Annotated in this window: 59 protein-coding genes (2 of these 59 cut by a window edge); 31 read left to right on the top strand and 28 right to left on the bottom strand. The window is 75.1% G+C overall.

Features of this window, described 5'->3' with window-relative positions; genetic code table 11:
• A protein-coding gene (locus ATL51_RS02135) for a UvrD-helicase domain-containing protein (protein WP_208622891.1) crosses the window boundary here: on the top strand, positions 1–1,527 show its final stretch. 1,959 nt of this gene lie to the left of the window's left edge; 1,527 of the gene's 3,486 nt are visible here — the last part of the coding sequence; its start codon lies off the left edge, out of view; it ends in the stop codon at positions 1,525–1,527.
• The gene (gene recD / locus ATL51_RS02130) at positions 1,524–3,533 is read left to right on the top strand and encodes an exodeoxyribonuclease V subunit alpha (RefSeq protein ID WP_208622890.1); all 2,010 of its coding nucleotides are present in this window, start codon (positions 1,524–1,526) and stop codon (positions 3,531–3,533) included. Before ATL51_RS02135 ends, recD begins: the two co-directional genes overlap by 4 nt.
• Positions 3,534–3,557: 24 nt before the next feature.
• On the opposite strand, the gene ATL51_RS02125 is transcribed toward recD, so the two are convergent.
• A complete protein-coding gene (locus tag ATL51_RS02125; RefSeq protein WP_301548851.1) occupies positions 3,558–4,385 on the bottom strand; it encodes a DedA family protein in 828 nt (275 codons plus the stop codon).
• 164 nt (positions 4,386–4,549) lie between these two features.
• Between ATL51_RS02125 and ATL51_RS02120 the strand changes: the two genes are divergently transcribed.
• Genes ATL51_RS02120 through ATL51_RS02095 form a run of 6 tightly spaced genes read left to right on the top strand, consistent with a single transcriptional unit; the run spans position 4,550 to position 7,722 of the window.
• Positions 4,550–5,140: a GNAT family N-acetyltransferase gene (locus tag ATL51_RS02120; protein ID WP_208622889.1), complete on the top strand. Its 591-nt coding sequence runs from the start codon at positions 4,550–4,552 to the stop codon at positions 5,138–5,140.
• A 16-nt stretch (positions 5,141–5,156) separates the two neighbouring features.
• The gene (locus ATL51_RS02115) at positions 5,157–5,633 is read left to right on the top strand and encodes an NUDIX domain-containing protein (RefSeq protein WP_392567392.1); all 477 of its coding nucleotides are present in this window, start codon (positions 5,157–5,159) and stop codon (positions 5,631–5,633) included.
• A 9-nt stretch (positions 5,634–5,642) separates the two neighbouring features.
• Positions 5,643–5,897: a DUF7218 family protein gene (locus tag ATL51_RS02110; RefSeq protein ID WP_100877476.1), complete on the top strand. Its 255-nt coding sequence runs from the start codon at positions 5,643–5,645 to the stop codon at positions 5,895–5,897.
• A gap of 25 nt (positions 5,898–5,922) precedes the next feature.
• On the top strand, positions 5,923–6,696 hold the full coding sequence (locus ATL51_RS02105) for a 5-formyltetrahydrofolate cyclo-ligase (protein WP_100877475.1): 774 nt from the start codon (positions 5,923–5,925) through the stop codon (positions 6,694–6,696).
• Positions 6,693–7,208 carry an O-acetyl-ADP-ribose deacetylase gene (locus tag ATL51_RS02100; protein ID WP_100877474.1) on the top strand — a complete coding sequence of 172 codons (516 nt, stop codon included), beginning with the start codon at positions 6,693–6,695 and terminating at the stop codon, positions 7,206–7,208. Before ATL51_RS02105 ends, ATL51_RS02100 begins: the two co-directional genes overlap by 4 nt.
• Positions 7,209–7,212: 4 nt before the next feature.
• Positions 7,213–7,722 (top strand): gamma carbonic anhydrase family protein, encoded by a 510-nt coding sequence (locus ATL51_RS02095; RefSeq protein WP_100877473.1) that lies wholly within the window; start codon positions 7,213–7,215, stop codon positions 7,720–7,722.
• Between the two features lie 230 nt (positions 7,723–7,952).
• On the opposite strand, the gene ATL51_RS02090 is transcribed toward ATL51_RS02095, so the two are convergent.
• On the bottom strand, positions 7,953–8,609 hold the full coding sequence (locus ATL51_RS02090) for a maleylpyruvate isomerase family mycothiol-dependent enzyme (protein ID WP_208622887.1): 657 nt from the start codon (positions 8,607–8,609) through the stop codon (positions 7,953–7,955).
• A gap of 9 nt (positions 8,610–8,618) precedes the next feature.
• Complete coding sequence (locus ATL51_RS02085) at positions 8,619–9,314, bottom strand: FadR/GntR family transcriptional regulator (protein ID WP_301548850.1); 696 nt, start codon at positions 9,312–9,314, stop codon at positions 8,619–8,621.
• 86 nt (positions 9,315–9,400) lie between these two features.
• On the opposite strand from ATL51_RS02085, the gene ATL51_RS02080 reads away from it, so the two are divergent.
• Genes ATL51_RS02080 through ATL51_RS02070 form a run of 3 tightly spaced genes read left to right on the top strand, consistent with a single transcriptional unit; the run spans position 9,401 to position 12,425 of the window.
• Positions 9,401–10,228, top strand: a complete 828-nt coding sequence (locus tag ATL51_RS02080; protein WP_167409941.1) for a (Fe-S)-binding protein — start codon at positions 9,401–9,403, stop codon at positions 10,226–10,228.
• On the top strand, positions 10,225–11,781 hold the full coding sequence (locus tag ATL51_RS02075; RefSeq protein ID WP_100877471.1) for a lactate utilization protein B: 1,557 nt from the start codon (positions 10,225–10,227) through the stop codon (positions 11,779–11,781). Before ATL51_RS02080 ends, ATL51_RS02075 begins: the two co-directional genes overlap by 4 nt.
• Positions 11,778–12,425, top strand: coding sequence for a LutC/YkgG family protein (locus tag ATL51_RS02070; protein ID WP_100877470.1), 648 nt, complete (start codon positions 11,778–11,780; stop codon positions 12,423–12,425). Before ATL51_RS02075 ends, ATL51_RS02070 begins: the two co-directional genes overlap by 4 nt.
• A gap of 79 nt (positions 12,426–12,504) precedes the next feature.
• Here the strand turns inward: ATL51_RS02070 and ATL51_RS28560 are convergent, their stop codons facing one another.
• Positions 12,505–13,080, bottom strand: a complete 576-nt coding sequence (locus ATL51_RS28560; protein ID WP_167409940.1) for a TetR family transcriptional regulator — start codon at positions 13,078–13,080, stop codon at positions 12,505–12,507.
• Between the two features lie 100 nt (positions 13,081–13,180).
• Between ATL51_RS28560 and ATL51_RS02060 the strand changes: the two genes are divergently transcribed.
• Positions 13,181–14,626, top strand: coding sequence for a cytochrome P450 (locus tag ATL51_RS02060; protein ID WP_073574507.1), 1,446 nt, complete (start codon positions 13,181–13,183; stop codon positions 14,624–14,626).
• Here the strand turns inward: ATL51_RS02060 and ATL51_RS02055 are convergent.
• Genes ATL51_RS02055 through ATL51_RS02045 form a run of 3 tightly spaced genes read right to left on the bottom strand, consistent with a single transcriptional unit; the run spans position 14,613 to position 16,622 of the window.
• Positions 14,613–15,677: a phosphotransferase family protein gene (locus ATL51_RS02055; protein WP_100877468.1), complete on the bottom strand. Its 1,065-nt coding sequence runs from the start codon at positions 15,675–15,677 to the stop codon at positions 14,613–14,615. The two genes, ATL51_RS02060 and ATL51_RS02055, sit on opposite strands and share 14 nt — an antisense overlap.
• Positions 15,665–16,423: an SDR family NAD(P)-dependent oxidoreductase gene (locus ATL51_RS02050; protein ID WP_100877467.1), complete on the bottom strand. Its 759-nt coding sequence runs from the start codon at positions 16,421–16,423 to the stop codon at positions 15,665–15,667. Before ATL51_RS02050 ends, ATL51_RS02055 begins: the two co-directional genes overlap by 13 nt.
• 1 nt (position 16,424) lies before the next feature.
• On the bottom strand, positions 16,425–16,622 hold the full coding sequence (locus ATL51_RS02045) for a hypothetical protein (protein WP_073574504.1): 198 nt from the start codon (positions 16,620–16,622) through the stop codon (positions 16,425–16,427).
• A gap of 72 nt (positions 16,623–16,694) precedes the next feature.
• On the opposite strand from ATL51_RS02045, the gene ATL51_RS02040 reads away from it, so the two are divergent.
• Both ATL51_RS02040 and ATL51_RS02035 read left to right on the top strand, forming a co-directional pair.
• A complete protein-coding gene (locus tag ATL51_RS02040; protein WP_073574503.1) occupies positions 16,695–18,101 on the top strand; it encodes a xylulokinase in 1,407 nt (468 codons plus the stop codon).
• The gene (locus tag ATL51_RS02035; protein WP_073574502.1) at positions 18,098–18,868 is read left to right on the top strand and encodes an IclR family transcriptional regulator; all 771 of its coding nucleotides are present in this window, start codon (positions 18,098–18,100) and stop codon (positions 18,866–18,868) included. Before ATL51_RS02040 ends, ATL51_RS02035 begins: the two co-directional genes overlap by 4 nt.
• A 29-nt stretch (positions 18,869–18,897) precedes the next feature.
• Here the strand turns inward: ATL51_RS02035 and ATL51_RS02030 are convergent, their stop codons facing one another.
• Entirely contained in the window at positions 18,898–19,464 is a 567-nt protein-coding gene (locus tag ATL51_RS02030) for a TIGR03086 family metal-binding protein (RefSeq protein ID WP_073574501.1), read from the bottom strand.
• A 92-nt stretch (positions 19,465–19,556) separates the two neighbouring features.
• Between ATL51_RS02030 and ATL51_RS02025 the strand changes: the two genes are divergently transcribed.
• On the top strand, positions 19,557–20,291 hold the full coding sequence (locus ATL51_RS02025; protein WP_100877466.1) for a DUF6597 domain-containing transcriptional factor: 735 nt from the start codon (positions 19,557–19,559) through the stop codon (positions 20,289–20,291).
• Positions 20,292–20,339: 48 nt separating this feature from the next.
• Here ATL51_RS02025 and ATL51_RS02020 read toward each other — a convergent pair whose 3' ends face one another.
• The 4 genes from ATL51_RS02020 to ATL51_RS02005 form a co-directional block, all read right to left on the bottom strand.
• Entirely contained in the window at positions 20,340–21,266 is a 927-nt protein-coding gene (locus ATL51_RS02020) for a beta/alpha barrel domain-containing protein (protein ID WP_100877465.1), read from the bottom strand.
• Positions 21,263–22,480, bottom strand: a complete 1,218-nt coding sequence (locus ATL51_RS02015; RefSeq protein ID WP_073574499.1) for a CaiB/BaiF CoA transferase family protein — start codon at positions 22,478–22,480, stop codon at positions 21,263–21,265. The genes ATL51_RS02020 and ATL51_RS02015 overlap by 4 nt, the downstream gene beginning before the upstream one ends.
• 8 nt (positions 22,481–22,488) lie before the next feature.
• Positions 22,489–23,979, bottom strand: coding sequence for a GntP family permease (locus tag ATL51_RS29215; RefSeq protein WP_100880413.1), 1,491 nt, complete (start codon positions 23,977–23,979; stop codon positions 22,489–22,491).
• Between the two features lie 78 nt (positions 23,980–24,057).
• A complete protein-coding gene (locus ATL51_RS02005; RefSeq protein ID WP_073574498.1) occupies positions 24,058–24,678 on the bottom strand; it encodes a LysE family translocator in 621 nt (206 codons plus the stop codon).
• A 26-nt stretch (positions 24,679–24,704) separates the two neighbouring features.
• Between ATL51_RS02005 and ATL51_RS02000 the strand changes: the two genes are divergently transcribed.
• Complete coding sequence (locus ATL51_RS02000; RefSeq protein WP_100877464.1) at positions 24,705–25,667, top strand: pseudouridine synthase; 963 nt, start codon at positions 24,705–24,707, stop codon at positions 25,665–25,667.
• Here the strand turns inward: ATL51_RS02000 and ATL51_RS01995 are convergent, their stop codons facing one another.
• Positions 25,668–27,419 (bottom strand): sensor histidine kinase, encoded by a 1,752-nt coding sequence (locus ATL51_RS01995; protein ID WP_100877463.1) that lies wholly within the window; start codon positions 27,417–27,419, stop codon positions 25,668–25,670. It abuts the gene before it with no gap.
• Positions 27,420–27,652: 233 nt separating this feature from the next.
• Positions 27,653–28,273: an L-threonylcarbamoyladenylate synthase gene (locus ATL51_RS01990; protein ID WP_062395872.1), complete on the bottom strand. Its 621-nt coding sequence runs from the start codon at positions 28,271–28,273 to the stop codon at positions 27,653–27,655.
• A 111-nt stretch (positions 28,274–28,384) separates the two neighbouring features.
• Here ATL51_RS01990 and ATL51_RS01985 point away from each other — a divergent pair, with 111 nt between their 5' ends.
• The 5 genes from ATL51_RS01985 to ppk2 all read left to right on the top strand — a co-directional run bounded on the left by ATL51_RS01985 (position 28,385) and on the right by ppk2 (position 33,167).
• Positions 28,385–29,386 (top strand): acetamidase/formamidase family protein, encoded by a 1,002-nt coding sequence (locus ATL51_RS01985; protein WP_100877462.1) that lies wholly within the window; start codon positions 28,385–28,387, stop codon positions 29,384–29,386.
• Between the two features lie 40 nt (positions 29,387–29,426).
• Entirely contained in the window at positions 29,427–30,164 is a 738-nt protein-coding gene (locus ATL51_RS01980) for an SDR family NAD(P)-dependent oxidoreductase (RefSeq protein WP_301548849.1), read from the top strand.
• A 234-nt stretch (positions 30,165–30,398) separates the two neighbouring features.
• Positions 30,399–31,307 (top strand): ABC transporter substrate-binding protein, encoded by a 909-nt coding sequence (locus ATL51_RS01975; protein ID WP_100877461.1) that lies wholly within the window; start codon positions 30,399–30,401, stop codon positions 31,305–31,307.
• Positions 31,304–32,137: a siderophore-interacting protein gene (locus tag ATL51_RS01970; protein WP_100877460.1), complete on the top strand. Its 834-nt coding sequence runs from the start codon at positions 31,304–31,306 to the stop codon at positions 32,135–32,137. The genes ATL51_RS01975 and ATL51_RS01970 overlap by 4 nt, the downstream gene beginning before the upstream one ends.
• 61 nt (positions 32,138–32,198) lie before the next feature.
• Positions 32,199–33,167, top strand: a complete 969-nt coding sequence (ppk2, locus tag ATL51_RS01965; RefSeq protein WP_100877459.1) for a polyphosphate kinase 2 — start codon at positions 32,199–32,201, stop codon at positions 33,165–33,167.
• Positions 33,168–33,183: 16 nt separating this feature from the next.
• Here ppk2 and ATL51_RS01960 read toward each other — a convergent pair whose 3' ends face one another.
• From ATL51_RS01960 to ATL51_RS01950, 3 genes are all read right to left on the bottom strand, one after another.
• Positions 33,184–34,227, bottom strand: coding sequence for a class I SAM-dependent methyltransferase (locus ATL51_RS01960; protein ID WP_100877458.1), 1,044 nt, complete (start codon positions 34,225–34,227; stop codon positions 33,184–33,186).
• 90 nt (positions 34,228–34,317) lie between these two features.
• Entirely contained in the window at positions 34,318–34,548 is a 231-nt protein-coding gene (locus ATL51_RS01955) for a DUF397 domain-containing protein (RefSeq protein WP_073574489.1), read from the bottom strand.
• Positions 34,549–34,764: 216 nt separating this feature from the next.
• Complete coding sequence (locus tag ATL51_RS01950) at positions 34,765–35,658, bottom strand: helix-turn-helix domain-containing protein (RefSeq protein ID WP_073574488.1); 894 nt, start codon at positions 35,656–35,658, stop codon at positions 34,765–34,767.
• A 238-nt stretch (positions 35,659–35,896) separates the two neighbouring features.
• On the opposite strand from ATL51_RS01950, the gene ATL51_RS01945 reads away from it, so the two are divergent.
• From ATL51_RS01945 to ATL51_RS01925, 5 genes are all read left to right on the top strand, one after another.
• Positions 35,897–36,721, top strand: a complete 825-nt coding sequence (locus tag ATL51_RS01945) for an SAM-dependent methyltransferase (RefSeq protein ID WP_073575238.1) — start codon at positions 35,897–35,899, stop codon at positions 36,719–36,721.
• Between the two features lie 57 nt (positions 36,722–36,778).
• The gene (locus ATL51_RS01940; protein WP_100877457.1) at positions 36,779–37,903 is read left to right on the top strand and encodes a serine hydrolase domain-containing protein; all 1,125 of its coding nucleotides are present in this window, start codon (positions 36,779–36,781) and stop codon (positions 37,901–37,903) included.
• A 207-nt stretch (positions 37,904–38,110) separates the two neighbouring features.
• The gene (locus tag ATL51_RS01935; protein WP_100880412.1) at positions 38,111–39,373 is read left to right on the top strand and encodes an FAD-dependent oxidoreductase; all 1,263 of its coding nucleotides are present in this window, start codon (positions 38,111–38,113) and stop codon (positions 39,371–39,373) included.
• 20 nt (positions 39,374–39,393) lie between these two features.
• Positions 39,394–39,894 carry an Lrp/AsnC family transcriptional regulator gene (locus ATL51_RS01930; protein WP_174525508.1) on the top strand — a complete coding sequence of 167 codons (501 nt, stop codon included), beginning with the start codon at positions 39,394–39,396 and terminating at the stop codon, positions 39,892–39,894.
• A gap of 55 nt (positions 39,895–39,949) precedes the next feature.
• Positions 39,950–41,020 (top strand): hypothetical protein, encoded by a 1,071-nt coding sequence (locus tag ATL51_RS01925; RefSeq protein ID WP_157818194.1) that lies wholly within the window; start codon positions 39,950–39,952, stop codon positions 41,018–41,020.
• A gap of 13 nt (positions 41,021–41,033) precedes the next feature.
• Here the strand turns inward: ATL51_RS01925 and ATL51_RS01920 are convergent, their stop codons facing one another.
• Entirely contained in the window at positions 41,034–42,188 is a 1,155-nt protein-coding gene (locus ATL51_RS01920) for a DUF3500 domain-containing protein (RefSeq protein ID WP_100877455.1), read from the bottom strand.
• An 87-nt stretch (positions 42,189–42,275) separates the two neighbouring features.
• Between ATL51_RS01920 and ATL51_RS01915 the strand changes: the two genes are divergently transcribed.
• Positions 42,276–42,593 (top strand): putative quinol monooxygenase, encoded by a 318-nt coding sequence (locus ATL51_RS01915; protein ID WP_073574481.1) that lies wholly within the window; start codon positions 42,276–42,278, stop codon positions 42,591–42,593.
• 2 nt (positions 42,594–42,595) lie between these two features.
• On the opposite strand, the gene acs is transcribed toward ATL51_RS01915, so the two are convergent.
• The 4 genes from acs to ATL51_RS01895 are packed head-to-tail and all read right to left on the bottom strand — an operon-like array spanning position 42,596 to position 47,483.
• A complete protein-coding gene (acs, locus tag ATL51_RS01910) occupies positions 42,596–44,494 on the bottom strand; it encodes an acetate--CoA ligase (RefSeq protein WP_073574480.1) in 1,899 nt (632 codons plus the stop codon).
• A 52-nt stretch (positions 44,495–44,546) separates the two neighbouring features.
• Positions 44,547–45,635: a DUF3500 domain-containing protein gene (locus tag ATL51_RS01905; protein ID WP_301548848.1), complete on the bottom strand. Its 1,089-nt coding sequence runs from the start codon at positions 45,633–45,635 to the stop codon at positions 44,547–44,549.
• A 28-nt stretch (positions 45,636–45,663) separates the two neighbouring features.
• On the bottom strand, positions 45,664–46,359 hold the full coding sequence (locus ATL51_RS01900; RefSeq protein WP_100877454.1) for a response regulator: 696 nt from the start codon (positions 46,357–46,359) through the stop codon (positions 45,664–45,666).
• Positions 46,356–47,483: a sensor histidine kinase gene (locus tag ATL51_RS01895; protein ID WP_100877453.1), complete on the bottom strand. Its 1,128-nt coding sequence runs from the start codon at positions 47,481–47,483 to the stop codon at positions 46,356–46,358. Before ATL51_RS01895 ends, ATL51_RS01900 begins: the two co-directional genes overlap by 4 nt.
• A 203-nt stretch (positions 47,484–47,686) precedes the next feature.
• On the opposite strand from ATL51_RS01895, the gene ATL51_RS01890 reads away from it, so the two are divergent.
• On the top strand, positions 47,687–47,956 hold the full coding sequence (locus ATL51_RS01890; protein WP_073574478.1) for a hypothetical protein: 270 nt from the start codon (positions 47,687–47,689) through the stop codon (positions 47,954–47,956).
• Positions 47,957–48,034: 78 nt separating this feature from the next.
• Positions 48,035–48,382, top strand: a complete 348-nt coding sequence (locus ATL51_RS01885; RefSeq protein ID WP_100877452.1) for a hypothetical protein — start codon at positions 48,035–48,037, stop codon at positions 48,380–48,382.
• On the opposite strand, the gene ATL51_RS01880 is transcribed toward ATL51_RS01885, so the two are convergent.
• The 5 genes from ATL51_RS01880 to ATL51_RS01860 are packed head-to-tail and all read right to left on the bottom strand — an operon-like array spanning position 48,355 to position 53,324.
• A complete protein-coding gene (locus tag ATL51_RS01880; RefSeq protein ID WP_100877451.1) occupies positions 48,355–49,335 on the bottom strand; it encodes a GlxA family transcriptional regulator in 981 nt (326 codons plus the stop codon). The genes ATL51_RS01885 and ATL51_RS01880 overlap by 28 nt on opposite strands.
• The gene (locus ATL51_RS01875) at positions 49,322–51,673 is read right to left on the bottom strand and encodes an ATP-binding cassette domain-containing protein (RefSeq protein WP_100877450.1); all 2,352 of its coding nucleotides are present in this window, start codon (positions 51,671–51,673) and stop codon (positions 49,322–49,324) included. Before ATL51_RS01875 ends, ATL51_RS01880 begins: the two co-directional genes overlap by 14 nt.
• A gap of 24 nt (positions 51,674–51,697) precedes the next feature.
• The gene (locus ATL51_RS01870) at positions 51,698–52,117 is read right to left on the bottom strand and encodes a VOC family protein (protein ID WP_100877449.1); all 420 of its coding nucleotides are present in this window, start codon (positions 52,115–52,117) and stop codon (positions 51,698–51,700) included.
• Positions 52,118–52,122: 5 nt separating this feature from the next.
• The gene (locus ATL51_RS01865; RefSeq protein WP_100877448.1) at positions 52,123–52,566 is read right to left on the bottom strand and encodes a helix-turn-helix transcriptional regulator; all 444 of its coding nucleotides are present in this window, start codon (positions 52,564–52,566) and stop codon (positions 52,123–52,125) included.
• Positions 52,563–53,324, bottom strand: a complete 762-nt coding sequence (locus ATL51_RS01860; RefSeq protein WP_100877447.1) for an alpha/beta fold hydrolase — start codon at positions 53,322–53,324, stop codon at positions 52,563–52,565. The genes ATL51_RS01865 and ATL51_RS01860 overlap by 4 nt, the downstream gene beginning before the upstream one ends.
• Positions 53,325–53,398: 74 nt before the next feature.
• Here ATL51_RS01860 and ATL51_RS01855 point away from each other — a divergent pair, with 74 nt between their 5' ends.
• Positions 53,399–54,343: an NAD(P)/FAD-dependent oxidoreductase gene (locus ATL51_RS01855; RefSeq protein ID WP_100877446.1), complete on the top strand. Its 945-nt coding sequence runs from the start codon at positions 53,399–53,401 to the stop codon at positions 54,341–54,343.
• A gap of 9 nt (positions 54,344–54,352) precedes the next feature.
• Positions 54,353–54,589 (top strand): zinc ribbon domain-containing protein, encoded by a 237-nt coding sequence (locus tag ATL51_RS01850; protein WP_100877445.1) that lies wholly within the window; start codon positions 54,353–54,355, stop codon positions 54,587–54,589.
• A gap of 59 nt (positions 54,590–54,648) precedes the next feature.
• Here the strand turns inward: ATL51_RS01850 and ATL51_RS01845 are convergent, their stop codons facing one another.
• A protein-coding gene (locus ATL51_RS01845) for an ABC transporter ATP-binding protein (protein WP_073574472.1) crosses the window boundary here: on the bottom strand, positions 54,649–55,367 show its 3' portion. It continues 286 nt past the right edge of the window; the window shows 719 of its 1,005 coding nt (coding positions 287–1,005); its start codon lies beyond the right edge, outside the window — the gene reads right to left on this strand; its stop codon occupies positions 54,649–54,651.

Raw genomic sequence — 55,367 nt, 5'->3', positions numbered from 1 at the left:
CCCGAGACACTGCTCTACCACGACACCCCGCCCGGTGCCGGTGGCCAGCGCCGGCTGCTCGACGTCGGCGGGTCCACCGGGCCGGACCGCACCCGGCGCACCGCACTGCACCAGGCCGAGGAGGCGGGCGAGGACCTGCGGCTGCTGTACGTGGCGCTCACCCGCGCCTGCAGCCAGGTCGTCGCCTGGTGGGTCCCGGGGACGACGACCGCGGCGGCGTCGCTGCACCGGGTGCTGTTCGGGCACGCCGGGCCCGGCGCGGAGCCGGAACCGACCGCGAAGGTCCCCGGCGACGCGAACGCGCTGGCGTTCCTGCGGGAGCGGCTCGCCCCGGCCGGCGCGTCGGTGGAGACCCTGCACGACCGCGACCCCGCCGACCGCACCCCGGTCCCGCCCGACGCGGGGCTGGCCGTCGCGACGTTCACCCGCACGCTGGACACCGCGTGGCGGCGCACGTCCTACACCGCGCTGACCGCGGCCGCGCACGCCGCGCACCACCCGCACCCGGCCGTCGACGCCGAGCCGGAACCGGCCGCGACCGCGCCCGGGGTGCTGACCGAGCCCGAGGACGAGGGCATCGTCGACGAGCCCGACCCCGCCCCGCTGCCCGGTGCGGCCCCCACCGGGGACGCCACGGCGGGCGCAGCCGGCCCCGCGGCGTTCCCCTCCCCCATGGCCGACCTGCCCTCGGGCACCGGGTTCGGCACCCTGGTGCACGCCGTGCTGGAACACCTCGACACCCGCACGGCCGCCCAGGGCGACGCCGCGCTGCGGGCCGAGGTCGTCGCGCACGTCACCGAGGAGCTGCGCCACCAGCCGGCCGACCTCGATCCCGACGAGCTCGCCGACGCGCTCGTCCCGGTGCTGCGGACCCCGCTCGGGCCGATCGCGTCCGGGCTGGCGCTGGCCGACGTCGCGCCGGGCGACCGGCTGTCCGAGCTGGACTTCGAGCTCCCGCTGTGCGGCGGGGACACCCCGACGGGGCGGCTCACCCTGGCCGGGCTGGCCGCCGCCGTCCGCAGGCACCTCGGGCCCGGCGACCCGCTCCACGGCTACGCCGACCTCCTCGACTCCCCCGACCTCGCCGGACAGCCGCTGCGCGGCTACCTGACCGGCAGCATCGACTCGGTGCTGCGGGTCCGTGACGGCGCCGGGGAGCGGTTCCTCGTCGTGGACTACAAGACGAACTGGCTGGGCCCGGTCGGCCCGTCCGGGCGCGACCCGCTGACCGCGGCGCACTACACCGCCGACCGGCTGGCCACGGCGATGGCCGACGCGCACTACCCGCTCCAGGCGCTGCTCTACGCCGTCGCGCTGCACCGCTACCTGCGCTGGCGGCTGCCCGGCTACGACCCGGACACGCACCTCGGCGGGGTCGGCTACCTGTTCCTGCGCGGTATGTGCGGGCCGGACACCCCGGTCACCGGGTCCGGACCGATGGCCGCGCCGTGCGGCGTCTTCGCCTGGCGGCCACCCGCCGCCCTGGTCGAGGAGCTGTCGGACCTGCTGGACGGAGGCACCCCGTGACGACGACCGCACCCCCCACCCCGGCGGCGACGGCGCCCCCGGCCCCCGAGCGGGACCCGTTCGGTCCGCGGGCCGCCCGCACCGCGACCGGGGTGCTCGCCGCGTTCAACGAGGCCGAGATCCTCGCGCCGGGCGACGTGCACGTCGCCCGGAGGCTCGCCGTCCTCGGCGGGCGCGGCGACCCGACCGCCGCCGACGACCCGACCGCCGCCGAGCCCGAACCGGTGGTGCTCGCCGCCGCGCTGGCCGTGCGCGCGATCCGCAACGGGTCGGTCTGCGTGGACCTGGCGAGCGCCGCGGCCACGACCGCGGGCGAGGGCGAGGTCGCCGTCGACGTGTCCGGGCTGCCCTGGCCGGAGCCCGCGACGTGGCGCGCGGCCTGCGCGGACAGCCCGCTGGTCGCCGTCGGCGAGGACGGCCCCGCCGGGCGGCCGCTGCGCCTGCTCGGGAACCTGCTCTACCTGGAGCGCTACTGGCAGGAGGAGGAGCTGGTCCGCCGCGAGTTCACCGCGCGCGCCGGACCGGTCGCGACCGTCGACCCCGACCGGCTGTGCGCGGCGCTGGACCGGCTGCTCGGCGACGCCGGCGCCGAACGGCAGCGCCTCGCCGCCGCGGTCGCCGCGCTGCGGCCGGTCACCGTGATCGCCGGCGGCCCCGGCACGGGCAAGACGACGACGGTCGCGGCCCTGCTCGCCGTCCTGCACGACCTGCACCGCGCGACCGCCCCGCCCGGGGCACCGGGTCTGCGGGTGGCGCTCGCCGCGCCGACCGGGAAGGCCGCGGCCCGGCTGACCCAGTCCGTCGCCGAGGCCCACGGGCGGCTGCCGGAGACCGACCGGGCCGCCGTCGCGGGGGCGACGGCGTCGACGCTGCACCGGCTGCTGGGCTCGCGGGGCACCTCGGGCCGGTTCCGCCACCACCGGGGCAACCGGCTGCCGCACGACGTCGTGGTCGTCGACGAGACGTCGATGGTGTCGCTGACGATGATGGCGCGGCTGCTGGAGGCCGTCCGGCCGGACGCCCGGCTGGTGCTGGTCGGGGACCCGGACCAGCTCGCCTCGGTGGAGGCCGGTGCGGTGCTCGGCGACCTCGCCGCCGCGGGCGGCCGGGCCGAGCCCGCCCTGCAGGACGCGCTGAGCGCCTGCGGGGCGTTCCGCGTGGACCGGCCCGTGCCGGCCTCCGGCGCCGCGGGCGCCCCCGCGCCCGCCGAGCCGGGCCCGCCCGTCGTGGTGCGCAACGGGGTGGTGCGGCTGGAGCGCAACTGGCGCTTCGACGGCACGATCGCGGACTTCGCGGCGGCCGTGCAGGGCGACGACCCCGACGCCGCTGTCGCGCTGCTGCGCCGCGGCGCGGCCGACCTGTCCTTCGTCGACGGCGACGCGGCCGAGCTCGAGCCGCGCCGGCTGGACACGTTCCGCCAGGACGTGACCCGGGCCGCGGTGGACGTGATCGGGGCCGCCGAGGCCGGGGACGCCGAACAGGCGTTGCGGGTGCTCGACGACCATCGCGTCCTCTGCGCGCACCGCCGCGGCCCGCACGGGGTGACCCGGTGGACCGCGGAGATCGAGCGATGGATCGAGGCCGAGCGTCCCGGCTTCGCCGCCGAGGCCCCCTGGTACCCGGGCCGCCCGCTGCTGGTCACCACGAACGACTACGACCTGGGCCTGTTCAACGGTGACACCGGCGTCGTGGTCCGGGCCGCGTCGGGGCGCCGCGCGGTGTTCGCCCGGGACAACGCCCCGGTCGCGTTCGAACCGGCACGCCTCGGCGGCGTCGGCACCGTCCACGCGATGACGGTGCACCGCAGCCAGGGCAGCCAGTTCAAGCGGATCACCGTGGTGCTGCCGCCCGCGGACTCGCCGCTGATGACCCGCGAGCTGCTCTACACCGCCGTCACCCGGGCCAAGGAGTCCGTGCGGATCATCGGCACCGAGGAGGCGGTACGCGCCGCGATCGGCCGCCCGGCCGGACGCGCGAGCGGCCTGCAGCAGCGGCTCGGGACCTGAGGTCCCGGGCCGGCGCGGGCACCGTCACGCGGCGGGCGGGGCCTGCTGCTTCTGCCTGCGGCTCGCCTGGACCGACACGAACACGACCAGCGCCAGGCTGATCCACAACGCGTACTTGTCGACGGCGAGCACCACGTCGACGGCGTCCTGCCCGAGGCCGAACCCGAGCCCGGCGACGAGCCCGGTGATCAGCGCGGCGCCGATCGCGTCGAAGAGCAGGAACGTCGCGAGCCGCATCCTCCCCAGTCCGGCGACCGCGAACACCGCGGCGGCCGGGATGCCGGGCAGCGCGGCCGCGACGACGGCGATCGGCATCGACCACCGCGGCCAGCTGCGGATCCGGCCGACGAACCGCTTCGCGAAGTCACCGGGCGCCCACAACGCGACGATCTTCTCGCCCCACCGGCGCCCGGCCAGCCAGAACAACCAGTCGAACTTGATCATTCCGAACACCCCGGCGGCGATGACGACCCACAGGTCCGCCTCGCCGATCCGGGCGAACGCCGCGCCCGCGCCGACCGCGGAGAGGCTGCCGGTGACCGCGGCGAGCCACACCGGGTGCGACGCCAGCAGGAACGGCCGCAGCGGCATCGTCACCAGCATGAACACGAGCAGGCCGAGCGTGGAGAAGACGAGCACCTTGTCGCCGCGCGACATCGGGTGGTCCCACGGCATCGCGTCGCGCCAGGCCTGCTTGCCCGCCTCGATCTCCTCCGGGCTGTAGTCGCGCCGCCACCACCGGGTCCGTGCGGGAGCCGGTCCGGGGTCGGCCGGGGCGGATCCGCCCCCGCGGTCCGCGGCGGACCCGCCGTCCCCCGCCGGTGCGGCCCGCCGGGTGTGGTCGCTCGTCATCGTCGTCCCCCTCGTCCGATGGCGTTCCATCGGAACACGACCCTAGGCGGGCCGGGGTACGGCCGGATCCGCAGCGAGGACGAGATGCCCACCGTCCCCGTCCTCGTCCGGGCGGAGGAGGACACCGCTCGGCGGCGGGCCGCGGCGCGGCTACGCTCGCGCCCGTGCCGCCGTCCGTCACACCGGCCGACGGGCCGTCGCTCGACGCCCCCGTCACCCTGCGCCCGTTGGTGCGGGGCGACCTGGCTCTCCTGCGGCGCTGGCTGGCCGCGCCGCACGTGCACCGGTGGTGGTTCCACGAGACCACCGACGAGGCGCTCGAACGCGACTTCGGGGCGGGGCTGCGCGGGGAGGAACCGGGCGAGGACCTCGTCGCCGAGCTCGGTGGTGTCCCGGTCGGGCTCGTCCAGCGCGCCCGCTGGCACGACTACCCCGAGGAGGTCGCCGCGATCGCGCCGATCCTGACGATCCCGGACGGTGCGCTGACCGTCGACTACCTCATCGGGCCGGTGGAGCTGACCGGGCGCGGGCTGGGCCCGCGGATCATCGCCGCCGCCGTCGCCGAGGGCTGGGAGCGCTACCCGGAGGCGACGGCGGTGGTCGTCCCGGTCGCGGCGGGCAACCGCGCGTCGTGCCGGGCGCTGGAGAAGGCCGGTTTCCGCCGGGTCGCGACCGGGGAGCTGCCCCCGGACAACCCGGCCGACCCCCCGCTGGCCCACGTGCACCGGCTCGACCGGCCCGCCCGTCTGGGATGATCCCCGCGTGCCTCCCGTGACCAGCGCCGGACTCCTGCTGCACCGGGCCGGGCCGGGCGGCCCTGAGGTGCTGCTCGGCCACATGGGTGGGCCGTTCTGGGCCCGCAAGGACGACCATGCCTGGTCGATGCCCAAGGGCGAGCACGACCCCGACGAGAACCCGCTCGACGCCGCCCGCCGCGAGTTCACCGAGGAGATCGGCGCCCCGCCGCCCGACGGCGAGCCGGTCGGGCTCGGCACGGTCCGCCGGTCCCGCAAGACCGTCACCGCCTTCGCGCTGGACGGGTCCGGCTTCACCGGCGCCGACGCCGTCGCCGACCGTCCCGACGACGGCAGCTGGGTCGAGATGGAGTGGCCGCCCCGCTCCGGGCGCACCCTCCGCTTCCCCGAGCTGGACCGCGCCGCGTGGTTCGACCTCGCCACCGCCCGGGAGAAGATCGTGAAGGGTCAGGTGCCGCTACTGGACAGGTTGGCCGAGCTGCTCGGCGGGTAGTCGACCGCCATGGCGAGCAGCATCAAGGACGACGAGATGTACGAGCGCCTCCGCGAGGAGGGCAACTCCAAGGAGAAGTCCGCGCGGATCGCGAACGCCGCGGCCGCCGAGGGACGCGACACCGTCGGCAAGCGGGGCGGCGAGCACGGAGACTACGAGAACCAGACCAAGGACGAGCTCTACGCCCAGGCGCAGAAGGTCGGCATCGAGGGCCGCTCGGACATGACCAAGGACGAGCTGATCGAGGCCCTGCGGGAGCACTGACCGGCGGCCTGGCAGGGTCGCCGACATGAGCCGCCGCCACGACCACGACGCCGGGGGCGACCCCGGGACCCTCGCCCGCAAGGCCGAGCTGCGCGACGAGGTGTGGACCGCGCTGACCGAGCAGAAGGCCGCGCGGTTCCCCGGGGCGCGCAACCGGATCTCGAACTTCGTCGGGGCCGAGGCCGCGGCGCGCCGGCTGCGCGAGCTCGACGTGTGGCGGGCCGCCCGCACCGTGAAGTCCAACCCGGACTCCGCGCAGCTCCCGGTGCGCCGGTACGCGCTGGAGGACGGCAAGACCGTCTACATGGCCGTCCCGAAGCTGGCCGAGGCCGACCCGTTCTTCCTGCTCGACCCGGACGATCTCGCCGACCCGCCGCGCCTGGCGGTGTCGATCAAGAACGCCACCCGGTCGGCGCGCCGGGTCGCCGTCGCGGACCTGGAGCCGGTCGACCTCGTCGTCACCGGCTGCGTCGCGGTCGGCGCCGACGGGGCGCGGCTGGGCAAGGGCGGCGGGTTCGCCGACCTGGAGTTCGCACTGGCCCGCGAGGCCGGACTGATCTCCGACGACACGCTGGTCGTCACCACGGTCCACGAGCTGCAGCTACGCGACGCCGGGGTGATCCCGTGGGCCTCGCACGACGCCCCGGTGGACCTGGTCGTCACCCCGGACCGGGTGGTCGACTGCCGCGAGCACCGGCGGTCCCGCCCGGACGGCGGCATCGTCTGGGACTCGCTCACCGAGGACAAGATCGCGGCCATCCCGCTGCTGGGTCGGCTGCGCGAGGAGGCACGCACATGAGGATCGCCTGCGAGCGCGGGGACATCACCGAAGCCCGGGTCGACGCCGTCGTCAACGCCGCCAACTCCGGTCTGCGTGGTGGGGGCGGCGTCGACGGCGCCATCCACCGGCGCGGTGGGCCCGCGATCCTCGCCGAGTGCGAGCGCCTGCGCGCCGGCGACCTGCCCGACGGGCTCCCCACCGGCCACGCCGTCGCGACGACCGCCGGCGACCTGCCCGCCCGCTGGGTGATCCACACCGTCGGGCCGGTGTACGCGAAGCGGGAGGACCGCTCGGCGCTGCTGGCGAGCGCCTACCGCGAGTCGCTGCGGGTCGCCGACTCCCTCGGCGCCCGGACCGTCGCGTTCCCCGCTGTCTCGGCCGGGGTCTACGGGTGGCCGGTCGCCGACGCCGCCCGGATCGCCGTCGCCACCGTCCGCGAGGTCGCCGAGGCGGGCACCGCGGTGACCGAGGTCCGGTTCGTCCTGTTCAGCGACGACGTCCTCGCCGCGTTCGAAACCGCCCTAGGCTGACCCCATGATCACCGTGAACGGCCACACCCCGCAGGTCCACGAGCAGGCCTGGGTGGCGCCCGGCGCCGTGCTCGCCGGCGAGGTGAGCATCGGTCCGGAGACCGGGATCTGGTACACGTGCGTGATCCGGGCCGACCTCGCCCCGATCACCCTCGGCGCCCGCACCAACGTCCAGGACGGCTCCGTCCTGCACGCCGACCCCGGCTTCCCCGCAACCATCGGCGACGGCGTCACCATCGGCCACCGCGCCGTCGTGCACGGCTGCACCGTCGAGGACGACGTGCTGATCGGCATGGGCGCGGTACTCATGAACGGGGTGCACGTCGGCGCCGGGTCGCTGATCGCCGCGGGCGCGGTGCTCACCCAGGGCACGGTCGTACCGCCCGGGTCGCTGGTCGCCGGGGTGCCGGGAAAGGTGCGCCGGGAGCTGAGCCAGACCGAACGCGACTCGATCCCGCTGTCCGCCGCCGCCTACGTCCACCTGCTGGGCCTGCACCGCGACGCGAACCCCTGACCCACCCGTCGCCGGTGCCCCTGCCCCGCACGATCCGGTCCGCCGGTCACCGGCCCTCGCGCGACCACGCACACCGGTCCGCTCGCCGGGACGGAGAATGCGCGCCCGATCGAGCGCGCGTTCTCCGGTTCGGCGCGCATGAACCGGCCGCCGGAACGACGCGTGGACCGGGCGCGGGAGCGACGCGTCGACCGGCGCGACGGATGCGGGATGGCCGGGGGACTACGGCGTCAGCGCCCGGTCAGCCGGGCGGCGAGCGTCGCGACGCCGTCCCCCGTCAGCCGGTCCAGCACGGCCGGGCGTCCGCAGGCGGCCAGCAGGACGTCGACGCCGTGTCCCCGGACCTCCGCGCCCTCGCCCCGCGCGAACCCGGCATCGTCGGCGACGAACCGCAGGCCCGCCAGCCGGCGCCGGGTGGTGAACGCGAGCGGGACCGTCCCGACCACGAAGTCGAGCGCGATGCGCACGTCGACCGGGTCGGGGTCGAACGGGAGCCCGAGCGCGACGGTGACGTCGGCGGTGTGCACGATCGCGTCGGCCATCGGGCCCCGCGTCCCGATACCGGGCGGGGCGAAGGAGCTGTCGGCACGGTCGCGCAGGACCGCGACCAGCTCCTCGACCGGACGGGCCGCGTCCCGCCGGGCGGCCCGGTCGACCGCCCGGTCCACGTTCCCGCGCGCCCGCAGCACCTGGACCAGGAACGACGGCACCGTCGTGGTCAGCGCGGACACCAGGTGCCCGGCGACGGTCCGCACGTCCCACCCGGCGCACAGGCTCGGCGCCGCGAGCTGCGCGGCGTCGAGTGAGGAGACCAGGTCGGCGAACCCGCGACGGTACCGGGCGGACACCGCGACGACGGCGGCGTCGGGCAGGTCGGAGGTGGTCACGCGGTGAGCCTAGGCAGGTCCGACCCGGCCGTGGAAGGCGCGAATGTGTGCCTCGATCCGGTCCGCTGCCAGTGTCCCGTCGCCGTCGGCGATCGCCGCGTGGATCTCCCGATGCTCGGCCCGCAGCCGCTCGCGCAGCGCGGGCCAGTCCCCCTGGGCCTGCATCGCGTCGAGCAGCATCCCGCGCACCGACTCCCGGATCGCCCGGGTCAGCTCCCCCACCAGGCGGTTCCCGGCCGCCGCGGCGATCGCGACGTGGAAGGCGATGTCGGCGTCGCTGAAGGCGGCCGGGTCGAGGTCGTCGTCCATGACGTCCAGCGCGGCCGTCCACTCCAGCAGGTCCGACGCCGAGCGCCGACGCGCGGCCAGCCCGGCGGAGAACCGCTCGAACATGACCCGGGCCTCGGTGACGTCGTCCACCGGGAACGAGTCGACCGCCAGGTGCAGGGCCAGCACCCGGCCGAGTGCCCGCGCCGGGGCCGGCACGACGACCGTCCCGGAGTCCGCGCCGGTGCCCACCTGTGAGCGGATCACGCCCTGGGCCTGCAGCACCCGCAGTGCCTCGCGGACCGCCTGGCGGGACGCGCCCAGCGTCGCGGCGAGCTCGCGCTCCGGCGGCAGCCGGTCCCCCGGGCGCCACTCGCCACTCGTCAGGCGCTCCTCGACGTGGGCGAGCACCATCTCGTGGGCGGCGGGAACACGCACGTCGTCCTCCTGCTTGTGTGTGGTCCGACCATACCGCTACCTTGGTCGGACCACACCCTCCGTCCCACCACTTCACCGGAGGCGCCATGCCGATCCCCCGGCCCCGCGTCGGCCTCATGGTCACGTGTCTCAACGACGCCCTGTTCCCGGACACCGGCAGGGCCGTCGTGTCCCTGCTGCGCCGGCTCGGCGTCGACGTCGAGTTCCCCGCCGCGCAGACCTGCTGCGGGCAGCCGATGGTCAACACCGGCTACCTCGACGAGGCCGTCCCGCTCGTCCGCAACCACCTCGACGCCTTCGCCGGGTACGACGCGATCCTCGCGCCGTCCGGGTCGTGCGCGGGCTCGGTGCGCCACCAGCACGGCCTGGTCGCGCGCCGCTCCGGAGACCCGGGCCTGATCCGCGGCGTCGAGTCCGCACCGCCGGTGTACGAGCTGAGCGAGTACCTGGTCGACGTCCTCGGCGTCGTCGACGTCGGGGCCTACTTCCCGCACCGCGTCACCTACCACCCGACCTGCCACTCGCTGCGGATGCTGGGGGTCGGCGACCGGCCGACCCGGCTGCTGCGCGCGGTCCGCGGACTGACCCTGCTCGACCTGCCGGGCTCGGGCGAGTGCTGCGGGTTCGGCGGGACGTTCGCGGTGAAGAATTCCGAGACCTCGATCGCGATGGGCAACGACAAGGCCCGCCACGTCCGTTCGACCGGCGCGGAGGTGCTCGTCGCCGGGGACAACTCGTGCCTGATGCACGTGGGCGGGCTGCTGTCGCGGCAGCGGTCGGGGATGCGGGTCATGCACCTGGCCGAGGTGCTGGCGCAGACCGAGCCCGTGGTCGAGCGGCGCACCGAGCGGGCCGCGGACCCGACGAGCGTCGGCAGCGCGGTCCCGGACGCGACGACGGAGGCGGTCCGATGAGCGGCACGTTCCTCGGCACACCGGCGTTCCCGGCGGCGGCGCGCGCCGCACTGGAGGACTCCCAGCTGCGCCGCAACCTGGCCCACGCCACGTCCACCATCCGCACCAAGCGCGGCAACGTCGTCGGCGAGGTCGACGACTGGGAGCAGCTGCGCCTGGCCGGTGAGGCCATCAAGAACCGGGTGCTGCGGCACCTGCCCGACTACCTGGAGCAGCTGGAACGGTCGCTGACGGCGGCCGGCGCCACCGTGCACTGGGCGCGCGACGCGGCCGAGGCGAACGCGGTCGTCGTCGACATCGCGCGGCGGCACGGCACCGACGAGGTCGTCAAGGTCAAGTCGATGGCCACCCAGGAGATCGACCTGAACTCGGCGCTGGAGGCCGCGGGCATCCACGCCTGGGAGACCGACCTCGCCGAGCTGATCGTGCAGCTCGGGGACGACCTGCCCAGCCACATCCTGGTCCCGGCGATCCACCGCAACCGCGCGGAGATCCGGGAGATCTTCCTGCGCGAGATGGGCCGCGCCGGGCGCGCCGCCCCGGCGGACCTGACCGACGAACCGGCGCGCCTGGCCGCCGCGGCCCGGGAGCACCTGCGGGAGAAGTTCCTGCGGGCGAAGGTGGCGGTCTCGGGGGCGAACTTCGCCGTCGCCGAGACCGGGACGCTCACCGTCGTCGAGTCCGAGGGCAACGGCCGGATGTGCCTGACCCTGCCCGAGGTGCTGGTGTCGGTGGTCGGGATCGAGAAGGTCCTGCCGACCTTCCAGGACCTGGACGTGATGCTGCAGCTGCTCCCCCGGTCCTCGACCGGGGAGCGGATGAACCCCTACACCTCCACCTGGACCGGGGTCACCCCCGGCGACGGGCCGCAGGAGGTGCACGTGGTTCTGCTGGACAACGGCCGCACGGACGTGCTCGCCGACCCGACCGGGCGGCAGGCGCTGCGCTGCATCCGCTGCTCGGCCTGTCTGAACGTGTGCCCGGTCTACGAGCGCACCGGCGGGCACGCCTACGGCTCGGTCTACCCGGGCCCGATCGGCGCGATCCTCACCCCGCAGCTGCGGGGGGTGGGCACCGACCCGCAGACCGACTCGCTGCCGTACGCGTCCAGCCTGTGCGGGGCGTGTTTCGAGGTCTGCCCGGTCCGCATCGACATCCCCGAGGTACTGGTGCACCTGCGCGCCGAGGTGGTCGACGCCCACCGGAAGGCGAGCCGCGTGCCGTCGGTGCAGGACGTCGCGATGAAGGCGGCGTCGTGGACGCTGTCCTCGGCCGCGCGCACCGGCGCGGCCGAACGCGTCGCCGGGATCGGCGGGAAGCTGGCCGGACGGCTGGGCCGCACCGCGCCCGGTGGGCGCAGCATCCTCGGTGCGGTCCCCGGCCCGGCGAGCGCCTGGTCCGACTCGCGCGACGTGCCGGTACCGGCGGCCGAGTCCTTCCGGGAGTGGTGGACCAGGACCGACGGCGGGCGGAGCCGGAGCGACAACACCGACGGCGGGCGGAGCCGGAGCGACAACACCGACGGCGGGCGCAGGAACGGGGACGGGGCATGAGCGCGCGCGAGGTGATCCTGGCGAAGGCCCGGCGGGCCCTGACCGACGTGCCCGACGTCGAGCCGGTGCTCGACGTCGAGGTGGTCCGGCCGGTCCCCGACCGGTCGCTGCCGCACGCGCAGGTCGTCGACCTGTTCGACGAGCGGGTCGCGGACTACCGCGCCGTCGTCGAGCGGGCGGACCCGGGCACCGCGGCGTTGCGGGTCGCCGGTGCCCTGGCCGGCCGGTCCCCGCTCGCGGGCTCCGGCCCGCTGCGGATCCTGGTGCCGCCGGGCTTCCCGGCCGGTCTGGTGCCCGACGACGTCGAGGTCGTCCCGGACGGGCCGGACGTCGCGGTGTCGGAGCTGGACCGCTGCGACGGCGTGCTGTCGACGGCCGCGGTCGGCATCGCCGAGACCGGCACGATCATCCTCGACCACGGTCCGGGCCAGGGCCGGCGCGCCGCGACGCTGGTCCCCGACCTGCACGTCTGCGTGATCCGCGCCGACCAGGTCGTGGCCGGTGTGCCGGAGGCGGTGGCGGCGCTGGACCCGGCGCGGCCGCACACCTGGATCAGCGGGCCGAGCGCGACCAGCGACATCGAGCTGGACCGGGTGGAGGGCGTGCACGGGCCGCGGACACTGCACGTGGTGATCGTCAGCTGACGGTTCCGGCGGGGCCGGCGCTGGTGGTGGCGCCGGACGTGCCGCGGCTGCCCCGCGGGGCGGGCGACGCCGTCCGGAGCTAGGCGTCGCCGAGCGTCCGCACCACCACCGTCGCGATGTCCTCCGCCGAGCGCGCGGCCGGGCCCGTGGGGAGCACCATGTGGCTGACGGTGAGCCGGGCGGCGGTCTGGGCGGCGAGCCGGACGTCCTGCTCGCGGGCTCCGGGCCGGACCCGGCGCAGATAGCCCGCGGACCGCTCGGCCGCGGCCGCGATGATCGGACCGGAGTCGGCGCCGAACGCGGACGGGACCGCCGCGTCGCCGCTGAGCAGGGCCTTGATCAGCGGGTTCTCCCCCGCCTCGGTGAGGGCGGCGTCGACCGCGGCGACCCAGGCCGAGTACAGGTCGGACTCTCCGTCGAGGGCGGCCTCGATCCGGTCGAGGAACCGGTCGGTGGCGCGCAGCATCAGGGCCGCGGCGAGGCCGTCACGGTCGCCGAACTCGCTGTAGAGGGTCTGCCTGCTGACCCCGACCCGGCGGGCGAGCTCGGGCATCGACGGGCGTTCCCCGGCGACCGCGAGGCGTTCGGCGACGTCGAGGACCTCAGCGCGCAGCTCGTCGCGGGCCCGCCGCGCCATCGTCCGCCGCTCGCTCATGGAAGACATCATGACACGACCCGTCCATCACCTGGACAGTTCTGCCCGATGTGTCTAACTTCGGCGGGGACACCGACGTCGAGGCCCGAGGAGCAATACCGTGAAGCTGGTGCAGCAGGCGCGTGAGCGCTGGTCGTCCGTCCTGACCCTGCCCGCGCCCGACCGGCTCGACGACGCGCTGCTCGCCACCGGCGCCCGGAGCCACCGTCCCGCGCCGTTCGGCCCGGCACCGCACGGGCTGGCCGAGGTCCCCGGTGACGAGGGCATGCCGCTGCTCGGCCACGCGCTGGCCTACATCCGGTTCGGGCACCGCTTCACCCGCGCCCGCACCGAGGCACTCGGCCCGGTGTGGTGGATGCGGTCCCCGGTCGGCCGGGCGATCGTCGTGACCGGTCCGGCCGCGACCCGGGAGGTACTCACCAACCGGGACAAGGCGTTCTCCCAGGAGGGGTGGCGCGCGACGGTCGACGCGTTCTTCCACCGCGGCCTGATGCTGCTCGACTTCGACGAGCACCGCGCGCACCGGCGGATCATGCAGGAGGCCTTCACCGCCGACCGGATCTCCAGCTACGTCGCCGCGACCACCCCCGTCGTGCGCGAGGTGCTGCCGACCTGGCCGGAGCGGCTGCGGCTCTACCCGGCGCTCAAGCGACTCACCCTGGACGTCGCGCAGGCGGTGTTCATGGACGCCCGCTCCGGGCCGGAGGCCGAGGCGGTGAACCGGGCGTTCGTCGACTGCGTCCGGGCCGCGAACTCCTTCGTCCGCAAGGACCTGCCCGGCACCCGGTGGCGGCGCGGGCTGCGCGGGCGGGTGGTGCTGGAGAACTGGTTCCGGGAGAACCTGGCGGCCAAGCGCGCGGGCGAGGGCACCGACCTGTTCTCCGCGCTGTGCCACGCCCGCACCGACGACGGCGAGACGTTCTCCGACGACGACGTCGTCAACCACATGATCTTCCTGATGATGGCCGCGCACGACACGTCGACCACCACGACGGCGTCGGCGGCGCACCACCTCGCGCGCCACCCGGTCTGGCAGGAGCGCTGCCGCGCCGAGTCCGACGCACTCGCCGAGCGGATCGGGGACCGTGCCCCGACCGTCGCCGAGCTGCGCGAGCTGACCTCGCTGGACCTGGTGATCCGGGAGGCCCTGCGGCTCGACGCACCGGTACCGCTGGTCATGCGGACGGCGGTGAAGGACACCGCGGTCGCCGGGCACCACGTGCCGGCGGCGACGCGGGTCGTCGTCGCGCAGGCTGTGAACCACTACGACCGGTCCTGCTGGACCGACCCGGAGCGCTTCGACCCCGAGCGGTTCGGCCCGGACCGGCGCGAGGACCGCTCCGACCGCGACGCGTGGATCCCGTTCGGCGGTGGCGTGCACAAGTGCATCGGGCTGCACTTCGGGACCCTGGAGGTCACCGCGATCCTGCACGAGATGCTGCGCCGCTACCGGTGGAGCGTCGAGCCGTCCTACCGGCTGCGCTGGGACAACACCTCGCTGCCGGTGCCGGTGGGCGGCATCCCGGTGCGGCTCACCCCGCGCTGACGGCCCACTCGTCGCGGGCGATCCGCACGGCCAGCTCCAGCAGCGCGACGGCCGCGCCGTGCAGCCGCTCCCCCACCGCGCGGTCCGCCTCGCCCGCGGCGACCCGCGCCCAGGTGCCCTCCAGCACGACGCCGAGCTTGAACGCGGCCAGCCCCGCGTACCAGGTGATGCCGGTGGTGTCGCGGCCGCCGGCGTCGGCGTAGGCGGCGACGAGCTCGGCCCGGGTGGGGAGCCCGCCGTACCCGGCGAGCTCGGTCCCGGCGCCGAACCCGACCGGGTCGACCGGCCACGTGACCAGCAGCCAGCCGAGGTCGAGCAGCGGGTCGCCGACGGTGCACATCTCCCAGTCGACCAGCGCGGCCACCCGAGGCCGGGTCCGGTCCAGCAGCACGTTGTTCAGGTGCAGGTCCCCGTGCGCGACGCCCGGTTCCGGCTCGGGCGGCCGGTGACGGGTCAGCCAGTCCGCGGCGACGGCCACGTCGGGCAGGTCGCCCGGGTCGTAGCCGGGCACCTCGGAGTAGGACGCCAGCTGCTCGGTCCAGCGCGGCACCTGCCGTTCCAGGAACGGGCCGGGGCGGCGCAGCCGGTCGAGCCCGACGGCGGCCGGGTCGAGACGTCCCAGCCGTGCCGCGGCCCGGGCCACGTCGAGCACCGCGCCGTGCCTCAGCGCCGTGGTCGCGGCCTGCTCGGGCGAGACCCGCTCGCCGGGGTTGACGCCGTCCACGTCGGACATCAGGTAGAACGGCCTGCCGAGCACCTGGGCGTCGGTGCAGGCGGCGACGAGCTCCGGGTGCGGCACGTCGGTGCCGCGCAGCGCGCCGAGCACGGTGATCTCACGGGCGATGGTGCGGGCCGACCCCGGCCGCGGGTGCACCGGCGGGGAGCGCAGGACCAGCGGCCTGCCGTCGACGACGGTGCGCAGCACCACGTTCTGGGTGCCGCCGCCGACCGGTTCCAGCTCGCCGGACCAGTCGCCGAGGCCCTGGTCGCGCAGCCAGGCCCCGAGCGCGGCACGGTCGACGACGTCGGCCGGGGACCTCACGTCGACCACGCCATCCCGCCGTCGACCTTGATCGTCGCGCCGGTCGTGTAGCCGGCGTCCGGGCCGGTCAGGTAGAGGATCGCGCCGACGACCTCCGCGGCCTCCCCCACCCGTCCGGCGGGGACGGTGCCGGCGATCCGCGTGCGGAACTCCTCGGTCCAGTGCTCGGCGATGTCGGTCCGGACCGGACCCGGCATCACCGTGTTGACCCGCACCGACGGCGCGTAGGCGCGGGCGAGCCCGACGGTCAGGGCGTTGAGTCCGGCCTTGGCCAGCGCGTAGGGCAGCTCGCCGGGGCCCGGCATCACCGCCGCGACCGAGGAGACGTTCACGATCGCGCCGCCGCCCGCCGCGGCCATGAGCTCCCCGCAGCGGGCCCCGAGCCGGTAGGCGCCGCGCAGGTTCACCGCGAGGACCTTGTCGAACAGCTCTTCGGTGACCTCGGTGAGCGTCCCGTAGAGCGGGGACATCCCGGCGTTGTTGACCAGCACGTCGATGCGGCCGTACTCGGCGAGCACCCGGTCCACCAGGGCGTCGCAGTCCGCCCAGCGGCCCACGTGGCAGCCGACGCCCAGTGCCGGCGTGCCGTGCTCCGCGGTCAGCTCCGCAGCCAGCGCGGTGCACGCCTCGGCCCTGCGGCTGGCGACGACGACGGTGTCGCCGCGGGCCGCGTACGCCGCGCACGCCGCCCGACCGATCCCCCGGCTCCCGCCGGTGACGACGACGACCCGGCCTCCGTCGCTCGACGCGCTCATCTCAGGACGCCCCGGAGCCCCCGGCGTTCCACTCACGGTCCTTGCGGTCCTCGGACTCGGTGCGCTCCTTGGCGATCTCCAGCGCGCGGGCCGCGGTGGCCTTGTCCGGGTACGGGCCGAGCCGGTCGGCCGACCGGCAGCCGTCGGCGGTCTCCACGGTGCCGTGCTTGAGGCAGTAGAACCATTGCTCGTCGCTCATGGGACCACCCTGGCACCGATCCACCCCGCCTGTCTCCCGCCGCGCCGGTCCGGCGATGGCAGGCTGGGGGGCATGGCACTGGTGCTCGGGGTGGACTCCTCCACCCAGTCCTGCAAGGTCGTCGTCCGCGACGCCGACACCGGCGAGCTCGTCCGTTCCGGGCGCGCCGCACACCCGGACGGTACGGAGATCGCCCCCCGGCTCTGGTGGGAGGCGCTGCAGGCCGCGATCGACGACGCGGGCGGCCTCGACGGCGTCGCAGCGCTGTCGGTCGCGGGCCAGCAGCACGGCATGGTCTGTCTCGACGAGCGCGGCGAGGTCGTCCGCGACGCGCTGCTGTGGAACGACACCCGCTCGGCCGCCGCCGCCCGTGAGCTCGTCGAGGAGTTCGGCGCGGACCGGTGGGCGGAGACGACCGGCGTCGTCCCGGTGGCCTCGATCACCTTGGCCAAGCTGCGCTGGCTCGCCGCGCACGAGCCGGAGAACGCCGCCCGCACCGCGGCGGTGTGCCTGCCGCACGACTGGCTGACCTGGAAGCTCCGCGGGGGCGGGCTCGCCGGCGGCGCGGGTCTCGACGAGCTGGTCACCGACCGGTCCGACGCCTCGGGCACCGGCTGGTTCGACGGCGTCGACTACCGCCCCGAGCTGCTGGAACGCTTCTTCGGCTCGACGCCGGCGCTGCCGCGGCTGCTCGGTCCGGCCGAGTCCGTCGACGGCCCGGGCGGGATCCGGGTCGGCGCCGGGGCGGGCGACAACGCGGCGGCCGGGCTGGGTGTCGACGCCGGCGACGACGTCGTCGTCTCGCTGGGCACCTCCGGGACGGTGTTCGCCCGCTCGGAACGTCGCGCCCAGGACCCCTCCGGGATCGTCGCCGGGTTCTCCGATGCCACCGGCGCCTATCTCCCGCTGGTGTGCACGCTCAACGCCTCCCGGGTGCTGGATGCGACCCGGCGGCTGCTCGGCGTGGACCACGACGAGCTGGGCCGCCTCGCGCTGGCCGCCGAGCCGGGCGCGGACGGCCTGGTCGTGGTGCCCTACCTGGAGGGCGAGCGGACCCCGAACCTGCCCGACGCGACCGGCGCACTGCACGGCTGGACGCTGGCGTCGGGGACCCGGGAGAACCTGGCCCGGGCCGCGGTCGAGGGCATGCTGTCCGCGCAGCGGGTCGGACTGGAGGCGCTGCGCGAGCAGGGCGTCACCGTGTCCGGGGTGACCCTGGTCGGCGGGGCGGCCCGCTCCGAGGCGGTCTGCCGGATCGCCGCGCAGGTCTTCGAGGTGCCGGTGCGGGTGCCCGAGCCCGGCGAGTACGTGGCCGACGGCGCCGCCCGCCAGGCCGCGTGGGCGCTGCACGGCGGCGCGACGCCGCCGTCGTGGAGCGCCGGCGCCGATCCGGCACGCTACGAGGCCGACCCGGCACCGGCGGCCTGGGAGCGCTACCGCGAGGCGGCGGGGGCCTTCCTGGACCGGGTCACGGGATGACCAGCGAGGGCCCGAAGCGGCTCCTGGTCCTCGGCAAGATCACCGACATCCTGGACGCGTTCACCCTGCAGCGCCCCGTGCTCGGGCTGGGCGAGATCCAGCAGGCGACCGGCATCCCGACCTCGACGGTGCAGCGGCTGGTGTCCAACATGGTCGCCGAGGGGCTGCTGGACCGGGTCGGGGACCGGGTCCGGATCGGGATCCGGATGGCCTACTGGGCCGGGGCCGCAGCCCGCGGGGTGGACCTGCTGGAGCTGGCCGGGCCGCTGCTGCGTGAGCTGCGCGACACCACCGGGGAGACCGCGTCGCTGTTCCGGGCCGAGGCGGGGCGGCACCGGGTGTGCGTCGCCGTCGCCGAGACCCGGCACGCGCTGCGCCGGGAGATGCACGTCGGCAAGGTCATCCCGCTGCACACCGGCTCGGCGGGCCGGGTCCTGCTCGCCTGGGCCCCCGAGCTGGCCGCGGAGGTGCTGGCCGGCCCGCTGCCGTCGCTGACCGAGTACACCGTGACCGACCCGGAGACGCTGCGCGCGCTGCTGGACGACACCCGCCGCGACGGGTTCGCGATCACCGTCGCCGAGCGCGACGACGGCGGCTCCGGGCTGTCCGCACCGGTCTTCGACCACGCGGGCGAGGTCACCGCGGCGCTCACGATCAGCGGCCCCACGCTCCGGTTCGGCCGGTCGGAGTGCGAGAAGAGCGTGGATCTGCTGGCAGGCGCCGCGGACCGGCTGACCCGGACCCTCGGCGGCCGCCCTCCGGGGTGAGCCCGGCCGCGGCCCACCACGCCTGCGGCTCAGCACCGCGTCGCGGGGTCTCGGCCGGTCGTCGCCACGATTCGCTCGATCGTGGTCGCGCCGGGCGCGGTCACGACGGCCGGGGCGAACACACCCATCCCCCGCCCCTGCTCGGCCATCGCCGACACAGCGGCCAGCGTGGCCTCGAGGACGTCGTCGGGCCACACCGGCTCGACGCCCACCGCGCGGCCGAGGTCCCATCCGTGCACGACGAGCTCACCCAGCACCATCCCGCCGATGACGGCGGCCGGGAGCCGCTCACCCATGGTCACCGCGCCCTCCCAGGTCGCCGGGTCCGACCACACGGTCACCAGGTCGTCCCGGGCGGCGTCGAGCCGGGCGGGCCAGTCGCCGGTCATCGGTGCCGTCGCGTCGGGGTCGGTCGCCGGTCCGGTCCCGGTGCGCCGTCCCACGTCGGCGAGCACGGGTGTCCAGTGGAGCAGGTGGCCGGTCAGGTCCGCCAGGTCCCAGCCCGCGCACGGCGTCGGCCGGGAGGAGGGGACACGGGACGCGGCCGCGACCAGCGGGAGGTGTGCGGCCGCAGCGGCGGCGATGTGACGGTGCATGGCCGGGACGCTAGGGCCCGGGCCGGTGCCGGGTCTTGGACGAACGCGCCAGACCCGCCGGCCACGCCCCGGGCCGCGGCATACTCACCACCGTGGACCACGACCCCCGCAGGCTCCCCGGGGCGCGGGCCCGCCACCAGCGCTCGCGCACCGTGGCACCGCCGGTCGACCTGGCCGGGTTCGTCGAGCAGTTCTGGGTCGTCGAGTGGGACTACGACCGGCCCTACCGGCAGAAGGTCGTCCCCTATCCCCAGGTGCACCTGACCGTGCAGCCCGGCGGAGCCGCCGTGCTGGCCGGGCCCGCCACCCGGTACGTCCACCGCGAGCTGCAGGGAACCGGCCGGGTGGTCGGTGCAGCGCTCCGGGCGGGCACCGCGCGGGCGCTGGTGGGAGCGCCGGTCGCGAGTGTGACCGATCGTCGGGACCCGGTCGTCTGCCCGGTCACCGCCGACGTGGACGGGCTCGCCGCGTACCTGCGCGGCAGGCTCCCGGCCGGCGGCCCGGACCGGGCCGCGGCCGAGGCACGGGACCTGGTCGCCGCGATCGCCGAGGACCGATCAGTGGTCCGGGTGGATGCGCTCGCCCACGGCACCGGCTCCAGCGTCCGCTCCCTGCAGCGGCTGTTCCACGAGCACGTCGGCGTCGGGCCGAAGTGGGTGATCCGCCGCTACCGGCTGCACGAGGTGACCGAGCTCATGGCGGCGGGGCGCCCGGTCCGGTGGGCCGAGGTCGCCGTCGAGCTCGGCTACGCCGACCAGGCCCACCTCACCCGGGACTTCACCGAGATGTTCGGTGAGCCCCCCACCGCCTACGCGATGCGGTACTGACCGACCGTCCCGGACGGGGACGGGGACGGGGACGGGGACAGCGGGGTGTCAGCGTGGCCCCGCCGTCCACGGGAAGGCCTGGGCGTTCGAGCGGACACCGCGCGCCGTCGCCGAGCGCATGGGCTCCCCCAGCTCGGCCAGCAGGTCCTCGGACCACGTCACGAGGTCGGCCAGCACCGCGGGGGTCAGCCAGCCCGGGCGCAGCGCGAACAGCAGGTCCTCGCTGGCGGTGTTGCCGCTGGCCCCGGGCGCGAACGGGCAGCCACCCAGTCCACCCAGCGCGCCGTCGAGGACGGTCGCACCGTTCTGCACCGCGGCGAGTGCGTTCGCGACGCCCTGGCCCCAGGTGTCGTGGCCGTGGAAGGCGACGCGACGGCCGTCGGCGACCGCCGCGACGCGCCCGACCAGCGACCCGACCTCGGCGGGGTTCGCCTGCCCGAGGGTGTCGCAGACGACGACGTCGCAGGAGCCCGCGGTGCGCGGGTCGGCGACGATCTCGACCACCCGGTCCGGGTCGACGGGCCCGTCGAACGGGCAGGTGAACGCCGTCGCGAGGCACAGCTGGATGCGTCCGCCCGCGGCACGCGCGTACTCGACGGCCTGCGGCATCGCGTCGAGGGAGACGGCGGTGTCACGGCCGATGTTGGCGTTGTTGTGCGCATCGGACACCGAGAAGCAGTACTGGACGTTGCGGGCCCCGGCGGCCACCGCCTTCTGCACGTGCCGCGGCGTCGCCACCCACACCCAGCAGCGCTCCAGCTCCTCCGGTGTCAGCGCGGCGACGACGTCGAGGGTGTCCGCCAGCGGCGGCACCAGGTCGCCGCGGGCCAGCGACCCGATCTCCAGCTCCGGTACACCCGCACCGAGCAGCGCGCGGACCAGCCCGACCTTGCGGTCGGTGGGCAGCGGCTTGCCGGTGAGCTGGAGCCCGTCGCGCAGTGTGACGTCCCGCAGGACGACCCCGTCGGTGCTCATGCGTCCTCCCCCGATGCGGCCCGGATCGTGTCCGGGGTGTACCCGAGCAGCCCGCCGAGTACGGCGGCGGTGTCGGCGCCCAGGTCCGGCCCGACGGAGCGGACCGGGACCGACCGGCCGTCGAGCACCGGCACGATGCCGGGGAACCCGACCCGTGCGGGTTCGGCGCCGCCGGTGTCGACGTCGAAGTACTGGACCATGTCGCGGGCCCGGAACTGCTCGTCGGCGACGATGTCGGCGGCGGAGTGGATCGGCCCGGCCGGGACGCCGGCCTCCTCCAGCTTCGCGAGGACCTCGTCGCGGGGCAGCGAGCGGGTCCAGGTCTCGATGGCGCCGTCGAGCTCGTCGCGGCGCGCCCAGCGGCCCGCGTTGGAGGCCAGCTCGGGGTCGCCGCCCAGGTCCGCGCGGCCGATGACGGTCATGAACCGGCCGTAGATGGAGTCGCCGTTGCCGGCGATGACGACGCTGCCCCCGTCCGCGCAGACGTAGGCGTTGGACGGGGCGATGCCCTCCATCCGCCCGCCGACGCGGCGCCGCTCGACGCCGTAGGCGAGGTGGTCGGGGACGAGGGACTCCATCATGGAGAACACGGCCTCGTTGAGCGCGACGTCCATGCAGCGCCGGTCCAGCGCGGGCCGGTCCGTGCGGCTCTCGCGCTGGTAGAGACCCATCATCGCGGAGAACGCGCCGTAGAGCCCGGCGATCGAGTCCCCGATCGACACCCCGGTCCGCGACGGCGGCCGGTCGGCCTCCCCGACGAGCGCGCGCAGCCCGCCCATCGCCTCGGCGACGGCGGCGAACCCCGGCCGCGACGACAGCGGCCCGGTCTGCCCGAACGCCGAGATCCGCACGAGCACGACGTCGGGGTTGACGGCGTCGAGCTCGGCCGGGCCCAGCCCCCACTTCTCCAGCGTGCCGGGCCGGAAGTTCTCCAGCACCACGTCGGAGCGGGCGGCCAGGTCCAGCACCGCCTGCTTCCCCGCGGCCGAGCGCATGTCAAGGGTGATGGAGCGCTTGTTGCGGTTCAGCGTCCGGTACAGCATCGAGGTGTCCCCGGCGTAGAGCCGCCAGTTGCGGATCTCGTCGCCGGTACCGGGGCGCTCGACCTTGATCACCTCGGCGCCGAAGTCGGCGAGCAGGCGTCCCGCGGTGGGAGCGGCGATGTAGTTGCCGAGCTCGAGCACCCGGACCCCGGACAGCGGAAGTTGCGACACGACTCTCCTTAGACGACGAGCGACAGCGGCAGGATCACCAGGATCGCGACGACGGAGGCGATGGAGACCCCGACCGAGCAGGTCTTGAGCGTCCCGCGCACGGACTGTCCGAGCAGCGACTGCAGCAGCCAGAACGTGTTCGAGGTGACGTGGACGGCGAACAGCGCCCCGGCACCGGCGGCCAGCGCGATCAGTACCGGGGCCAGGCCGATCACCGGGGCGACCGGGGCGAGCACCCCGGCCGCGGTGATCGCCGAGATCGTCACCGACCCGATCGCGACGTGCAGTACGGCGGCGATCAGCCACACCATCAGCAGCGGGGCAGCGGTGCCGGCGGAGAAGAAGCTGCCGAGGATCTCGCCCAGCCCGGCGTCGGAGATCGTGGTGGCGAGCGAACCGCCGACGCCGGTGAGGATCAGGATCTGCCCGCTCTCACGGAACCCGTCGGAGACCGCGGACTCGACCATGCCGCGCCCGTGGGCGACCCCGATGACGGCGGTGGTCCCGATCAGCGCGAGCAGCAGCGCGATCACCGGCTCGCCCAGGAACGCGATGACGGGATGGGTGATCCCGGCCGCGTCGAGGACGGCGCCCGCGGCGATGAGCAGCAGGCCCACCAGCAGCGGCCCGAACAGCAGGGCCAGCGGCAGCTCGCGACGCGCGGTGCCGGACACCGCGGTGCCGACGGCGGCCGGGACCGCGCCCCCGCCGGGCCCGGCTCCGTCTCCCCCGTGCGTGCCCCCGCCGTCCGGGGAACCGGTACCGGTGGGCCGTCCCCCGGCGCTCCCGGCCTCGGGTGCGTCGGTGTCCGGCGAGTGGGCCTCCGCACCGGCGGGCACGCCCGCGGCGACCGGCTCCTGCTCGTCGCGGGCCGGGTCCCACCAGCCGCGGCGCAGCAGCACGGACATGATCCCGGTCGCGATGAGCACGGTCGGCACCACGACGACCAGGCCCAGGATCAGCATCTGGCCCAGCGGCACCCCGAGCACACCGGCGAGTGCGACCGCGCCGACACCGGGGACCATGAACACGATCCCGCACTCCAGGCCGATCGCGAGCGCGGTCGCCATCCGCGGCAGCCCCTTGTCCCCGATGCGCGGAGCGATCCGACGGGCCAGCGGTGCGGAGATGACCAGCAACACGTCGACGAAGATCGACTGGAGTGCGGTGGAGACGGTGACGGCGGTGGCGTAGGGCATCCCGCGCGGGCCGCAGGCCGTCAGCAGCGCGGAGACCAGCCGTTCGATGGCGCCCGCGTGGTGCAGCATCGCGCCGGTCAGGACACCGAAGGCGATGAGCAGCCCGACGTCGGCCAGGATGTCGCCGAACCCGCCGGTGACCGCGTCGACCGTCCCCGTCACCCCCAGGCCGGCGGTCAGGCCCAGGTAGACGGCGCCGATCACGAGGGAGATCACCGGGTTGAGCCGGAACCTCACGATCAACACGACGACGGCGAGCACGGCGACGGCCGTGTTCACCACGATGACGGTGTCCGACACGATGATCCCCCTGGGCATCGACGACGATGTCGTACCCACATCATGAACTCAGACCCACCATGCGGGCAACCCCGCAGTTCAGGCGGCGGCCAGCGCCCCGCCGAACCCGATCAGCGCGACCCCGGCGACGACGTCACCGGCGCGTCGCACGCGGCGCCGGGTGAAGAAGGCCCGCGCCCGGTGCACGGCGAGGACCAGGCCGACCCCGTAGACGCCGCCGAGCACCGCCACCGACAGCGCCAGCAGCAGCGCGTCGGCGGTGGTCGTCACCCCGGGCACGAGGAACTGCGGCAGCACCGACAGATACATGACCAGCACCTTCGGGTTGGTGATGTTCGAACCGAAACCGACCAGGAACGACCGCCGCGCCGGGACCCGCGGACCACCGTCGGGGACCACGGGGTAGTCGCCGCGACGCGCGGCCCGCAGCGCCTGCACCCCGAGCACACAGAGGTAGACCACCCCGGCCCAGCGGATCACGGTGAACGCGGTGTGCGAGCTCGCGACGAGCACACCGAGCCCGAACGCCGCGGCGCCGCCCTGCAGGGCGTTGCCGGTGAACACCCCGGCCAGCGTCGAGAGTCCGCCCGCGCGCCCGCCGACCAGCGAGGCGCGCAGCATCACGAAGGTGTCCGGGCCGGGCATCAGCACCAGCCCGACGACGATCAACAGGTAGGCACCGTAGGACGTCCAGCTCACGAGGGGCCATCGTAGGCTGCTGCCCCGTGAGATCCCGCCGGCGCCGCACGTCCCGGGAGGCGTCCCCGCTCCCGACGGTCGACGGCCTCGCGCCGGCCCGCGTCCGCACCCCGGCGACCGGCGGGTGGGCGACGATGCGCGATCACCTCGTCGACCGGTTCCCGCACGTCGCGGAGCGGATCGACGCACGGCTGGCCGCCGGGGAGATCGTGACCGCGGCCGGCCCGGTCACCCCGGCCACGCCGTACACGCCGTCGACGACGCTGTGGCTCTACCGCGACGAGCCCGACGAGGTACCGGTGCCGTTCGGGCTGCCGGTGCTGTACGCCGACGACGACGTGGTCGTCGTCGACAAGCCGCACCTGCTCGCGACGATCCCGCGGGGCAGCCACGTCCGTCAGACCGTGCTGGTGCGGCTGCGCCACGAGCTGGGGCTGCCCGCACTCAGCCCGGCGCACCGGCTCGACCGCGCCACCGCGGGGGTCCTGCTGCTGGTGGTGCGCCCCGAGCTGCGCGGCGCCTACCAGACCTTGTTCGCCCGCGGCCGGGTCACGAAGACCTACGAGGCGCTCGCCCGGTTCGACCCGGACCTGGAGCTGCCCCGCACCGAGGTGTCGCGGATCGTGAAGCGCCCCGGGGTGTTCGCCGCCGTCACCGAGGACGGGGAGCCGAACGCCGAGACCCGCGTCGAGCTCGCCGGGCTGCGGGGCGAGCTGGCCCGGTACCGGCTGACCCCGCGCACCGGGCGGACCCACCAGCTGCGGGTGCACCTGAACGGGCTGGGCGTGCCGATCCTCGGCGACGACGTCTACCCCGAGCTGCACCGGCGGGCACCGGAGGACTTCACCCGCCCGCTGCAGCTGCTCTCGCGTGCCCTGGAGTTCGACGACCCGGTGACCGGGGCGCGGCGGCGCTTCGTCAGCGGCCGCACCCTGCAGGCGTGGGACGACCCGGACGGCTGGGCCGCCGGGACGCCGCACGAGTGGTGATCAGCCGACGCTGCGGTCGTCGCCGTCGTCGAGGTGGTGGCCGTTGCGGTGCCCGCCGGGCACCGCCGCGCCGTTGACGGCGCCGTTCAGCGCACCACCGACCGGTCCGTGCGGGCCGTGGTCCTCCGCGGCGCGGTGGCGGCCCTCGCGCAGACCCCGCTGGTAGCTGGCCAGCCGGTTGCGCACCCGGTCGGGCTGGCGCTCCCGCGACCCGGTCGGCGCGAGGCCGTTCGGGGTGTCCCGCCACGACGGCGGCACCATCGCCTGCCCGGGCAGCCGCTGCGGCAGGCCCTGCGCGGTGGTCGGCAGGTCGACGACCCGGTCGGCCCGGATCCGGGCGGCGTCGAACTCGGCGTCGCCCGCGGTGCGCCAGTTGTCGTTCTGCGTGACCGGGAGCGCCGTCGTCTCGGTCGATCCCGGCTCACGGAACCAGGCCGAGGCGACCGCCGCGAAGATCGGCGTGTCGTCCGCGTCGTCCACGGGCACCGGCACCTCCGAGTCGAACGGTCCGAACAGCTCCACCGGCGGGGTCGCCCCCGCCGCGCCGGTGACGGGCAGTGCCTCGGTGGCCGGGGGGTCCTCCGGCACGGGCGGCGGTGGCGGGGCGCCGTTGCGCGCCGGGCCCGTGGCCGGTGACGGCGGCCCGTACGGCGGGCGCGGGCCCGGGCCGGGCGTACCGGGCCCAGACCCGTTCGGTCCGGGACCGGCCGGGCCGGGAGCCTGCGGACGGGCAGCCGGGGCACCGGAGCCGGCGAAGGGGGCCGCGGCCGCGATCCCGCCGGCCGGGCGGGGGGCACGGCGGGGCAGCCCGGCGGAGGCCGCGGGCTCGACCCGTTCGGGGGCGACCGGCGGCCAGCTGCGCTCGGGCTCCGCCGCCGGGTTCTCCCGGGGCGGCCACGGCACGTCCGCCGCCGCGGCCGGGGCGGGATCGGGTGCCGGGCGGCGCAGCGACGCCGTCGTCCCGGTCCCGGCCTGCTCGACGGACTCGGCCGGCTGCGGCTCCGCGGCGGGCGCGGCGGACTCGGAGCGGCCACCGCCGAGGACCGAGGACGGCAGGTGGAGCACGGCGATCGGGGCGATCGCGGAGTTCCCGGCGGGGGCGCGGACGCCGAGCCGGGCGCCGATGGCGCGGGCCAGCCGCGCGGCCACGTGCAGGCCGATCTCCTGCGGGGCGACCGGGCCACCGGGCGTCGCCGAGCCCAGCGCGCGGTCCAACTCCTCGACCGGGGTGCGGTGGCGCGGGGACTGGGTGCCCTGCAGCTCGACGACGATCCCGCCGTCGGGACCCCAGCGGGTCAGCAGCTCGATGCGCTCCCCGGCCGGGGTGGCGCTCGCGGCGTGGGCGAGCAGCTCGGCCAGGATCTGGCCCAGGACGGGCTCGGCGGTGGCGTCGACCGAGACGCTCGGGGTCGGCGGGACGATCGTGCGCGAGGCCGCCTCACTCGCGGAGACGACGGTGTTGAGCGCCTGACCGAGCGGGGTCGACGGGGCCGCGAGCCGGGGCCCGCGGGGGGCACCGGCGAGAACGAGGATGTGGTCGCCGTCGCGGGCCCCCCGACGGGCGGCCGCGGCCAGCTCGGCGAGGTCGGCCAGCGCACCCGGGCGCAGCTCACCGGCACGCAGCCGTTCGGTCAGCAGCTGCTGGCGCTCCGAACGGGCCCGCAACCGGTGCGCGATCGCGGCCAGCACCGCGTCCCCGGCCGAGGCACCCGCCGGGCCGGACGGGTGGGGCGGCGGGTCGTCTCGCGCCACGCGATCGTCCTCCGAACCGTTCGGACGGCGCCCGGGATCGGACGCCACGTCAGTACCCGCTCGGGTAGCGGGCGGGACGGTTGCGAAGCCTACTCGTCGGTCCGCCCAGCGCTCGCTCTGATGCGGTGGGCGGTGGATCGTGGACGGGCGGGCGGCGCGACCCCCGCAGGCGGGTCACCGGGGGCACCCGGACGGGCACGACGGGCGGCCGGGCGGCCGCGCCGGAGGGGTCCTCACTCGAACCGCGACGGGTCCCCCGCGCCGTGCCGCACGATCTCCGGCTCGTCGCCGGACAGGTCGACGACGGTGGTCGGCTCGGTGCCGCAGTCCCCGGAGTCGATGACCGCGTCGACCTGGTTCTCCAGCTCCTCCTTGATCTCCCAGCCCTGCGTCATCGGCTCGTCGTGGCCGGGCAGCAGCAGTGTCGAGGACAGCAGCGGCTCCCCCAGCTCGGCGAGCAGCGCCTGGGTGGTGGCGTGGTCGGGGATGCGCACGCCGACGGTCTTCTTCTTCGGGTGCAGCAGCTGCTTGGGCACCTCCTTGGTGGCCGGGAGGATGAAGGTGTAGCTGCCCGGGGTGGACGCCTTCACCGCGCGGAACACGGAGTTGGAGATCTGCACGAACTGCCCGAGCTGCGCGAACTCCGCGCACACGAGGGTGAAGTGGTGCCGGTCGTCGAGCTTGCGGATCTGCCGGATCCGCTCCAGGCCGTCGCGGTTGCCCAGCGAGCAGCCCAGCGCGAAGCACGAGTCGGTCGGGTAGGCGATCAGGCCGCCGGAGCGCACGAGGTCCACGACCTGTCCGATGCTGCGCGGCTGCGGGTTCTGCGGGTGCACGTCGAAGTACCGGGCCATCGCGGCAACGTACCGGCTCGGCGGCCCACCCGGGGAGTTCGACGACCGGGTGGTCTCGGTGCGGCGGGAAACCGTTGCCCGCGACGCGCGGAGGGGGCCAGGATGCGATCCATGCACGTCGTGGAATACCGGCCGGAACGGCACGAGTTCGCCTGGACCTTCGGTGGCGTGCCCCCGGTGCGCCGGGTCGCGCCCGGGACCTGCCTGCGGCTGTGGACCGAGGACGCGTTCTCCGGGCGGCTCACGTCCACCTCGGACCGTCCGAGCGCGGTGCTCGACATGAGCGAGGTGAACCCGCAGACCGGGCCGTTCCACGTCGAGGGCGCCGAGCCGGGCGACACCCTGGCCGTCCACCTCGTGGAGCTGACCCCGGCCCGGGACTGGGGTGCCTCCACCCTGATCCCGCTGTTCGGGGCGCTGTCGACGACCGACCGCACCGCGCTGCTGCACGAGCCGCTCCCCGAGCGGACCTGGATCTACCAGCTCGACCGGGCCGCGGGGACGGTGCTGTTCGAGGCGACGAGCGCGGACCTGCGCCTGGAGCTGCCGTGCAACCCGATGCTCGGCACCGTCGGCGTCGCCCCGCCCGGGCGGGAGGTGCGCAGCTCGCTGGTGCCCGACGTGTTCGGCGGGAACATGGACACCCCGGAGATGCGCGCCGGGGCGACCTGCTACCTGCAGGTCAACGTTCCCGGTGCGCTGTTCTCGGTCGGCGACGGCCACTACCGCCAGGGCGAGGGCGAGAGCTGCGGCACGGCCGTCGAGGGCGCGATGGACGTCGTGCTGATCGTCGAGCTGATCAAGAACGCCCCGGTCCCGGCGTGGCCGCGGATCGAGACCGACACCCACTACGCCGTCGTCGGGTCCTCCCGTCCGCTGGAGGACGCGTGGCGGGCCAGCCAGGTCGGGATGATCGCCTGGCTGGGCGAGCTGTACGGGCTGGACCGGCTTGACGCCTACCAGCTGCTCACCCAGGCCGCGGAGTCGCCGCTGGCCAACGTCGTCGACACCAACTACAGCGCCGTCACCAAGATCGCGAAGGCGCTGCTCCCGGCCGCCGCGGCCTACGGCGGCGTCCACCGTCACCTGCGCGAGCAGGCCCGCTCCCTGTAAGAGAGGCCTTTCCATGGACATGTTGCTGAACGGTCGTGTCGTGCTCGTGACCGGAGGGTCGCGCGGGATCGGGCGGGCGGTCGTCGCCGGGCTGGCGGCGGAGGGCGCGCGGGTCGCGTTCTGCGCCCGCGACGCCGACGGGGTCGCCGCGGCCGAGCAGGAACTGCGCGCCGCGGGTGCCGGCGAGGTGGCCGGGACCGCGGTCGACGTCGCCGACGGCGAGGCCCTCGGCCGCTGGGTCGCCGACAGCGCCGAGCGGTTCGGGGCGGTGGACGCGGTCGTCGCGAACGTGAGCGCGCTGGCGATCGGCCCGGGCGAGCAGAACTGGCGCTCGAGCTTCGAGGTCGACCTGCTGCACACGGTGCGCCTGGTGGAGGCCGCGCTGCCGCACCTGGAGCGCAGCGACGCCGCCTCGGTCACCGCGGTGTCCAGCGTGTCCGGCCGCGAGATCGACTTCGCCGACGGCTCCTACGGCGTCATGAAGGCCGCGCTCGTGCACTACGTCTCCGGCCTGGCGTTCGACCTGGCACCGAAGGGCATCCGGGCCAACGCGGTCTCCCCCGGCAACGTCTACTTCCCCGGCGGGGTGTGGGCGAACGTCGAGCAGCACGACCCCGCGCTGTACGCGCACGCGATGGGGCTCAACCCGACCGGCCGGATGGGCACCCCGGAGGAGACCGCCTACGCGGTGGTCTCGCTGGTCAGCCCGCGGGCAAGCCGGATCAGCGGCACCAACCTGGTGGTCGACGGGGCACTGACCCGCGGGGTGCAGCTCTGACCCCCTCACCCCAGCGCCTCGCGCACCACGCGCTCGGCGGGCGCGGTCCCGGCCACCAGGTCGGACGCCGGCTCGCTCGCGGGCTCCAGCCCTCGCGGACGAACTGCTCGATCATCGCGCCACAGGGCGCCCCGGTGGCGCGGTCGCGGGCGACCGGTTTCCCGTCGAACCGGACACTCCATCCCGAACCGGTCCCGGGTTAGGGTCGCCTCACCTGACCGAAGGAGATCGTCCGTGACGCCGCCCCGGGCCGCGGTGGCCATCGCCGCCCTGCTCACCCTGTTCCTCGCCGCGTGCTCCGCGCCCGGCTCGGGCCCCACCGACGGCGGGGAGACCCGCACGGTCGCCACCGCACGCGGCGAGGTCACGGTCCCGGCCGCGCCGCGGCGGGTCGTCGTGCTGGAGCCGGTGCAGCTCGACACCACCGTCGCCCTCGACGCCCCGCCGGTCGGGGCCGGGGTCCTGTCCGAGGGCACCGGGGTGCCCGCCTACCTCGGCGACGCCGGCGCGCAGGTGGCGGTCGTCGGGACCGTCGCCGAGCCCGACCTGGAGCGGATCGCGGCCCAGCGGCCCGACCTGATCCTGGGCACCGAGTCCCGGCACGCCGCGCTGTACGACCGGCTGACCGCGATCGCGCCGACGGCCTTCATGGCCTCGCAGGCCGATCCGTGGCAGGACAACGTCCGCTTCGTCGGCCGGGCGCTCGGCCGCGAGGCCGACACCGAGCAGCTGCTCATCCGCTACCGGGACCGCTGCGCCGAGGTGGCGCGCACCCACGACACGGCCGGGCGGACCGCGCAGATGATCCGCCCCCGCGACGGTCTGCTCACCCTGTACGGGCCGACGTCGTTCGCGGGCAGCACCCTGGAGTGCGCCGGGTTCACCATCCCGCCCCGGGACTGGGAGAACTCGATCTCGGTGGACCTGTCCCCCGAGCTGGTCCAGCAGGCCCGCGCCGACGAGGTGTTCCTGACCGCGACCGACCCGGCGTCGCCGTCGGCGGTGCCGCCGGCCGTCCAGGCGGTGCGCACGCAGGTCTTCCCGCGGCTGCACCCGGTCGACCAGTCGGTCTGGATCACCGGCGTCGGGCCGCTCGGCGGGCAGAGGGTGCTCGACGACATCGAGCGGACGCTGGACCGGTGAGCCCCCTGTCGGGGTCGCCGAACGTCCTGTTCGCCGCCCGGGTGCTCGCCGTCGGCGTGCCCTCCCCCGGGTTCCGGCGGATCGTGCTGGGCGGTCCGGAGCTGTCGCGGTTCGCCCCGCACGGCCGGGACCAGCGGGTCAAGCTGCTGGTCCCGCCGGACGACGGCTACCCCGCCTCGCTCACCTCCGGCCTGCCGGAACGCGAGTGGCGGGCCCGGCTGCGGCAGCTGCCCGCCGGCACGCGGCCGGTGCTGCGCAGCTACACCCCGGCCGCGGTCCGGCCGGGGCGCGGTGAGGTCGACCTCGATGTGTTCCGCCACTCCCGGCCGGGCCCGGCGAGCGCGTGGGCCGCGGTCGCCCTCCCCGGCGACCCCGTCCTGCTCTCCGGGCCGGACGTGCGGCGCGGCAACCCCGGTCACGGCGTGCAGTGGGACCCGGGCCCCGCCACCGAGGTGCTGATCACCGGGGACGAGACCGCGCTGCCCGCCGTACGCGGCATCCTCGCCGTGCTCCCGCCGCACCACCGGGGCCGGGTGCTGGTCGAGGTCGGCGACCCGGCCGACGCCGTCGGGCTCACCGACGCCCATCCGGGGGTGACGGTGGAGGTCTGCCGGCGGCCCGGGCGCCCGCTGCTCGACGCCGTCGCCGACTGGGCCGACGCCCACGGTGCCGCGGCCGCCCGCCTCGGCGGGCACTTCTACGCCTGGAACGCCACCGAGAGCACGCGGGTGGCGCGGGTGCGGACGCTGCTGCACGAGGCGGGCGTCGCCCCGGACCGGGTCCACGCGCAGGGCTACTGGCACGACCGGCCCCGTCCCGCTGCCCGCTGATCACCCGGCCGTCACCCGGGCGTGGCCCCGCGGCCATGACCGGCGCGCAGCGTTGCCACCCGTGGACGAGACCCCGGTCGAGCCTCAGGCCGACGCCCCCGACCCCCTGATCCCGCACCCCGCCGCGGCCGCCCCCGGGCACTTCCGGGTCGACGACTCCGACGACGACGACCCGACCCTCGTCGGCCCCGAGGGCAGCCCGGTCGACACCTGGCGCCAGGGCTACCCCTACGACGACCGTCTGTCCCGCCTGGAGTACGAGCGCCAGAAGCGGCTGCTGCAGATCGAGCTGCTGAAGCTGCAGAACTGGGTCAAGGACACCGGCAACCGGATCGTCGTGCTGTTCGAGGGCCGCGACGCCGCGGGCAAGGGCGGGACGATCAAGCGGTTCACCGAGCACCTCAACCCCCGCGGCTGCCGGGTGGTGGCGCTGGAGAAGCCGACCGAGCGCGAGGCCGGCCAGTGGTACTTCCAGCGCTACGTGCAACATCTGCCCTCGGCCGGGGAGATCGTGCTGTTCGACCGGTCCTGGTACAACCGGGCCGGCGTCGAGCGGGTCATGGGCTTCACCGACCCCCGCTCCTACATGGAGTTCCTGCGGGCCACCCCGGAGCTGGAGCGGATGCTCGTCCGGTCCGGGGTCCACCTGGTGAAGCTGTGGTTCTCGGTGTCACGCGACGAGCAGCGCACCCGCTTCCTGATCCGTCAGGTCGACCCGGTGCGTAAGTGGAAGCTGTCCCCGATGGACCTCGCCTCACTGGACAAGTGGGAGGCCTACACCGAGGCCAAGGAGGCGATGTTCTTCTACACCGACACCAAGGACGCTCCCTGGACGGTGATCAAGAGCAACGACAAGAAGCGCGCACGGCTCGAGGCGATGCGCCACGTCCTGGGCCTGTTCGACTACCCCGGCAAGGACACCGGGGTGGCGTCCCCGCCGGACCGGCTCATCGTCGGACCCGCCGCGGAGATGTTCGAGCAGGACGAGGGCCCGAACCGCTTCCCGCCGTTGACCGACAAGCACCACTGATCCGCGGGGGCGGCGCTCAGGCGGGCTCGGCCACCAGCGTCATGGTCAGCGAGTGGCCGAGGCCCAGGCCGGGGCCCGCGGCCCGTTCGAGTCCGAGCAGGGTCGCGGCGAGCCGGTCGGCGTCGGCGTCGGCGAGCGGTCCCGCCCCCCGGTACGGCTCCAGGGCGGCGTTCCAGCGGCCGGCGAACCCGCGCAGCCAGGACAGCACCTCCTCCGGTGCGCCTCCGGTCGCGGGGCTGAACCGGAGGTCGTCGGGGTCGACCCGGGACGGGTCGCGGACCAGGTCGTTCACCAGGGTCCGGAAGCGCGGCACCGCCGGGTGGAAGGTGCCGGTGGCGGTGTGCCGTCCGACCAGGACCGACCGGTCGACAGCGGTGCGCGACACCAGCCGCACACCGCTGCCGGCCAGCGCGGCGTCGACGGTGGCGTCGAGTTCGGCGCGGCCGTAGAAGGTCATCGGCTCGGAGATGGCCCCGCCGCCGGCGAAGAAGCTCATCGCGTAGTCCCAGCGCTCGGTGCCCCAGCGAGGCTGCCACTCCACCGAGTACCGGCCGAGGACGTCGACGACGACCGCGGCGCGCCGCCCCCGGGACGCGACGGCCGTCAGCACCGATCCCAGTGCGGCGACGAGCTCGTCGCGGGTGAGGTGGGAGTACGGCACCCCGCAGGACAGGTAGAGGTCGAATGCGCCGTCGGGCAGCGCGTCGCGCACGTCGCCGAGCACGAACGTCGCCGACGGCGAACCGACGGTGTCCCGCGCGGTGGCGACCATCTCCGGATCGACGTCGAGCCCGACGTAGCGCAGCCGGTCCTCCGCGACGATCGGCGCGGCGTCCGGTGCCGGGCGGGTGAGGAGGGCGAACCCGTCGGCGGTGCCGGACCCGACGTCGAGCACGGCGACCGGGGATCCGGGCCGCAGGTGCAGCGCGGCCAGCGCACCCGCGATGACCCGCCGGGTGACCGGCTCCTCGGAGCCGACCTTGACGGGGTCCCGTCGCGACGGGGACAGGTAATGGGCGCTCGCGCCGCGGTAGGACGGGGCCTGCTCGGAACGGCTCACCGTTCCTTCCTACACCGAGAAGATCAATTTCGGCTCACCGCGGGCGGCCGGGGTCGGGCCGGCCGCCCGCGGGAGGTCAGCGGGGACGGCTCAAGCCAGGTCGTCCAGCTCGCCGTTCCTGATCGAGGCCAGGAAGGCGGCCATCTCGGTCGCCGGGAAGGCGAGCACGGTGCCGTGCGGGTCCCGCGAGTTGCGGACGGCCACGGTCCCCCCGGCCACGACGGCGAGCTCGACGCAGTTGCCCTGGTAGCCGCTGCGCACGCTCTTGCGCCACGCCAGCGAATCGATCGCCGCGGGGCCGCTCAGGTGCATCTGTTCCATGCGAATGCTCACCTCATCTGCACGTGCATTCTCCGTTGCGACGACGCTAGCAGGGGGCAAACGGTTCGGTCGTGCAAAACAGGACGGACGCGCCCGGCGGTCGCCCGGCCGCGCCCGAGTGCGCCGCACCGGCCGTGGGCGGTCGGCATCGGACGGTGTCCCCCACTGCCGGGGACACCGGTGCCGTTCGTCGCCCGGGAGCGACGTCGGTGCAGGTCAGCGCTCGGCGCGCAGCTTGCTCAGGGCCTGTTTGGTCTGCTCCGGGCTGAGCGCGTCGACGGTGAGCCGGTCCATCGACCGGCCGTAGCGCTCGACGTCGGCCCGCTTGTCCAGATAGGAGGACCCGGTCATCTCCTCGAGGTAGACCAGGTCGGGCAGCTCGGGCTCGGCGAAGCGCAGCATGGTGAAGGCGTGCTCGGCCCCGTAGCCGGACAGGTCCCAGGGCAGCAGCTGGACGATGACGTTCGGCAGCGACGACAGCTCCACCAGGTGGTCGAGCTGGGCGCGGAAGACCGCCTCCCCGCCGACCGGGCGGTGCAGCACGGCCTCGTCGAGCACGGTCCAGAAGGTCGGGGCGTCCTTGCGGTGCAGCACGCGCTGGCGCCGCAGCCGCACCTCCAGGCGCTTCTCGACGTCGGCCCGCTCGGCGGGCGGCAGATCGGTGTGGCCGCCGCTGACGACCGCGCGGGCGTAGTCCTCGGTCTGCAGCAGGCCGGGGACGAACAGCAGCTCGTAGGACGAGATCCGCGACGCCGAGGCCTCCAGACCCACGAAGTCCTCGAACCAGCCGGGGACGACATCGTTGTACCGGGCCCACCAGCCGCTGGAGTTGCTCTCCTCGGCCATCGACAGGACCTGCTCGCGCTCGGGGCCCTCGGCGACGCCGTACATCGTCAGCAGGTCGGCCACGTCGCGCTGTTTGAACCCGACCTTGCCGGACTCCAGCCTGCTCATCTTCGAGTCCGAGCCGCGGATCGCGTACGCCGCATCGGCCCGGGAGATGCCCGCGCGCTCCCGCAGCCGGCGCAGGTGGGAACCGAGAACGATGCGCCGCGCGGTCGGGCCGCGGTCGGCACCGGGCGGGGTGGGGCTGTTCGGGCTGGGGACCACCGGGACGGGCTCCTGCGGGTTGCGGGGACTGCCGATCGGGTGACCCAGCCTACACAACGGTTCTGCAGGTCGTCAGCGGTCTCGATCACGGGGCACTTCCGGACGGTGACGGTGCGTGCCCGTCGGGCCGGTCCGCTACGGTGGCCGCACCGGTGATCGGCACCACGACGGGGCGCCGTCCGGGCACCGACCGACGACCCGGCGCGACGGCGCCGACGACGCAGTGAGGACTCCGCCGATGGCCCAGCCGACCGAGGGTCGCGCTCCCGCGTACATCGACACGACCAAGGCCAGCATCGCCCGGGTCTACGACTACGCGCTCGGCGGGAAGGACAACTACGACGTCGACCGGGAGACCATCGAACGGGTCCGGCAGGTGGCCCCCGAGGTCAACATGCTCGCGATCGACAACCGGGCGTTCCTGATCCGGGCGGCGCGCTTCGTCGCCACCCAGACCTCCATCACCCAGTACCTGGACTGCGGCTCCGGCCTGCCGACCGCGGAGAACACCCACCAGGTGGTGCAGCGGCTGCAGCCCGAGGCCCGGGTCGCCTACGTCGACAACGACCCGACCGTCATCGCGCACGGCCAGGCGCTGCTGGAGGACAACGAGTTCACCCGCTTCTCCGCCGCGGACATCCGCGAGCCGGAGACGGTGCTGGCCGACCCGACGGTCCAGGGCTTCCTCGACCTGGACCAGCCGCTCGCGCTGTTCCAGATCGGCACCATCCACCACTTCGACGACGCCGTGGACCCGCAGGCGATCATGGCGCGCTACATCGAGCGGCTCGCCCCCGGCAGCGTCGTCGCGATCGCGCACTTCTTCGACCCGGAGAACGCCGACAGCGAGCTGGCCCGGCGGATGGAGCAGGTCTTCGTCCACAGCCCGATGGGCAGCGGCCGGTTCCGCACGCACGCCGAGATCAGCGGCCTGTTCCCCGGGCTCGAGCTGGTCGACCCGGGCATCGTCCCCTGCTACCGGTGGTGGCCCGACGGCCCGCAGCTGCGCACCGAGGACCCGGTGCAGCGCTGCATCGTCGGCGGGGTCGGCATCAAGCGATGAGTTCGCGGGGCCGCTGCGGTCGGAACGGGTGAGACCCACCGACCCCGGGAGGCCCCCGTGCCCGTCCCCCTGGACCGCACTGCCGCGCTCCTGCACGACGCCGTCGACGCCGGGCGCGTCCCGGGGGTGGTCGCCGCCGTCGACGACCCCCGGCACGGCACCACGGTGCACGTCCTCGGCGACGACGGCGCCGGACACCCGCTGCGCCGCGACACGGTCGTGCGGATCGCCTCGATCACCAAGCCGGTCGTCGCGGTCGCGGCGCTCGCACTCGTCGAGGACGGGATGCTGGACCTCGACGGGCCGGTCGCGGCGTGGCTCCCGGAGCTGGCCGCGCCGCGGGTGCTGCGCCACGAGGCGGCCGAGCTCGACGACACCGTCCCCGCGCGCCGGCCGATCACCCTCCACGACCTGCTGACCTACCGCTGCGGGACCGGGATGCTCCCCCGGCCCGGCGCCGATCTGCCCGTGCAGCGCGCCACCGCCGGGCTCGGCAGCGACGGGCCGCCCGGCAGCTACCCGCTGCCCGACCCCGACACCTGGACCGCACGGCTCGCCGCGGTGCCGCTCGTCGCGCAACCGGGATCGCGCTGGCTCTACCAGACCAGCGGCGACCTGCTCGGCGTCCTGCTCGCCCGCCGCTGCGGGACCGACCTGCAGACCGTGCTGGCCGAGCGCGTGTTCACCCCGCTCGGCATGCGCGACACCGGCTTCTCGGTACCCGTCGCCGACCGGGACCGGTTCGTCCCGCTGCTGACCGCCGCACCCGGCGGCTTCACGGTGACCGACCCGGTCGACGGCGCGTGGGCGGCCCCGCCGGTGTTCCCGTCCGGGGGCGGCGGACTGGTCTCCACCCTGGACGACCTGCTCGCGTTCTCCCGGGCCCTGCGCGGGGGCGGCAGCCCGGTCCTGTCCCCCGGCGCCGTCGCCGAGCTGACCACCGACCGGCTGAGCGCCGCGCAGCGGGCCGGCGCCGCCCCGTTCCTCGACGACGGCTGCGGCTGGGGCCTGGGCCTGGGCGTCGAGGACGGCGGCCGCTACGGCTGGGACGGCGGCCTGGGCACCGGGTGGCGCTCCGACCCGTCGACCGGGGTGATCTCGCTGCTGCTGACCCAGGTCGCGTGGGACGGACCCGACGGGCCCGCACTCCTGCACTCCTTCCGCGCTGCGGCGCACTCCTGAGAGAACCCACCACGACCGGACGCTCGAGGTCGTCGTGCTACCGGTGTCGGATCGCGACGCCGATGTCGCCTCCCACCGGCTGCCGGCCCCGGAGTCGGCGCGGGTCCGCTCCGGCGGCCGGGTACACCCGGTCACACCGATTGCGTGACGGTCCCCGGCGGCGCATACTCGTCGTAATTCAACATCAGTTGAAATGAGGTGGGTGTGATGTCGGAGCGGACGACGTGCTGCGTGGTCGGTGGCGGCCCGGCCGGGATGATGCTGGGGCTGCTGCTGGCCCGGGCCGGGGTCGAGGTGACCGTGCTGGAGAAGCACGGCGACTTCCTGCGGGACTTCCGCGGGGACACCGTGCACCCCACCACCCTGGACCTGCTCGACGACCTGGGGCTCGGCGAGCGGTTCGCCGCGCTGCCGCAGAGCCGGGTCGACGAGGTCGTGATCCCCGACGAGCGGGGCGGTGCGCAGCGGATCGGGAACATGTCCCTGCTGCGCCGGGTCGGGGTGCGTCATCCCTACGTCGCACTCGTCCCGCAGTGGGACCTGCTGAACCTGCTGGCCGAGGTCGCCGCCGACGAGCCCGCCTTCCACCTGCGGCTCGACACCCGGGCCACGTCGCCGGTCCGGGAGAACGGTCGGGTCGTCGGCGTCCGGTACGCGACGACGACCGCGCCCGGCGAGGAGACCACCGGCGAGATCCGGGCCGACCTCACCGTCGCCTGCGACGGCAGGCACTCGGTCCTGCGGGCCGGGTCCGGCCTGCCCGTGACCGAGTACGACGTCCCGTTCGACACCTGGTGGTTCCGGCTGCCGCGGCGCCCCGAGGAGCAGCGGGCCACCCTGCGCCCGCGGATCGGGAAGGGACGCTTCGCGGTGGTGATCCCGCGCGAGGGCTACTACCAGATCGGCTACCTCGCCCCCAAGGGCGCCGACGCGCGGCTGCGCGCCGCGGGCGTCGAGGCGTTCCGCGCCGACATCGCCGACCTGATGCCGGAGTACGCCGACCGGGTCGACGAGATCGCGTCGATGGACGAGGTGAAGCACCTCGACGTGAAGCTCAACCGGCTGCGCCGCTGGCACGTCGACGGCCTGCTCTGCATCGGCGACGCCGCGCACGCGATGTCCCCCATCGGCGGCGTCGGGATCAACCTCGCGATCCAGGACGCAGTCGCCGCCGCGACCCTGCTCGCCGCCCCGCTGCAGCGGGGCACCCTCACCGAGCGGGACCTCGGCCGGGTCCGCAACCGCAGACTGCTCCCGACGGTGCTGGTCCAGGGCCTGCAGCGGATCATGCACCGGAACATCGCCGGCCCGGCGCTGGCGGGACGGCTCGACGGCCCCCCGGCTCCGCTGCTGCGGCTGATGCGCGCGGTCCCGGCCGCCCAGATCGTGCCCGCCTACCTGGTGGGCGTGGGCTTCCGGCCGGAGCGGGCCCCGGACTTCGCCCGTCGCGAGCCCGTCCCGGCCGGCTGAGCCGCGGCTAGGCTCGCCGGGTGCTGTCCCTGGACGCCCTCGACGTCGACCTGCTCGCCGCGCTGCGCGACCGGCCGCGGGCCGGGGTGCTGGAGCTCTCGCGCACCCTGCGGGTCGCCCGCGGGACGGTGCAGGCGCGACTGGACCGGCTGGAGCGTGCCGGGGTCGTCACCGGGTACGGCCCGGACGTCGACCTCCCGGCGGCCGGGTACGGCGTGCAGGCGTTCGTGACGCTGGAGATCGCGCAGGGCGAGCTGGGCGACGTCGCCGCCGAGCTCGCCGCGCTGCCCGCGGTCACCGAGGCGTACGCGACGACCGGCTCGTCGGACGTGATGTGCCGGCTGGCGGCGTCGTCGCACGAGGACCTGCAGGACACCCTGCTCGCGCTCGGCCGCTCACCGCTGGTGGCCCGCTCCACCAGCGTGGTGGTGCTGTCCACCCTGGTCGCGCCGCGCTGGCGGCCGCTGCTGGAGCGCGACCACCGCGAGGGCCCGAGCCGGGCGCCCGCCTACCGGGACTGACCGGACACGTAGTTCGACGGTGCCGGCGCCCCGGTCGCCGGGGCACGATCCCCCCGTGTCGAGGACGGTGCTCGTGGTCGTGGTGGTGGCGGCGTTGCTGGTCGGGGCGGTGGGCCTCGCGTGGTGGTACGGCCCGGCCCGCCACGACCGCGTGCGCGAGCTCGCCCGGCAGGCGGCAGAGCGCGAGGCACCGGGAGCGCTGCGCGTGCTGTCGGTACGGGGGCTCGGTGCCGCCGGTGGGTACGAGGTCACGGCCGCGGTCGTCGGCGATCCCGACGCGGTCGCGTCCTTCGCGACCGGCCCCGGTGGCGCCTGTCCACCCGGGTCGCGGTGCGCGCTCTCCGTCGGGCCCGCGGTGGCGCGGGCCCGGGCCGAGGCGGCGGAGCTGCGCAGCCTGACCACGGCGCTCGACGGGTGCGGCGTCGACGTGGCGGGGATCCGCGAGCTGCGGCGGATCGACCGCCCCGGCGGGACGGGACCGGGCATCGACGACGCGGCCGGGCTGGTCGCCGAGCTGACCGTCGTCGCCGGACCGTCGACGGCCACCGACGGTGGCGCGGCACTGCTCGCCCTGCTGGACCGGTGCGCGGTCGAGGCCGCCCGGGCGCGCACCGGCCTGGCGGGGATCGACCCGGACGGGCCGGTCACGTTGTCGGTGCGGGTGCTCGACCCGGCCGACGCCGTCCGGCCCGGGCCGCCCGGTCCCGACCGGCCGCGGGCACTGGTCCTGCGCGAGGCGGCGGAGGCGGCGTCCGCGCGGGTACGGCACCGCACGACGGTGCGCGCGACCCGGCACGGCGTGCACGAGGGCGCGACGCTCGGCTTCGGCCCGGCCGGGGAGACCGGCTACCGGGCGGCCGCCGAACGGGCGGCCGCCGCGCATCTCCGGGCGACGGGCGTCCCGGCCGCCGACACCCCGGCGCTGCACGCGTTCCGCCAGTACCTGCCGGGCTCGACCGACCGGGTCCGCGCCTACGTGTCGTTCCGCTCCCCCGGGCGCACCTCGCCGGGCGACGACCGGGTGGTCGCGGTCGACGTCGGCACGGACGGCTCCGATCCGGTGGCGCTGCGGGTGCTCGACGCCCCGCAGCCGTGGCGGCTCCCGTTCGAGCCGGGCCTGCGGTGACGCGGCGGCCGGATCAGCCGAGGTGGTGGGCTGCCCGGTGCGCGCCGAGCACGTCCAGGCCGAAGTCCGTCGACGGGTCGCGCCACACCGAGTGGGCGTGGTTGGCGTCGCGCTGGGTGTTGTCCCACTCGATGAGCAGTCGCGGGCCCTGCACCCGGTAGTAGTTCGGGGCGCCGTCCTCCAGCGGCCCCGCCCAGGCGAGGTGCACGGCGTCGAGCTCGGTGTCGTCGTCGTAGCGGGAGATCGGCTGCAGCGGCTCGGCGACCCGCTTCAGGTAGGTGCCCAGCAACGCGCGCAGCATCTCGCGGCCCCCGGCGTCCAGGTCGGACGCCGGCACGCCGGCCGGGGTGCGCGACAGCGCGACGGTCTCCTTCTGCGCGTCGGTGAACGCGGCCCGCTCCTCGATGGCCTCGCTCATGTCGTCGAGCTTGCACTGCTGCTCGGGGTCGGCGAAGGACTCGGTGCGCCAGATCCCGGCCAGCGGGATCCAGTTGTCGCCCTCCTGCGGCTCGGTGCGGTTCGCGGCGACGAGGTCCGGCGGGGCCTTGTCCAGCAGCACCGCGCGGTCGCGCAGCTCGGTGGGCAGCGAGCGGACGAGGTCGCGGGCGAGGTCCTCGACCCGGCCGAGCGGGCGGAGCACGGCGTCGCCGAGCAGCTCGGAGGTGGCAGGGTCGGCGCCCAGGAAGCACGGGGTCGAGGCGACCACGACGCCGTCGACGACGAGGATGTTGACCGACACGTGGTGCCCGCCGAAGCGCCAGCCCCAGGTGCCGGTGTTCCCCGGCTCACCGAAGACGCGCAGGTGGTACATCTGCGGGTCCCGGCCGCGGGTCCGGTCGAACAGCGTCACGAAGCCCTCGGTGTGGTCGAGGACGTTCTCCAGCCCCATCACGGTCGCGACGGTGACGTAGGCGGCCCGCGACAGCCCGGACGCGACCAGCTTCATGGCCGCGCGCTGCTGCGGCGGGAGCTGGTCGTGGAAGGTGAGCCCACCGTGGTCGGTGGGGGTGTAGAACCAGCGGCGGCGCTCGGCGTCGGCGTCGCCGTCACCGGTCGGGGCGTGCCCGACGGCGACCTCCCGCTGCGCCGGGTCGAGGGTGTCCAGCCAGGCCGACGCGGCCCCGGCCATCGCGTCCGCCGTCTCCCGGGTGTCCGCCGCACCGATCATTCTGCCGACGGTAGCGACTGCGGGCAGACTCCACCGGGCGAGATGCGCCATACTCGTTGTGCACAACCAATCGAGCCGGAGGCAACGATGCCCACTCCCACCGACGACAACCGCGACCTGCTCACCGTGATCGCCCGGATGCGGGCGAAGCCGGGCAAGGAGGAGGAGCTGAAGGCGGAGCTCGAGAAGCTGATCGAGCCGACGTCGAAGGAGGACGGCTACGTCAACTACGACCTCCACCAGGGCTGGGACGACCCCGCGGTGTTCTTCTTCTACGAGAACTGGGAGTCCGAGGCGAAGCTCGACGCGCACCTGCAGACCCCGCACCTGGTGCACTTCGTCGGGATCATGGGCGACCTGCTCGACGGCGAGCTCGTGATCCAGAAGCTGCGCCGCATCGCCTGAGCTCAGCCCTGCCGGTACCCGGCCGCCAGCTCCGCGAAGGCGGCCGGGTCCACCAGCGACGTCGTGTCGCCGGGCTCCCGCCCGGCGGTCACGTCGAGCAGCAGCCGTCGCATGATCTTGCCCGAGCGGGTCTTCGGCAGCTCCGCGACGAGCACGACCTCACGGGGCCGGGCGACCGGCCCCATCTCGCGCGCCACGTGTGCCCGCAGCTGGTCGGCGAGGCCCTCGGTCGGGCCGTCGGTGACCGTCACGAACGCGACGACGGCCTGCCCGGTCGTCGCGTCCGGTGCCCCGACCACGCCCGCCTCGGCGACCCGCGGGTGCGACACCAGCGCCGACTCCAGCTCGATCGAGCCGAGCCGGTGCCCGGACACGTTCATGACGTCGTCGATCCGGCCCTGCAGCGTCACGTACCCGTGCTCGTCGACGACGGCGCCGTCGCCCGCCTTGTACCAGCCCTGCTCGGCGTAGTCGGCGAAGTACGACGCGCGGAACCGCTCCGGGTCGCCCCACACGGTCCGTGCCATCGACGGCCACGGCCGGTCGATCACCAGGATGCCGCCCTCGCCGGGGTCGCAGGTCCGCCCGTCGCGGTCGACCACCCGCACCGAGAGCCCCGGTAGCGGCCGGGTCGCCGAGCCCGGGACCAGCGACGTCACCCCGGGCAGCGGCGCGCAGATCGCCGCGCCGGTCTCGGACTGCCACCAGGTGTCGACGATCGGGCAGCGGCCGCCGCCGATCTCGGTGTGGAACCAGCGCCACGCCTCGGGGTTGATCGCCTCGCCGACCGTGCCGAGCAGCCGCAGCGACGACAGGTCGTGTGCCGCGGGCACCTGCGGGCCCCACTTCATGTACGTCCGGACCAGGGTGGGCGCGGTGTAGTACACGGTGACGCCGTACCGCGCGATGATCTCGAAGTGCCGGCCGGGCTCGGGGGTGTCCGGGGTGCCCTCGTAGATCACCTGCGTGACGCCGTTGGACAGCGGGCCGTAGACCTCGTAGGTGTGCGCGGTGACCCAGGCGAGGTCGGCGGTGCACCAGTAGACGTCGTCGGGCTTGTGGTCGAAACAGGCCCACGCCGTCCACGACGCCTGGGTGAGGTAGCCGCCCATGGTGTGCAGCAGACCCTTGGGGGTCCCGGTGGTGCCGGAGGTGTAGACGAGCATGAGCGGGCTCTCGGCGGGGTGCGCCTGCGCCTCGTGGACCTCGGGTGCGGTGTCGACGACGTCGTGCCACCACACGTCGCGGCCGGGGGTCCAGTCGACCTCCGAGCCGGTCCGCCGGATGACCAGCACGTGCTCCAGCGAGTCCACCCCGGACGCGGCCTCGTCGGCGTTGACCTTGACCGGGACGGCCTTCCCGCGCCGGTACTGGCCGTCGGTGGTGACGAGCAGCTTCGCCGACCCGTCGGTGAGCCGGAACCGCAGTGCCGAGGCGGAGAACCCGCCGAAGACCAGCGAGTGGACCGCCCCGATCCGGGCGCAGGCGAGCATCACGACGACGGTCTCGACCAGCACCGGCAGGTACACGACGACGACGTCGCCGCGCCCCACCCCGAGCGCGGTGAGCGCATGCGCGCAGCGGGCGACCTCGCGCTGCAGGTCGGCGTAGGTGACGGTGCGCCGGTCCCCCGGCTCGCCCTCCCAGTGCAGGGCGACCTTCTCCCCGGCACCGGCCTCGACGTGCCGGTCGACGCAGTTGCGCGCGACGTTCAGCGTGCCGTCGGCGAACCAGGTGACCTCGGGCCAGCGGCTGCCGTCGTAGCCCTGCGCGGGGGCGCGGTCCCACTCCAGGCGCCGGGCCTGCGCGCACCAGAACGCCTCCGGGTCGGCGGCGGCCTCGTCGTAGGCCGCAGCGGTGACGTTGGCGTGCGCGGCGAGCTCGGGCGGGGGCGGGTACATGCCCCGATCCTCGCCGCCGGATCCCCCGCGGCGCAGGTCGTCGTGAGGGGACTCACCGGTGGGCGAAGGCCCGGTGGTGGTCGTCGAGCAGGTCCACGCCGAAGTCGTTCTCCGGGTCGCGCCACACCGAGTGGGCGTGGTCCGCGCCGTCCTGGGTGTTGTCCCACTCCAGCAGCAGCCGCGGCCCCTGCAGCCGGTGGTAGTGCGGCTCCCCCGCCTCCAGCGACCCTGCCCAGGCCAGGTGCACCTCGTCGAGGGCGGCGTCGTCGTCGTACCGGGCCGCGGGTGAGACCCCGGCCGGTGCCCGGTCCAGGTAGGCCGAGAGCAGGCGGCGCAGCAGGTCGCGGCCACGGTCCTCGAGCGCGCTCGCCGGGACACCGCGCGGCGCGCCGGTGAGCGCGACGGCCTCGGTGCCCTCGACCGGGTCCACCGGCCCGGGCGGGCTCTCCCGCCGGATCGCCGAGGTCGGCAGCGGCCGGTCGCCCGGCGCGACCAGCGGCCGGTTCGCCGTCACCAGGTCCGGCGGCGCCCCGGCGGACAGGACCGCGACCCCGGCGAGCTCGGGCGGGAGCCCGCGGACGATCTCCCGGGCCAGGTCCTCGGTCGGCCCGAGCGGGCGCGCGACACCCCCGCCGAGCAGCGGCGTCGTCGCCGGGTTCGCGCCGAGGAAGCAGGGCGTGGCCGCGGCCACCCGCCCGTCGACGACGAGTGCGTTCACCGACACGTGGTGCCCGCCGAAGCGCCAGCCCCAGGTGGGCGCGCCCGGGTCACCGAAGACCCGCAGGTGGTAGAGCGCCGGGTCCCGGAACCGCTCCCGGTGCGGCCGGGTGGGCCAGTCCTGCGCCCGGTCCAGGACGTTCTCCAGCCCCATGACCGTCGCCACGGTGGCGTAGCCGGCCTCGGACAGACCGGACGCGACCAGCCGCATCGCGCGCTGCTGCTGGACCGGGGTCTGCGCGTGCAGCGTCAGCCCGCCGTGGTCGGTGGGGGTGTAGAACCAGCGACGACGCTCGGCGTCGGACCGGGAGTCGCCGGACGGGCCGTCGCCGCGGGCGGTCGCGAGCCGGTCGTCGTCCAGGGTGTCCAGCCAGGCCGCGGCCGCGTCCGCCATCGCCGCGGCGACCGTCTCGCTCGTCGTCACACCGGCCACGCTAGTCCGCCCGGGCGGGTCAGTCCGTCGCGTCGCGGACGAGCAGTGCGATCTGCACCCGGTTGTCCAGGCCCAGCTCGCGCAGCAGCCGGGACACGTAGGACTTCACCGTCGCCACCGACATGTGCAGCTCGGCGGCGATGTCGGCGTTGGAGCCGCCGCGGGCGACGGCCTCGGCGACGTCGCGCTCGCGGTCGGCGAGCCGGTCGAGCCGGGCCCGGGCGGCGCGCCTGCGGTCGACCGGCCCGGCGCCGTCGCCGCGGACGATGCCGATCAGCCGCCGGGTGATCGCCGGGGACAGCACGGCGTCGCCGTCGGCGGCGGCACGGACGGCCTCCACGATCCCCTCGGGCGCGGCGTCCTTGAGCAGGAACCCGCTCGCCCCGGCGCGCAGCGCCCGCACGACGTGCTCGTCGGCGTCGAACGTGGTCAGCACGACGACGGTCGGGGCGTCGGGCCGCGAGGTCACCTCCCGGGTCGCGGCGACGCCGTCGACGCGGCGCATCCTCAGGTCCATCAGCACCACGTGCGGCCGACCCGCGGCGACGGCGGCGGGCACCTCGTCACCGTCACCGGCGTCGCCGACCACCTGGATGCGCCGTACCGGTCCGGTGCCGTCGCCGGGCAGCGCGTGCCCGTCGAGCATCACCCGCAGCCCGGAGCGGACGAGCGGGTCGTCGTCGACGAGCAGCACCCGGATCGCGGTCGCGGTCATCCCGTCTCCTCCCGCCACGGCAGCACCGCGCGCAGCAGGTGCCCCGACGGCGTCGGGCCGTGGGTCAGCGTCCCGCCGGCGAGGGTCTCGACGCGCTCGCGCAGCCCGACCAGGCCGGTCCCGGCACCCTCGGGAGTCGGACCGGCCGCGGACGGCCCGGAGGTGACGGTGACGGTGAGGTCCCGGCCGGGCCGCCCGTCGAGGGCGACCTCGACCCGGGCCCCGGGTGCGTGCCGGGCGGCGTTGGTCAGGCCCTCGCGCACCACCCGGTGCACGACGCCGGCCAGCGGGCGCCCCGGCGGGGACACCGTCAACAGCGCCGTCGACCGGAGGCGGACGTCCGCGCCGACGGCGCGGGCCTCGGCGACGAGCTCCTCGACCGCACCGAGGTCGTCGACCTCGTCGGGTACGTCGCCGGTGGGCTCGTGCAGCACCTGGACGATCGTGCGCAGGTCCTCCATCGCGCGGTGGGTGGTCTCGCGCAGCACCCGCGCGGTCTCGCGGACGGTGCGGGCGGGCAGGTCCCCGCGCAGCGCGAGCGCCCCGGCGTGCACCGACAGCAACGACAGCCGGTGTCCGAGCCGGTCGTGCATCTCCCCGGCGATCCTCCGCCGCTCGTCGGCGCGGGCCTGCTCCTCGCGCACCGCGCGCTCGGCCTCGGCGCGGGCGAGCCGCTCGCGCAGGTCGTCGACCATCGCGCGGCGGATCCCGGTCAGCAGGCCCGCGGTCACCGAGATGGCCTGGAACGCGACGGCCCCGCCGAGCAGCACGAGCACCGTCGGCCCGTCGGGGACGTTGCGGTACAGCGTGACCGCGGCGGTCCCGACCGCCAGGGCCAGCACCGGCAGCGTCTCGACCGCGCGGCGCCGGGTCGCGATCACGAACACCCCGACCAGCGGCAGGTAGGTGGCGACGGGCGAGACGAGCGGGCCGAGTACGGCCAGCACCGCGAACACCCGCGGCGACCGGTAGCGCACCGCGATCGAGCCGATCATCGCGAGCCCGACGACGAGCAGCGTCCACTGCAGCACCCCGGCGGTGGCCTGCGTCTCGGCGACGGTGAGCCCGGCGGTGAACACCGCGACCACCAGCACGGCGGAGATCACGGCGGGGCGGACCGGCACACGTCGACCATAGGGGGCGGACCGGCGCCGTCCAGCAGGTCTCCGCTCGAACGGGACGGCCACCGGTCCCCTCCCGTCTCCCGACCCCCCGGGATCGACCGTCAGACTGCCGGGCGGCGCGACGGTGGCGCACCCGCCGAAGGTCGTGCGCAGCGCGACCGAAGTCGCCGGGCCGCGTCACCCGGAATGAGTACGATTCGGACATGCCGGAACCGCACAGCCACCGCGAGAGCGGGCAGCACGTCATCGAGCACGCGCTCGACCTCCTCGAGGCGGCCGACAAGGCGCAGGACTACCCCCAGGCGACCGACGGCCACACCGCCGCCACCGCCTACGCGGTGAGCGCGCTGTACCAGGAGATGCGCCACGGCGACGACCAGCTCGCGGTGCTGATCTCCGCGGTGCAGGAGCAGACCGCGGTGCTGCGCGAGATCCGGGACGCGTTGGGGAACGGGGCACGCACCGGGGGCTGACCCCGGATGGCCCGATCCGTTCGCGAGGTGGCCCGCGGGCCACTCCCGCTCCGGCCGGACCCGGCCGAGCATCGGGGCATGTCCTCTCCGACCTTCCCCTGTGCCGCCGTCGTCGTCGCGGTCGGCGCGCTGCTCGTCGTCGTGAACGTCCCGCCGACCGCCGCGCTGGTCGTCGGTGCGGTGGCCGTCGCCGTCGCGGTCGGGGCGGCCCGGCTCGTGGGGCCGCTCGCGCTGACCGTGCCGCCGCGGACGGTCGCGGTGCGGGCCGCCGCGGTCGCCGTCGCGCTCCTCGGCGGGCCGCTCGTCGCGGCGGCCGCCCTGGGGCCCGGCGCGGTGCCGCTGGTCGCCGCGGTCGTCGCCGCGGCGCTGCTCGCCGCTCCCCTGCTCGTCCGGCGGGCTCAGCCGCCGCGGAAGGTACGCCGGTAGTGCAGTGGGGGCACGCCGAGCTCGCGGCACACGTGGCGGCGCAGCGCCGTCGCCGTGCCGAACCCGACCTCGTCGGCGATCCGGCCGACCGGGAGGTCGGTGGTCTCGAGCAGCTCCCGGGCCCGCTCAACGCGCCGGCGCAGCAGCCACCCGAGCGGGCTCTGCCCGGTCTCCTCCCGGAACCGGCGGGTCAGTGTCCGCACGCCGACGTGCAGCGATGCGGCCAGCTCGGCCAGCGTCCAGGGCCGGGCGAGGTCGGCGAGCATCCGCTCGCGGGCCGCGGCGGTGCCGGTGCCGGGTCCGTCGTCCGCGACCGGCCGGGCGATGTACTGCGCCTGGCCGCCCTCCCGGTAGGGCGGGACCACGGTCCGGCGGGCGACGTCGTTGGCGACGGCGGCGCCGAAATCGCGCCGGACCAGGTAGAGGCACAGGTCGATGCCCGACGCCTCGCCAGCCGCGGTGAGCACCTCGCCCTCGTCGACGTAGAGCACCGCGGGGTCCAGGTCGACCCGCGGGAACCGGCATCGGAACGCCTCCGCGGACAGCCAGTGCGTGGTGGCGCGACGACCGTCGAGCAGCCCGGCCTCCGCCAGCGGGAACGCGGCCGTGCAGATCGACGCCAGCCGGGTGCCGGGACGCAGCGACGCCAGGGCCGTGCCGAGACCGGGGTCGGCGACGACCGACGGCTCGTGGTCGTCCTGCGTCGCGAGCACGACCACGGTGGCGGCTCGGGCCAGCAGCTCCGGCCCGTGCTCGACCACGACGCGGAAGTCCGCGTCGGTCGGCACCGTCCCGGGGTGCAGAGCGCAGGTGCGCACCCGGTAGAGCGGCTCCCCGTCGGCCGACCGGGCACCGCCGAGGATCTGGTGCACCAGGCCGAGCTCCATCGGCCGCACCCCGGGGCGGACCAGCACCGCGACCTCGTGCCGTGGGTCGTCCTCAGGCGCCGACATAGGCCGCCAGGTGCTCTCCCGTCAGCGTCGACCGGTCCGCGACGAGCTCGGCGGGCGTCCCCTCGAAGGCGACCGCGCCGCCGTCGTGCCCGGCACCGGGGCCCAGGTCGATGATCCGGTCCGCGTGGGCCATCACGGCCTGGTGGTGCTCGATGACGATCACCGAGCGGCCGCCGTCGACGATCCGGTCGAGCAGCGCGAGGAGCTGCTCGACGTCGGCCAGATGCAGCCCGGTCGTCGGCTCGTCGAGGACGAACGTCCCGCCGGACTCCCCCAGGTGCACCGCCAGCTTGAGCCGCTGGCGCTCGCCGCCGGACAGGGTGGTCAGCGGCTGGCCCAGGGTGAGGTAGCCGAGCCCGACGTCGGCGAGGCGCTCCAGGATCCTGTGCGCGGCCGGGGTGCGGGCCTCGCCCGCCCCGAGGAACTTCTCCGCCTCGGCCACCGGCATGGCGAGGACCTCGCTGATGTCGCGTCCGCCGAAGGTGTAGCCGAGCACCGAGGCATCGAAGCGGCGGCCGTCGCAGACGTCGCAGGTGGTGGCGACGCCGGCCATCATCGCCAGGTCGGTGTAGACGACGCCGGCGCCGTTGCAGTTCGGGCAGGCGCCCTCGCTGTTGGCGCTGAACAGGGCCGGCTTGACGCCGTTGGCCTTGGCGAAGGCCTTGCGGATCGGTTCGAGCAGCCCGGTGTAGGTGGCGGGGTTGCTGCGCCGCGACCCCTTGATCGCCCCCTGGTCGACGACGACCACGCCGTCGCGCCCGGCGATCGAGCCGTGGATCAGCGAGCTCTTGCCCGACCCGGCCACCCCGGTGACGACGGTGAGCACCCCGAGCGGGACGTCGACGTCGACTCCGCGCAGGTTGTGCCGGTCCGCCCCGCGGATCTCCAGGTACCCGCTCGGGGTCCGCACCGACGGCTTGAGCGACGCCCGGTACTCCAGGTGCCGGCCGGTCAGCGTGCCCGACCCCCGCAGCCCGTCGAGGTCGCCGGTGTAGACGACGTGCCCGCCGTCGGCGCCCGCCCGCGGCCCCAGGTCGACGACGTGGTCGGCGATCGCGATCGTCTCCGGCTTGTGCTCGACGACGAGCACGGTGTTGCCCTTGTCGCGCAGGCGCAGCAGCAGGTCGTTCATGCGGGCGATGTCGTGCGGGTGCAGGCCGATGGTCGGCTCGTCGAAGACGTAGGTGACGTCGGTCAGCGACGACCCCAAGTGCTTGATCATCTTGGTGCGCTGGGCCTCGCCGCCGGACAGCGACCCGGACGGCCGGTCCAGGGACAGGTAGCCGAGCCCGATCTCGACGAACGAGTCGAGTGTGTGGCGCAGCGAGCCGAGCAAGGGCGCGACCGAGGGCTCGTCGAGCTGCCGGACCCAGTCGGCGAGGTCGGAGATCTGCATCGCGCAGGCGTCGGCGATGGAGATGCCCCGGATCGTCGAGGAGCGGGCGAGCTCGGACAGCCGCGTCCCGTCGCAGTCCGGGCAGCGCTGGAACACGATGGCCCGGTCGACGAACGCCCGGATGTGCGGCTGCATCGCCTCCCGCTCCTTGGCCAGGAACGACTTCTGGATCCGCGGGATCAGCCCCTCGAAGGTGACGTTGATGCCGTCGACCTTGATCCGGGTGGGCTCCTTGTAGAGCAGTGCGTTCAGCTGGGGCTTCGTGAAGCTGCTGATCGGCTTGTCGCCGGGGAAGAAGCCGGAGTTGGCGAAGATCCGGCCGTACCAGCCGTCGACGGAGTAGTTCGGGATCGTCAGGGCGCCCTCGACGATCGACTTCGACTCGTCGTACAGGGCCGTGAGGTCGACGTCGGACACCGAGCCGCGGCCCTCGCACCGCGGGCAGGCACCGCCGACGATCTCGAACTCGCGGCGCTCCTTGACCTGCTGGCCGTTCTTGCGGACGGTCACCGCGCCGGAGCCGCTGATCGTCGCGACGTTGAACGAGAACGCCTTCGCCGGGCCGGCGTAGGGCTTCCCGAGCCGGCTGAACAGGATCCGCAGCAGCGCCCCGACGTCGGTGGCGGTGCCGACGGTGGAGCGCACGTCCCCGCCCATGCGCTCCTGGTCGACGATGATCGCGGTGGTGAGGCCGTCGAGGACGTCGACGTCGGGGCGGCCGAGGTTCGGCATGAAGCCCTGGACGAACGCGCTGTAGGTCTCGTTGATCATCCGCTGGGACTCGGCGGCGATCGTCGAGAACACCAGGGAGCTCTTGCCCGAGCCGGACACCCCGGTGAACACCGTGAGCCGCCGCTTGGGCAGCTCGACGGAGATGTCGCGCAGGTTGTTCTCGCGCGCACCGTGCACGCGGATGAGGTCGTGGCTGTCGGCTGCGTGCATGGTGGATCCCCCGTCCGGCCCGTCTCAGGGCCGCTGCTGGATGCGGACCATCGTGCCCGCGGGGTCGCGGAAGGCACAGTCGCGCACCCCGTACGGCTGGTCGACCGGTTCCTGGACGACCTCGGCCCCGCTCGCCTGGAGCCTGTCGAACGCGGCGTCGAGGTCGTTACTGGCGAGCAGCACGGCGGTGTAGGTGCCCTTGGCCATCATCTCGGTGATGGTGCGGCGCTCGTCGTCGGTGACGCCGGGGTCCACCGCGGGCGGGGCGAGGACGATCGAGACGTCGGGCTGGTCGGGCGGGCCGACGGTGAGCCAGCGCATGGTGCCCTGGCCGACGTCGAGGCGGACCTCGAAGCCCAGGCCGTCGCGGTAGAAGGCGAGGGATGCCTCGGGGTCGGTGTGCGGGAGGAATCCGGCGTGGATGGTGATGGCGGGTCCGGTCATGACGCTCACGCTAGGGAGGTCGCGGGTCCCGGTGCTTCTCGATTCCTGACCGGTCGGGTGACCTGTTTGGCGACGCACGCCGGGAGCCCCTGTGTGCCGTCCCGGGCGGCGCGCTTGTACGCCGACGGCGGCATCCCGACGAGCTCGCTGAAGCGGGTGCTGAACGTGCCGAGCGAGGAGCAGCCGACGGCGAAGCAGACCTCGGTGACGGTGAGGTCGCCGCGTCGCAGCAGCGCCATGGCACGTTCGATCCGCCGGGTCATGAGGTAGCTGTAGGGCGACTCGCCGTAGGCCCTGCGGAACGCCCGCGACAGGTGCCCGGCCGACACGTGCTCGGCGCGGGCGAGCTCGGCGACGTCGAGCGGACGCGCGTACTCGCGGTCGATCCGGTCCCGGACCCGGCGGAGCCGGACGAGCTCGCGCAGGTGCCCGTCGTCGCGGTCGCTCACCCGAGGAACTCCCGCAGCAGCGCCGCCACCTCGGCCGGGCGTTCCAGGTAGACCATGTGGCCCGCGTCGACGGGGGCGACGGTCAGGTCCGCCCCGAGCGCGTCGCGGCAGGCGGCGAGCCAGTCGTCGGAGACGTAGTCGGCCCGGCCGGCGGGGACGACCAGCGTCGGCAGACCCGCCGGTGGGACGACCGCCGGGCGCGCCATCTCCGCCCACGCGGCCACCAGGGACGCCTGGCTCAGGCGCCAGCGCCAGGCGCCGTCGCGCTGTTCGAGGTGCTCGTCCACCTCGGCGTCGACGAGCACGCCGGGGACGTCGGCCCAGCTCTCGGCCTTGGCCGCGCGGGCGGCGTCGCGGGTCGGGAACGTGACGTCGGCGCGGGTGTCCTCGGACGCGTCGAGCATGTCCTGCGGGTCCAGCCCGAGTGCGGGGTCGAGCAGCGCGAGCCGGTCGACGCGGTCGGGAACGGTGCGCGCGAGGTGCGTGGCGACGGCGCCGCCGAAGGAGTGCCCGACGACGGCGGCGCGCCCGACCCCCTCGGCGTCCAGCACCTCCACCAGGTCGGCGACGTGGCGTTCCAGGTTCCACGGCGGCGCCCACGGCGACCGCCCGTGCCCGCGGACGTCGACGGCGATCCAGCGCAGCCGGGGCAGCGCCGCGAACAGCGGCCGCCAGCGCAGACCGTGGCCGGTCACGCCATGGACCGCGAGGACCGGCGGCCCGGCGGGGTCGCCGGCGTGGTGCACGTACAGGGACATGCACCCATTCTGCACGTTTGCCGTTTCAGCAAGGAAACTTGCCGTTGCGTGCGGCTGCTCGTCAGGCTGGGGACATGGACACAGCACAGCGCCACGACGTCGTCGTGATCGGCGGCGGCCCGGCCGGACTCAACGGGGCCATGATGCTCGCCCGCTCCCTGCGGTCGGTGGTCGTCGTCGACTCCGGCTCGCCCCGCAACGCCCCGGCCGCCGCCGCGCACGGCCTGTTCGCCCGCGACGGCGTCGCCCCGGCCGAGCTGCTCGCGACCGGCCGTGAGGAGGTCCGCCGCTACGGCGGCACGCTCGTCGACGGTGAGGTCGTCGGCGCCCGCCGCACCGGCGACGGCTTCACCGTGACCCTCGCCGACGGCACCACCCTCGACGCCCGGCGGCTGCTCGTCACGACCGGGCTGGTCGACGTGCTGCCCGACGTGCCGGGACTCGCGCAGGGGTGGGGCGCCGACGTCGTCCACTGTCCCTACTGCCACGGCTACGAGGTGCGCGACCGCCCGATCGCGGTGCTCGGGACCGCCCCCGGCTCCGCGCACCAGGCGCTGCTGTTCCGGCAGCTCAGTGCGGACGTGGTCTACGTGTCGCACTCGACGGGGCCGACCGCGGAGCAGCGGGAACGCTTCGCCGCGCTCGGCATCGCCGTCGTCGACGGGCCGGTGAGCGAGGTCGTGCGGTCCGGCGGCGCCATCACCGGGCTGGTCACGCCGACCGGCGTGCTGGCGCGCGAGGTCGTCGCGGTGGCGCCCCGGATGGAGGCCCGCGCCGGCTTCCTCGCCGAGCTGGGCCTGGTCCCAGCCGAGCACCCGAGCGGGATGGGGCAGCACCTCGTCGCCGACGCGACGGGCCGCAGCACGGTCGAGGGCGTGTGGGTCGCGGGCAACATCACCGACCTGAGCGCGCAGGTGGGGGCCGCGGCGGCCGCGGGGGCGTTCGCGGGGGCCGCGATCAACGCCGACCTCGTCGAGGCCGGGGCGCTCGCCGCGCTGCGGGAGGTGGCACACCTCTAACCTGGGGGTGTGCTGGTCATCTTCGGGCTGTCCCGCAAGGAGCGCCCGCTGGGCCTGGTCGCGCTGGGCTGCGGGACCTGCGGTCACGCAGGTCCGCAGCCCGCGGTGCACCGCAGGACCCGGTTCACGCTGTTCTTCGTGCCGGTGCTGCCGCTGCGCAGCCGCTACGAGATGCGGTGTCCCGTGTGCGGGGCGGGGCGGACCCTGTCCCGCGACGACGCCCGCCGGTACGGCGCGCGGGTCTGAGGAGCGGCCGGGCGGACCTCGGGCCGTCCGCCGGGCCGAGTGCCGCTCCGTCCGGCGTCTCAGGTCGGCAGCAGGTACTCCTCGCTGGCGTGGTGGCACGCGCTCGGATGGTGCCCACCCGGCCGCGTCACCAGGGGCGGCTCCTCGGTCGCGCAGATGTCGGTGGCCTTCCAGCAGCGCGTCCGGAACCGGCAGCCGCTCGGCGGGTCCACCGGGCTCGGGACGTCACCGGTGAGCCGGATCCGCGTGCGTCCCTCCCGGACCGACGGGTCGGGCACCGGCACCGCGGAGAGCAGCGCCTGGGTGTACGGGTGCGACGCCCGGGTGTAGATCTCCTGCTCGGTCCCGAGCTCCACCATCTTGCCCAGGTACATCACGCCGACCCGGTCCGACAGGTGCCGCACGACGGACAGGTCGTGGGCGATGAAGATGTAGGACAACCCGAACTCGCGCTGCAGGTTCCCGAGCAGGTTCATCACCTGCGCCTGGATGGACACGTCGAGCGCGGACACCGGCTCGTCGCACACGATGATCTCCGGGCGCAGCGCGAGCGCGCGGGCGATCCCGATACGCTGCCGCTGCCCGCCGGAGAACTGGTGCGGGTAGCGGTTGACGAAGTCGGGGTTGAGCCCGACGACGTCGAGCAGCTCCTGCACCTTCGCCCGTCGCTCCCCCTTCGGCGCGACCTCGGGGTGGATCTCGAACGGCTCCCCGACGATGTCGGCGACCGTCATCCTCGGGTTCAGCGAGGTGTACGGGTCCTGCAGCACGATCTGCA

It is taken from the genome of Pseudonocardia alni, assembly GCF_002813375.1.
GTDB classification, from domain to species: domain Bacteria; phylum Actinomycetota; class Actinomycetes; order Mycobacteriales; family Pseudonocardiaceae; genus Pseudonocardia; species Pseudonocardia alni.
Note: the sequence above shows the minus strand (reverse complement) of the source record. Positions and strands in the feature narration are given on the sequence as shown.

What these genes read in the sequence shown, in the direction of transcription:
- ATL51_RS02080 (WP_167409941.1), top strand. Translation starts at nt 9,401, where the DNA reads ATGCCGATCCCCCGGCCCCGCGTCGGCCTCATGGTCACGTGTCTCAAC.
- ATL51_RS01855 (WP_100877446.1), top strand. Translation starts at nt 53,399, where the DNA reads ATGGACACAGCACAGCGCCACGACGTCGTCGTGATCGGCGGCGGCCCG.
- ATL51_RS02125 (WP_301548851.1), bottom strand. Translation starts at nt 4,385, where the DNA reads ATGACGAGCGACCACACCCGGCGGGCCGCACCGGCGGGGGACGGCGGG.
- ATL51_RS01945 (WP_073575238.1), top strand. Translation starts at nt 35,897, where the DNA reads ATGGCCCAGCCGACCGAGGGTCGCGCTCCCGCGTACATCGACACGACC.
- ATL51_RS02035 (WP_073574502.1), top strand. Translation starts at nt 18,098, where the DNA reads ATGACCAGCGAGGGCCCGAAGCGGCTCCTGGTCCTCGGCAAGATCACC.
- ATL51_RS01890 (WP_073574478.1), top strand. Translation starts at nt 47,687, where the DNA reads ATGCCGGAACCGCACAGCCACCGCGAGAGCGGGCAGCACGTCATCGAG.
- ATL51_RS02050 (WP_100877467.1), bottom strand. Translation starts at nt 16,423, where the DNA reads ATGAGCGCGTCGAGCGACGGAGGCCGGGTCGTCGTCGTCACCGGCGGG.
- ATL51_RS02095 (WP_100877473.1), top strand. Translation starts at nt 7,213, where the DNA reads ATGATCACCGTGAACGGCCACACCCCGCAGGTCCACGAGCAGGCCTGG.
- ATL51_RS01955 (WP_073574489.1), bottom strand. Translation starts at nt 34,548, where the DNA reads ATGGAACAGATGCACCTGAGCGGCCCCGCGGCGATCGATTCGCTGGCG.
- ATL51_RS02020 (WP_100877465.1), bottom strand. Translation starts at nt 21,266, where the DNA reads ATGAGCACCGACGGGGTCGTCCTGCGGGACGTCACACTGCGCGACGGG.
- ATL51_RS02040 (WP_073574503.1), top strand. Translation starts at nt 16,695, where the DNA reads ATGGCACTGGTGCTCGGGGTGGACTCCTCCACCCAGTCCTGCAAGGTC.
- ATL51_RS01935 (WP_100880412.1), top strand. Translation starts at nt 38,111, where the DNA reads ATGTCGGAGCGGACGACGTGCTGCGTGGTCGGTGGCGGCCCGGCCGGG.
- ATL51_RS02105 (WP_100877475.1), top strand. Translation starts at nt 5,923, where the DNA reads ATGAGCCGCCGCCACGACCACGACGCCGGGGGCGACCCCGGGACCCTC.
- ATL51_RS01885 (WP_100877452.1), top strand. Translation starts at nt 48,035, where the DNA reads ATGTCCTCTCCGACCTTCCCCTGTGCCGCCGTCGTCGTCGCGGTCGGC.
- ATL51_RS01915 (WP_073574481.1), top strand. Translation starts at nt 42,276, where the DNA reads ATGCCCACTCCCACCGACGACAACCGCGACCTGCTCACCGTGATCGCC.
- ATL51_RS02100 (WP_100877474.1), top strand. Translation starts at nt 6,693, where the DNA reads ATGAGGATCGCCTGCGAGCGCGGGGACATCACCGAAGCCCGGGTCGAC.
- ATL51_RS28560 (WP_167409940.1), bottom strand. Translation starts at nt 13,080, where the DNA reads ATGAGCGAGCGGCGGACGATGGCGCGGCGGGCCCGCGACGAGCTGCGC.
- acs (WP_073574480.1), bottom strand. Translation starts at nt 44,494, where the DNA reads ATGTACCCGCCCCCGCCCGAGCTCGCCGCGCACGCCAACGTCACCGCT.
- ATL51_RS01900 (WP_100877454.1), bottom strand. Translation starts at nt 46,359, where the DNA reads ATGACCGCGACCGCGATCCGGGTGCTGCTCGTCGACGACGACCCGCTC.
- ATL51_RS01875 (WP_100877450.1), bottom strand. Translation starts at nt 51,673, where the DNA reads ATGCACGCAGCCGACAGCCACGACCTCATCCGCGTGCACGGTGCGCGC.
- ATL51_RS02045 (WP_073574504.1), bottom strand. Translation starts at nt 16,622, where the DNA reads ATGAGCGACGAGCAATGGTTCTACTGCCTCAAGCACGGCACCGTGGAG.
- ATL51_RS02070 (WP_100877470.1), top strand. Translation starts at nt 11,778, where the DNA reads ATGAGCGCGCGCGAGGTGATCCTGGCGAAGGCCCGGCGGGCCCTGACC.
- ATL51_RS01870 (WP_100877449.1), bottom strand. Translation starts at nt 52,117, where the DNA reads ATGACCGGACCCGCCATCACCATCCACGCCGGATTCCTCCCGCACACC.
- ATL51_RS01985 (WP_100877462.1), top strand. Translation starts at nt 28,385, where the DNA reads ATGCACGTCGTGGAATACCGGCCGGAACGGCACGAGTTCGCCTGGACC.
- ATL51_RS01860 (WP_100877447.1), bottom strand. Translation starts at nt 53,324, where the DNA reads ATGTCCCTGTACGTGCACCACGCCGGCGACCCCGCCGGGCCGCCGGTC.
- ATL51_RS02110 (WP_100877476.1), top strand. Translation starts at nt 5,643, where the DNA reads ATGGCGAGCAGCATCAAGGACGACGAGATGTACGAGCGCCTCCGCGAG.
- ATL51_RS02075 (WP_100877471.1), top strand. Translation starts at nt 10,225, where the DNA reads ATGAGCGGCACGTTCCTCGGCACACCGGCGTTCCCGGCGGCGGCGCGC.
- ATL51_RS01920 (WP_100877455.1), bottom strand. Translation starts at nt 42,188, where the DNA reads ATGATCGGTGCGGCGGACACCCGGGAGACGGCGGACGCGATGGCCGGG.
- ATL51_RS01880 (WP_100877451.1), bottom strand. Translation starts at nt 49,335, where the DNA reads ATGTCGGCGCCTGAGGACGACCCACGGCACGAGGTCGCGGTGCTGGTC.
- ATL51_RS02030 (WP_073574501.1), bottom strand. Translation starts at nt 19,464, where the DNA reads ATGCACCGTCACATCGCCGCCGCTGCGGCCGCACACCTCCCGCTGGTC.
- ATL51_RS01990 (WP_062395872.1), bottom strand. Translation starts at nt 28,273, where the DNA reads ATGGCCCGGTACTTCGACGTGCACCCGCAGAACCCGCAGCCGCGCAGC.